General features: G+C 67.1%; 43 protein-coding genes and 1 pseudogene (2 of these 44 only partly in view). 29 read left to right on the forward strand and 15 right to left on the reverse strand.

Going from position 1 to position 57,671, the window contains the following annotated elements; genetic code table 11:
* The 7 genes from OTERR_RS08830 to OTERR_RS08860 form a co-directional block, all read left to right on the forward strand.
* On the forward strand, positions 1–1,266 hold the 3' portion of the coding sequence (locus OTERR_RS08830) for a TolC family protein (RefSeq protein ID WP_187775202.1). The gene continues 174 nt to the left of window position 1, outside the view; only the last 1,266 of its 1,440 coding nucleotides appear in the window; the start codon falls outside the window, past its left edge; the stop codon is at positions 1,264–1,266.
* Positions 1,263–1,913 (forward strand): hypothetical protein, encoded by a 651-nt coding sequence (locus OTERR_RS08835; RefSeq protein ID WP_149425516.1) that lies wholly within the window; start codon positions 1,263–1,265, stop codon positions 1,911–1,913. The genes OTERR_RS08830 and OTERR_RS08835 overlap by 4 nt, the downstream gene beginning before the upstream one ends.
* Positions 1,910–3,109 carry an efflux RND transporter periplasmic adaptor subunit gene (locus OTERR_RS08840; RefSeq protein WP_149425517.1) on the forward strand — a complete coding sequence of 400 codons (1,200 nt, stop codon included), beginning with the start codon at positions 1,910–1,912 and terminating at the stop codon, positions 3,107–3,109. Before OTERR_RS08835 ends, OTERR_RS08840 begins: the two co-directional genes overlap by 4 nt.
* A gap of 3 nt (positions 3,110–3,112) precedes the next feature.
* Entirely contained in the window at positions 3,113–6,244 is a 3,132-nt protein-coding gene (locus OTERR_RS08845) for an efflux RND transporter permease subunit (protein WP_149425518.1), read from the forward strand.
* A gap of 21 nt (positions 6,245–6,265) precedes the next feature.
* Positions 6,266–6,661 carry a hypothetical protein gene (locus tag OTERR_RS08850; protein WP_149425519.1) on the forward strand — a complete coding sequence of 132 codons (396 nt, stop codon included), beginning with the start codon at positions 6,266–6,268 and terminating at the stop codon, positions 6,659–6,661.
* A gap of 303 nt (positions 6,662–6,964) precedes the next feature.
* A complete protein-coding gene (locus OTERR_RS08855; RefSeq protein WP_187775203.1) occupies positions 6,965–9,232 on the forward strand; it encodes a TonB-dependent receptor plug domain-containing protein in 2,268 nt (755 codons plus the stop codon).
* 121 nt (positions 9,233–9,353) lie between these two features.
* A complete protein-coding gene (locus OTERR_RS08860) occupies positions 9,354–9,845 on the forward strand; it encodes a DUF411 domain-containing protein (protein WP_223115910.1) in 492 nt (163 codons plus the stop codon).
* A 69-nt stretch (positions 9,846–9,914) separates the two neighbouring features.
* Here OTERR_RS08860 and OTERR_RS08865 read toward each other — a convergent pair whose 3' ends face one another.
* Positions 9,915–13,133: a hybrid sensor histidine kinase/response regulator gene (locus OTERR_RS08865; RefSeq protein ID WP_149425522.1), complete on the reverse strand. Its 3,219-nt coding sequence runs from the start codon at positions 13,131–13,133 to the stop codon at positions 9,915–9,917.
* A 248-nt stretch (positions 13,134–13,381) separates the two neighbouring features.
* Here OTERR_RS08865 and OTERR_RS08870 point away from each other — a divergent pair.
* The 8 genes and pseudogenes from OTERR_RS08870 to OTERR_RS08905 all read left to right on the forward strand — a co-directional run.
* A pseudogene (locus tag OTERR_RS08870) lies at positions 13,382–13,906 on the forward strand (septation protein A); the annotation flags it as partial.
* Positions 13,907–13,983: 77 nt separating this feature from the next.
* Positions 13,984–14,286: a YciI family protein gene (locus OTERR_RS08875; RefSeq protein ID WP_149426491.1), complete on the forward strand. Its 303-nt coding sequence runs from the start codon at positions 13,984–13,986 to the stop codon at positions 14,284–14,286.
* A 13-nt stretch (positions 14,287–14,299) separates the two neighbouring features.
* Positions 14,300–14,584: a BolA family protein gene (locus OTERR_RS08880; RefSeq protein WP_149425523.1), complete on the forward strand. Its 285-nt coding sequence runs from the start codon at positions 14,300–14,302 to the stop codon at positions 14,582–14,584.
* Between the two features lie 101 nt (positions 14,585–14,685).
* Positions 14,686–15,465 (forward strand): peptidylprolyl isomerase, encoded by a 780-nt coding sequence (locus OTERR_RS08885; RefSeq protein WP_054620795.1) that lies wholly within the window; start codon positions 14,686–14,688, stop codon positions 15,463–15,465.
* 203 nt (positions 15,466–15,668) lie between these two features.
* Entirely contained in the window at positions 15,669–17,570 is a 1,902-nt protein-coding gene (locus tag OTERR_RS08890) for a GGDEF domain-containing protein (protein ID WP_149425524.1), read from the forward strand.
* Between the two features lie 81 nt (positions 17,571–17,651).
* Positions 17,652–20,135, forward strand: a complete 2,484-nt coding sequence (locus OTERR_RS08895) for a heavy metal translocating P-type ATPase (RefSeq protein ID WP_149425525.1) — start codon at positions 17,652–17,654, stop codon at positions 20,133–20,135.
* A gap of 15 nt (positions 20,136–20,150) precedes the next feature.
* A complete protein-coding gene (cueR, locus tag OTERR_RS08900) occupies positions 20,151–20,555 on the forward strand; it encodes a Cu(I)-responsive transcriptional regulator (protein WP_054620793.1) in 405 nt (134 codons plus the stop codon).
* Positions 20,555–20,695, forward strand: coding sequence for a hypothetical protein (locus OTERR_RS08905; RefSeq protein WP_223115911.1), 141 nt, complete (start codon positions 20,555–20,557; stop codon positions 20,693–20,695). Before cueR ends, OTERR_RS08905 begins: the two co-directional genes overlap by 1 nt.
* A gap of 111 nt (positions 20,696–20,806) precedes the next feature.
* On the opposite strand, the gene OTERR_RS08910 is transcribed toward OTERR_RS08905, so the two are convergent.
* Positions 20,807–21,187 (reverse strand): hypothetical protein, encoded by a 381-nt coding sequence (locus tag OTERR_RS08910; RefSeq protein WP_149425526.1) that lies wholly within the window; start codon positions 21,185–21,187, stop codon positions 20,807–20,809.
* 66 nt (positions 21,188–21,253) lie between these two features.
* Complete coding sequence (locus tag OTERR_RS08915; RefSeq protein WP_149425527.1) at positions 21,254–22,180, reverse strand: LysR family transcriptional regulator; 927 nt, start codon at positions 22,178–22,180, stop codon at positions 21,254–21,256.
* Between the two features lie 111 nt (positions 22,181–22,291).
* Here OTERR_RS08915 and OTERR_RS08920 point away from each other — a divergent pair, with 111 nt between their 5' ends.
* The 3 genes from OTERR_RS08920 to OTERR_RS08930 all read left to right on the forward strand — a co-directional run bounded on the left by OTERR_RS08920 (position 22,292) and on the right by OTERR_RS08930 (position 25,981).
* Positions 22,292–23,410 (forward strand): tartrate dehydrogenase, encoded by a 1,119-nt coding sequence (locus tag OTERR_RS08920; RefSeq protein ID WP_149425528.1) that lies wholly within the window; start codon positions 22,292–22,294, stop codon positions 23,408–23,410.
* 105 nt (positions 23,411–23,515) lie between these two features.
* A complete protein-coding gene (locus tag OTERR_RS08925; RefSeq protein ID WP_054620789.1) occupies positions 23,516–24,589 on the forward strand; it encodes an asparaginase in 1,074 nt (357 codons plus the stop codon).
* A gap of 198 nt (positions 24,590–24,787) precedes the next feature.
* The gene (locus tag OTERR_RS08930) at positions 24,788–25,981 is read left to right on the forward strand and encodes an HPP family protein (RefSeq protein ID WP_149425529.1); all 1,194 of its coding nucleotides are present in this window, start codon (positions 24,788–24,790) and stop codon (positions 25,979–25,981) included.
* Between the two features lie 17 nt (positions 25,982–25,998).
* Here OTERR_RS08930 and OTERR_RS08935 read toward each other — a convergent pair whose 3' ends face one another.
* The 3 genes from OTERR_RS08935 to lexA form a co-directional block, all read right to left on the reverse strand.
* The gene (locus OTERR_RS08935) at positions 25,999–27,348 is read right to left on the reverse strand and encodes an MATE family efflux transporter (protein WP_149425530.1); all 1,350 of its coding nucleotides are present in this window, start codon (positions 27,346–27,348) and stop codon (positions 25,999–26,001) included.
* Positions 27,349–27,839: 491 nt separating this feature from the next.
* Positions 27,840–29,162: a hemolysin family protein gene (locus OTERR_RS08940; RefSeq protein WP_149425531.1), complete on the reverse strand. Its 1,323-nt coding sequence runs from the start codon at positions 29,160–29,162 to the stop codon at positions 27,840–27,842.
* A 214-nt stretch (positions 29,163–29,376) separates the two neighbouring features.
* Positions 29,377–29,997 (reverse strand): transcriptional repressor LexA, encoded by a 621-nt coding sequence (lexA, locus tag OTERR_RS08945; RefSeq protein ID WP_149425532.1) that lies wholly within the window; start codon positions 29,995–29,997, stop codon positions 29,377–29,379.
* Between the two features lie 579 nt (positions 29,998–30,576).
* On the opposite strand from lexA, the gene OTERR_RS08950 reads away from it, so the two are divergent.
* The 5 genes from OTERR_RS08950 to OTERR_RS08970 all read left to right on the forward strand — a co-directional run bounded on the left by OTERR_RS08950 (position 30,577) and on the right by OTERR_RS08970 (position 38,368).
* Positions 30,577–31,851 (forward strand): Eco57I restriction-modification methylase domain-containing protein, encoded by a 1,275-nt coding sequence (locus tag OTERR_RS08950; RefSeq protein ID WP_425466012.1) that lies wholly within the window; start codon positions 30,577–30,579, stop codon positions 31,849–31,851.
* Positions 31,838–33,034 (forward strand): elongation factor P maturation arginine rhamnosyltransferase EarP, encoded by a 1,197-nt coding sequence (earP, locus tag OTERR_RS08955; protein ID WP_149425533.1) that lies wholly within the window; start codon positions 31,838–31,840, stop codon positions 33,032–33,034. The genes OTERR_RS08950 and earP overlap by 14 nt, the downstream gene beginning before the upstream one ends.
* Before the next feature lie 37 nt (positions 33,035–33,071).
* Positions 33,072–33,632 (forward strand): elongation factor P, encoded by a 561-nt coding sequence (gene efp, locus OTERR_RS08960; protein ID WP_054620779.1) that lies wholly within the window; start codon positions 33,072–33,074, stop codon positions 33,630–33,632.
* A 169-nt stretch (positions 33,633–33,801) separates the two neighbouring features.
* Positions 33,802–34,878, forward strand: a complete 1,077-nt coding sequence (moaA, locus tag OTERR_RS08965) for a GTP 3',8-cyclase MoaA (RefSeq protein WP_149425534.1) — start codon at positions 33,802–33,804, stop codon at positions 34,876–34,878.
* 223 nt (positions 34,879–35,101) lie between these two features.
* Positions 35,102–38,368, forward strand: a complete 3,267-nt coding sequence (locus tag OTERR_RS08970; RefSeq protein WP_246154090.1) for an EAL domain-containing protein — start codon at positions 35,102–35,104, stop codon at positions 38,366–38,368.
* Positions 38,369–38,490: 122 nt separating this feature from the next.
* On the opposite strand, the gene typA is transcribed toward OTERR_RS08970, so the two are convergent.
* The 7 genes from typA to alr form a co-directional block, all read right to left on the reverse strand.
* Positions 38,491–40,338, reverse strand: coding sequence for a translational GTPase TypA (gene typA, locus OTERR_RS08975; protein ID WP_149425536.1), 1,848 nt, complete (start codon positions 40,336–40,338; stop codon positions 38,491–38,493).
* Positions 40,339–40,358: 20 nt separating this feature from the next.
* The gene (locus tag OTERR_RS08980; RefSeq protein ID WP_187775204.1) at positions 40,359–41,255 is read right to left on the reverse strand and encodes a VirK/YbjX family protein; all 897 of its coding nucleotides are present in this window, start codon (positions 41,253–41,255) and stop codon (positions 40,359–40,361) included.
* 164 nt (positions 41,256–41,419) lie between these two features.
* Entirely contained in the window at positions 41,420–41,851 is a 432-nt protein-coding gene (locus tag OTERR_RS08985) for a group II truncated hemoglobin (RefSeq protein ID WP_149425538.1), read from the reverse strand.
* Between the two features lie 87 nt (positions 41,852–41,938).
* On the reverse strand, positions 41,939–44,098 hold the full coding sequence (locus tag OTERR_RS08990; protein WP_223116056.1) for a YgiQ family radical SAM protein: 2,160 nt from the start codon (positions 44,096–44,098) through the stop codon (positions 41,939–41,941).
* A gap of 437 nt (positions 44,099–44,535) precedes the next feature.
* On the reverse strand, positions 44,536–47,046 hold the full coding sequence (locus OTERR_RS08995) for an ABC transporter permease (protein ID WP_149425540.1): 2,511 nt from the start codon (positions 47,044–47,046) through the stop codon (positions 44,536–44,538).
* Positions 47,047–47,074: 28 nt separating this feature from the next.
* Positions 47,075–48,436, reverse strand: a complete 1,362-nt coding sequence (radA, locus tag OTERR_RS09000) for a DNA repair protein RadA (RefSeq protein ID WP_149425541.1) — start codon at positions 48,434–48,436, stop codon at positions 47,075–47,077.
* Positions 48,436–49,521: an alanine racemase gene (alr, locus tag OTERR_RS09005; protein ID WP_149425542.1), complete on the reverse strand. Its 1,086-nt coding sequence runs from the start codon at positions 49,519–49,521 to the stop codon at positions 48,436–48,438. Before alr ends, radA begins: the two co-directional genes overlap by 1 nt.
* Positions 49,522–49,721: 200 nt before the next feature.
* Between alr and lplT the strand changes: the two genes are divergently transcribed.
* From lplT to nfi, 4 genes are all read left to right on the forward strand, one after another.
* Positions 49,722–50,984 carry a lysophospholipid transporter LplT gene (lplT, locus tag OTERR_RS09010; protein ID WP_054620771.1) on the forward strand — a complete coding sequence of 421 codons (1,263 nt, stop codon included), beginning with the start codon at positions 49,722–49,724 and terminating at the stop codon, positions 50,982–50,984.
* Between the two features lie 43 nt (positions 50,985–51,027).
* Complete coding sequence (locus OTERR_RS09015) at positions 51,028–53,355, forward strand: diguanylate cyclase (RefSeq protein ID WP_149425543.1); 2,328 nt, start codon at positions 51,028–51,030, stop codon at positions 53,353–53,355.
* 75 nt (positions 53,356–53,430) lie between these two features.
* Positions 53,431–54,555, forward strand: a complete 1,125-nt coding sequence (locus OTERR_RS09020) for an alkaline phosphatase family protein (RefSeq protein WP_187775205.1) — start codon at positions 53,431–53,433, stop codon at positions 54,553–54,555.
* A 1-nt stretch (position 54,556) separates the two neighbouring features.
* Positions 54,557–55,225 carry a deoxyribonuclease V gene (nfi, locus tag OTERR_RS09025; RefSeq protein WP_149425545.1) on the forward strand — a complete coding sequence of 223 codons (669 nt, stop codon included), beginning with the start codon at positions 54,557–54,559 and terminating at the stop codon, positions 55,223–55,225.
* A 9-nt stretch (positions 55,226–55,234) separates the two neighbouring features.
* Here nfi and OTERR_RS09030 read toward each other — a convergent pair whose 3' ends face one another.
* Complete coding sequence (locus tag OTERR_RS09030; protein WP_149425546.1) at positions 55,235–55,453, reverse strand: RNA-binding S4 domain-containing protein; 219 nt, start codon at positions 55,451–55,453, stop codon at positions 55,235–55,237.
* Between the two features lie 160 nt (positions 55,454–55,613).
* Here OTERR_RS09030 and tal point away from each other — a divergent pair, with 160 nt between their 5' ends.
* Complete coding sequence (gene tal / locus OTERR_RS09035) at positions 55,614–56,672, forward strand: transaldolase (protein WP_149425547.1); 1,059 nt, start codon at positions 55,614–55,616, stop codon at positions 56,670–56,672.
* Here the strand turns inward: tal and OTERR_RS09040 are convergent.
* Positions 56,642–57,028, reverse strand: coding sequence for a YkgJ family cysteine cluster protein (locus tag OTERR_RS09040; protein WP_149426493.1), 387 nt, complete (start codon positions 57,026–57,028; stop codon positions 56,642–56,644). The two genes, tal and OTERR_RS09040, sit on opposite strands and share 31 nt — an antisense overlap.
* A gap of 559 nt (positions 57,029–57,587) precedes the next feature.
* Between OTERR_RS09040 and OTERR_RS09045 the strand changes: the two genes are divergently transcribed.
* Positions 57,588–57,671, forward strand: the beginning of a protein-coding gene (locus tag OTERR_RS09045) for a flagellinolysin (protein ID WP_223115912.1). Its footprint extends 1,662 nt past the window's final position; the window shows 84 of its 1,746 coding nt (coding positions 1–84); the start codon lies at positions 57,588–57,590; its stop codon lies off the right edge, out of view.

Below are 57,671 nucleotides of genomic sequence, written 5' to 3' on the forward strand. Positions count from 1 at the left end.
GCCCGGGCGCTCACCGCCCGGCTCGACGAGTTCGCCGCCCGCCGGGGCGCGGCCGGCAGCCTGCTGCCCGAGGCGCCCGCCCTGTCGGCGAGTAACCGCAACGACCGCCTCAACCGCAACACCGGGGTTTCCGAATGGGACGTGGCCGTGGCCCTGCCCCTGTGGCTGCCCGGCTACCAGTCCCGCACCCTGGCCCTGGTCGAATCGGAACAGGGCGCCTTCGAGGCCCTGGTCGGCCAGGCCCGCTGGCGGCTCGCCGGCGAGGTGCGCGAAGCCTACTGGCAGGCCCGCCTGGCCGAAAACGAGCGGATCGTCGCCAACCGCCGCGCCGACGATGCGGCCCGCCTCAGCGAGGACGTGCGCCGCCGCGTCGCCGCCGGTGAACTGGCGCGCATGGACCTCAACCAGGCCCAGGGCGCCGAGCAGGCCGCCCTGGCGGTCCAGGCCGAGAGCGAGGCCCGGGCCCATCGGGCGCGCCGCGCCTTCACCGCCCTGACCGGTCTGGCGACCCTGCCCGACGAGGCGGCGGCCCGGGAATCCCTGGCCGCCCTCCCGGCAATGGCGCCGGCCAGCCTCGCCAGTACCGGCCAATCCGTCAGCCCACCGGGCGCGCTGTCCACCCCGATCCGGCCCCTGGCGGCCGGTGCATCCGACGCATCCACTGCGCGCCCTCGCCCGGCGAGCATCCCGGTGGATGACGGCCCGGCCTTCGACACCCCGCTCAGCGCCGCTGAAACCGCCCACCCCCTGCTCGCTCCGCTGGCCCGAGCCATCGAGGCGGCCCGCGCGCGCCTGGCCGTGGCCCGGGGCAACGTGCGCGACTACCCGGAGCTGGCGGTGGGCATGCGCCGCGACCGCGGCAGCTTCGACGGGCCCTGGGAAAGCTCGGCCACCGTGGCAGTACGCATCCCCCTCGCCACCGACGCCCGCAACCGGCCGCGCATCGCCGCCGCCAGCGCCGAATTGACCGAGGCCGAAGCCACCCTGCCGGTGGAGCGGGCCCGGCTCGCCGCCGAGCAGGACGCCAGCGCCCGGGAGGTGGAGCAATCCGCCATCGCCCTGGCCCGGGCCGAGCAGCGCCTGGTCCTGGCCGCCGAAACCCAACGCGAATACGCCCGGGCCTTTCAGCTCGGCAACATCGACCTGCCGCAACGGCTGCGCATCGAATTCGACCGTTTCGACGCCGAGCTGGCCGCTGCTCGGGCCCGCATCGAGGCCGCCCGGGCCATCGCCCGGCGCAACCAATCCTTGGGACTCCTGCCATGAACACCGCAATCCCCCCCTCTGGAACACCGCGCCAGTCCTTGCTCTCCAGGCAGGCCGCCTGGAGAGCCGCGCCCCTCCTTGCGCTCAGCCTGGCCCTCGCGCCGATGCCCGCCCTGTCTGGCCCCGGGCACGATGCCCCGGCGGCGGCCAGCGCCTCGGCCGCCGCGCCGTCCTTCGAGGCCCACTCCGACCTGTTCGAAATCGTCGGCCGCCTGCAGCCCACGCCGGACGGCCACGGCGCCCCCCAGCTGACCCTGTGGCTCGACCGCTGGGCCAGCGGCGAACCGGTAGCCAACGCCAGCATCGAGGTTGAGGCCAGCGGCGAAGGCACCGCCCCCCTCAAGGCCCAGGCCGAAGCACGCTCCGACGGCAGCTACACCCTGCCCGCCGCCTTCGCCCAAAGCCTGGCCGCCCCCGGCAGCCGGGCCTTGACCCTGACGGTGAGCGCTGGCGACGAGGCCGACCTGCTCGCCGCCGACTTCACCGTGGCAACGGGCGCCCTGCCCGGCGCCGCCCCCGTATCCTGGCCCGCCCGCCTGGGCAGCGGGATTGCCATCGCCGCCGCCATCGCAGCCGCTGTTGCCGCCCTCATCCTCGCCGTGCGGCGCCTGCGCCGCCGCCCAGCCGCTTCCGGGAGAAGCTCATGACCCGATTCCTGCCCCACCGGCCGCACCTGTCCCGCCTGCCGGCCCCCTTGTCACGGCGGCGCCGCGCCAGGGGCGCGGCCGCGCCCCTGGCCGCCCTGCTGGCCCTCGCCCTGGCCGCCCTGCTGCCAGTGACCACCCAGGCCCATGAAGGCCATGACGACGCCCCGCCCCCGGCGGTGCGCGGCGACGCGCCCCAGCGCCTGCCCGACGGCAGCGTCTTTCTGCCCAAGCCGTCCCAGCGCCAACTCGGCCTGCGCACGGTGGTGGCCCAGCCCTCGGCCCAACCCCAGAGCGTGGAACTGCCCGGCCGGGTGGTGCTCGACCCCAGCACCGGCGGCCGGGTTCAGGCCATGATTGCCGGGCGCATCGAGCCTCCCGCCGGCGGCCTGCCCGCCTTGGGCGAGAAGGTGCGGCGCGGCCAGCTGCTGGCCGCCATCCACCCCTCGGCCTCGGCCCTGGAACTGGGCAACCAGGCCGCCCAGGCGGCGGACTTCCGTGCCCAACTGAAGGTGGCGGAAAAGCGCCTGGCCCGCCTCCAGTCCCTGGAAGCCACCGTGGCGCGCAAGGACATCGAGCAGGCCGAGGCCGAGGTGCAAAGTCTCAAGGACCGGCTCGCCACCCTGTCCGGCAGCCTGCGCTACCACGAGGAGTTGCGCGCCCCGGTGGCCGGGGTGGTGGCCACCGCCAACGCCATCGCCGGCCAGGTGGTGGACGCCCGGGAGACCCTGTTCGAGATCGTCGATCCGGCCGGGCTGCGCATCGAGGCCCTGACCTTCGACCCGCGCCTGGCGGCGCGCATCGCCACCGCCAGTGCCAGTCCGGCCCCGGGGGAATCCCTGGCGCTGCGCTTCGTCGGTGCCGGCCGCGCCCTGCGCGAGCAGGCAGTGCCCCTGCAATTTCGCGTCGACGCCGGCCCGGAAACGGGGACGGCCCCCGTCCTGGCCCTGGGCCAGACGGTGACCGTGCTGGCCCAGACCCGGGACACGGTGACCGGCGCCCCGGTGCCCGCCGCCGCCCTGGTCAAGAACCCGGCCAACCAGGACGTGGTGTGGGTGAAGACCGGCGCCGAGCGCTTCGTGCCCCGGCCGGTGCGCTTCGTCCCCCTGGACGGTGCCCGGGTGACCCTCACCGACGGCGTCGCGGCCGGCGAGCGGGTGGTGGTGCAGGGGGCGACCCTGCTCAACCAGGTGAGGTGACCCATGTTTGCCACCCTTGTACACAAGAGCCTGGCCAACCGCCTGCTGGTGCTGGCCACCGCCGGCGCCCTGATGCTCTACGGCGCCTTCGTCGCCAGCCGCACCCCGGTGGACGTCTTTCCCGACCTCAACAAGCCCACCGTCACCCTCATGACCGAGGCCGGCGGCATGGCCCCGGAGGAAGTGGAAACCCTCATCACCTTCCCCCTGGAAACCGCCATGAACGGCATGCCCGGGGTGAGCGCGGTGCGTTCCGTGTCCTCCGCCGGCCTGTCCTTCGTCTATGTCCAGTTCGACTGGGACATGGGTGGGGCGGGCGGCGGCGACATCTACCGGGCCCGGCAGATGGTCAACGAGCGCCTGTCCCTGGTGCAGGAGCAGTTGCCCGCCGGGGTGGTGTCGCGCATGGGGCCGGTGTCGTCGATCATGGGCGAGGTGATGCTGATCGCCCTGCCGGTGGATGAAGCCAAGATCAGCGCCATGGCGGTGCGCGAGTACGCCGACTGGGTGCTGCGCCCGCGGCTGCTGACCCTCCCCGGGGTGGCCCAGGTGATCCCCATCGGCGGCGAGGTGCGCCAGTTCCAGGTGCAACCGGATTCGGCGCGCATGGCCGCCCTGGGCATCACCCTGGACCAGGTGGAAACCGCCCTGCGCGGCTTTGCCGCCAATACCAGCGGCGGCTTCCTGGAGCTGAACGGGCGGGAATACCTGATCCGCCACCTGGGCCGTACCAAGCGCCTGGAGGACCTGAAGCGCCTGGCCCTGACCGCCCGCAACGGTCAGCCGATCCTGCTCGAACAGATCGCCAGCGTCGGCTTCGCCCCGGCCATCCGCCGCGGCGACGCGGGCTTCAACGGCCAGCCGGCGGTGATCCTGGCGGTGCAGAAGCAGCCCGCCGCCGACACCATCGCCCTCACCGGGCGGATCGAGGCGGCGCTGACGGAGTTGGGCAAGTCGCTGCCCCCGGGCATGGCCGCGCCCCAGGTAACCTTCCGCCAGGCCGACTTCATCGAGTCGTCCATCGGCAACCTCAAGACCAAACTGCTGGCGGCCGGGGTGTTCGTCGCCGCGATTCTCTTCCTGTTCCTCGGCAACTGGCGCACCACGGTCATTTCCCTGGCGGCCATCCCCCTGTCGCTGCTGGTCACCGCCCTGGTCTTCCAGGCCTTCGGGCTGTCGATCAACACCATGACCCTGGGGGGCCTGGCCATCGCCATCGGCGAACTGGTGGACGACGCGGTGGTGGGGGTCGAGAACGTGCTGCGCCGGCTCAAGCTCAACCGGGTCAGCGCCGCGCCCCAGGCGGTGGGCAAGGTGGTGCTCGACGCCACCCTGGAGGTGCGCTCGGCCATCCTCTACGCCACCTTCATCATCGTCCTGGTGTTCGTCCCCCTGTTCGCCCTGCCCGGGCTGGAAGGGCGGCTGTTCGTGCCCCTCGGCGCGGCCTACCTGACCTCGATCCTGGCCAGCCTGGCGGTGTCGATCACCGTCACCCCGGTGCTGTCGGCCTGGCTGCTGCCCAAGGTAGCCGAACAGAGTGCCGGCGCCGGCCACGACGACACCCGGCTGGTGGTCTGGTTGAAGCGCCACTACGCCCGCCTGCTCACCCGGGTGCTGGATGCGCCCAAGGCGGTGCTGGCCGGCACGGCAGCGGCGGTGCTGCTGGCGGCGGCCTCGGTGCCCTTCTTCCCCACCACCTTCCTGCCGCCCTTCAACGAGGGGTCGTTGCTGGTGGGGGTGCGCCTCAACCCGGGCACCACCCTGACCGAATCGGTTCGCATCGCCCGCCAGGCCGAGGACCTGGTGCGCGGCCTGCCCGGCATCGAGCACGTCGGACGCCGCTCCGGCCGGGCCGAGCTGGACGAGCACGCCGAGGGCGTCCACGTCTCGGAACTGGACGTGAAGCTGGCCCCGGACGCCGACACCCGCCAGGTATCGGCGGCGATCCGCGACAAGCTGGCGGTACTGCCGGCGGCGGTAAGCCTGGGCCAGCCCATCTCCCACCGCATCGACCACATGCTCTCCGGGGTGCGCGCCCAGATCGCCCTGCGCATCGTCGGCGACGACCTGGACGTGCTACGCGGCGAGGCGGCCCGGCTGCGCGACAAGCTGGCGGCCATCCCCGGCATTGCCGACCTGGAGATCGAGAAGCAGGTGCTGGCGCCCCAGATCAAGGTGCGCATCGACTACGACCGGGCCAGCCAGTACGGCGTCTCCCCGGCGGTACTGCTGGCCCAGCTGCAGACCCTCACCGACGGCGAGAAGATCAGCCAGGTGATCGAGGACAACCGCCGCTTCGCCCTGGTGCTGCGCCTGCCCGAGTCGGCGCGCAGCGTCGAGGGGCTGTCCAACCTGTTGATCGAGACCCCCGGGGGCCGGGTGCCCCTGGCCCGGCTGGCCAGCATCGAGGACGGCGACGGCCCCAACCAGATCAGCCGCGACAACGGCCGGCGGCGCATCGTGCTCTCCGCCAACGCCCAGGGCCGGGCCCTGTCCGCGGTGGTGGAGGACATCCGCCGGGTGCTCGACGCCACGCCCCTGCCCGAGGGCTACTTTTTCACCCTGGACGGCCAGTTCAAGGCCCAGGAGGAAGCCAGCCGCCTTATCGCCGGCCTATCCCTGGTGTCCCTGGCCCTGATCTTCGTGGTGCTCTACTCGCGCTACCGCTCCACGGCCCTGGCGTTACTCATCATCGCCAACGTGCCCCTGGCCCTGGTGGGCAGCGTGGCCGGCCTGTGGCTGTCGGGCCAACCCCTGTCGATCGCCACCCTGATCGGCTTCATCACCCTGGCCGGCATCGCCACCCGCAACGGCATCCTCAAGGTCAGCCACTACGTGAACCTGTGCCGCTTCGAGGGCGAGACCTTCGGCCCGGCCATGATCCTGCGCGGTTCCCTGGAGCGCCTCACCCCGGTGTTGATGACCGCCCTGGTGGCGGCCTTCGCCCTGGCGCCCCTGCTGTTCGAGGCCCACCAGCCGGGCACCGAGATCCTTCACCCGGTGGCGGTGGTGATCTTCGCCGGGTTGATCTCCTCGACCTTGCTCGACAGCTTCGTCACCCCCCTGCTCTTCGCCCGCTACGGCCGGGCGCCCCTCGAACGCCTGCTGGCCGACAGCAGCGACGAAACCTTTTGACCGTCCTTTCCGGAGAGACCCATGAAAACCCTCACCAACTTCCTGCGTGCTTCCACCCTCGCCCTGGGCCTGGCCCTGGGCGCAGGCCTCGCCACCCCGGCCCTGGCCCATGAGGCCCACGGCCAGCCCCAGTACGGCGGCGTGTTCGCCGAGGCCGGCATCTTCCAGGCCGAGCTGACCGTGGCCGAGGGCGGCGTCACCGTCTACCTGACCCAGCACGGCCAGCCCATTGCCGCCCAGGGCGCCACCGGCAAGCTCACCTGGCTGGCCGGCGGCAAGAAGAGCGAGGCCCTGCTGGCCCCGGCCGGTGACAACAAGCTCGCCGCCAAGGGCGACTTCAAGGCCCCGGCCACTGCCGTGGCGGTGGTAACCCTGCCCGGCCAGGCTCCGACCACGGTGCGCTTCGCCATCAAGTAAGGCCTGGCCCCGGGCGGTTGAGCCGCCCGGGGCAGCGCGAACGCCCCCGCCAGGATTTGAGCAATGCGTGCAGCCATGCCATCGGCTTCACAATGCGTCTTTCGCCCCTTGCCGGGCGCAAGGAGCGGATTCGCATCGAAAGTCGCCTTACAACCTGAAACAACCCTACCCATAGGCTGCCCGTATACTCGCGCCCGCCAGGCAGCCAGGCTCGCTCAAGCCCCTTCAGCCACCCAGCACGCAAAAGACCCAGATCCGGTCCGCATCCCGCGGACCCTTCCCCTTTTCTGCGAGAGTCCCGTCATGCTGGCGCTGTCACGTCCTCCCCTGCCCCTGCCTCGTCTGCTTTCCCTGGCCCTGTCCACCCTCTCCACTTTTCCCCTGGGCGCCGCTGCCGCCGAGGTGGCTGAAGCGGCCGATAACGTTCCGGCGGAAAAACGGGCGGCACCCGGCAAGGACAACCGCACCCTGAACGAGGTGGTGGTCTCGGCCAACCGCCTGGACGACACCGAGCAGCGCCGCTATTCCACCGCCGCCAAGATGGTGTTCGGCCGGGAGGAACTGGACCGCTACGGCGACACCTCCCTGGGCGACGTGCTCAAGCGCCTGCCCAGCGTCACCATTTCCGGCACGCCGGGCCGTGGCGGCGACATCCGCATGCGCGGCCTGGGCAACGGCTATACCCAGATCCTGCTCAACGGCGAGCCGGCCCCCCGGGGCTTTTCCCTGGACAGCATTCCGCCCGACCAGGTGGAGCGGATCGAGGTGATGCGGGCGCCGGTGGCCGAGCACAGCACCCGGGCCATCGCCGGCACCATCAACATCGTTCTGCGCGAGGATTTCGCCCGTAAGCAGAACGACTTCCGCCCCTCGGCCAGCCTGGAGAACGGCCGGCTGCAATCCTTCGTCTCATTGCAGCGCAGCGACAGCGACGGCAGCTTCGGCTACAACCTCAACGCCAACGTCATGCACCGCAACCAGGCCAGCCAGGTGGACACCACCACCAGCGCCCGGGACCTGGGCACCGGCCTGGCCACCCTGCAACGTGACGAACAGAGCCGCAGCAACACGGTCAGCGACGGTCTGCACCTGTCGTCGCGCCTCAACTGGAAGCTCGATGGCGGCGACAGCCTGACCCTCAACCCCTTCCTCGCCGTCAACCGGGGCGTCACCACCGGGGACAGCCAGCTCACCGAGACCGTCGGCGTCGCGCCCTACAGCACCGCCCAGTGGCGCACCGAGAACGAGAACACCCTGCTGCGGGTGATGGGCAACTGGAAGCACCGCCTGGAAGGCGGCTCGCGCCTCGACATCCGCTTCAGCGCCGGCCTGGCCAGCAGCGACAGCACCACCGACCGCCGCGAGTACGACGGCGGCGGCGCCCTGGCCCACACCAGCAGGAGCAACACCCGCATCCGCGACACCACCTTCAGTACCGCCGGCAAGCTGTCCAACCCGGTGGCCCGGGGCCACAGCCTGGCGATGGGCTGGGAGCTGGAGCGGGGCCAGCGCAAGGAGACCGCCACCACCCTCCAGGACGGCGCCCTGCAACTGGCCCAGTTCGGCAGCGACCTGGAGGCCAGTACCACCCGCCTGGCGGCCTTCGGCCAGGACGAGTGGGAAATCTCGCCCCTGTGGTCGGTTTATGGCGGTCTGCGCTGGGAGACGATCCGCACCCGCAGCGACTGGGCCTCCGGCTCGGCTAGCAACGACAGCAGCGTGGCCAGCCCCCTCTTCCACAGCGTCTGGCGCTTCACCGAGGAGAGCAAGGACCAGATTCGCCTGGGCCTGACCCGCAGCTACAAGTCCCCCACCCTCGGCCAGTTGGTGCCCCGCCCCACCCTGTCCAGCACCTATTCCACCAGCGTGTCGAACACGGTGGACAAGCCGGACAGCGCCGGCAACCCCAACCTCAAGCCGGAACTGGCCTGGGGCCTGGACCTGGCCTACGAGCACTATCTGGCGGAAGGGGGCATCCTCAGCGCCAGCCTGTTCCAGCGCAACATCGACAACCTGATCCGCAACGTCACCTCGTTGCAAAGCGTCAGCTGGTCGCCGAGCCAGCGCTGGGTGACCACGCCCCAGAACATCGGCAGCGCCGTCACCCGGGGCATCGAGCTGGACGCCAAGTTCCGCCTCGCCGAACTGATGGCCGGCGCCCCGCCCCTGGACATCCGGGCCAACGTCAGCCGCTTCTGGTCCAAGGTGGACGGCATCGACGGCCCCAACAACCGGCTCGACCAGCAGCCCGGCTACACCGCCAACCTGGGCGCCGACTACCCCCTGCGCAGCCTGCCCCTGACCGTGGGCGGCAACCTCAACTGGACCCCGGCCTTCACCGTGCAGCAGAGCAACACCCAGAGCTATACCCAGCAGCTGAAGCGGGTGTACGACGTGTACGCCCTGTGGCAGGTGGACCGGGATACCCGCGTCCGCTTTTCCGCCGCCAACCTGCTGCACGCCGACTACGCCACCGGTAGCGCCTACCTGACCGGCACCGGCGAACAGTCGGTGCAGAGCAGCGCCCGCACCTACCGGGTGTTCTCGGCCCGGCTGGAGATCAAGCTCTGACGAGGGATTCCGCCTGTTCCAGCGTTTCCGGACATTTTCGAACCCTCCGGCCGGCATCCCTGCCCGGGGCTGTCGGCCACCACCCAACCGGGGATTCCCGGTGCCTTTACGGGAGATGACCATGCACCATGCCACCCACGCCACTCAGTCCTCCGCCACACCGCGCCGCCTCCGGCGGGGGATCGCCGCGTTGCTCCTGGCGCTCAACGCCGCCGGGGCCCTGGCCCAAGCGGCCCTGCCGACCGTGGAGGTATTCAAGAGCCCCTACTGCGGCTGTTGCACCGACTGGGTGAAGCACATGCAGGCCGCCGGCTTCACGGTGAAGGTGCACAACGTGGACGATACCCAGGCCGCCCGGGCCGCCGCCGGCATGCCCGATTCCCTGGCCTCGTGCCACACCGCCAAGGTGGGCGGCTATGCCATCGAGGGCCACGTGCCGGCCCAGGACATCCGCCGCCTGCTGGCGGAAAAGCCCAAGGCCGTCGGCCTGGCCGTGCCCGGCATGCCCCAGGGCGCCCCAGGGATGGAAGTGCCCAAGCCCCAGCCCTACGACACCCTGCTGGTGAGTCGGGAAGGCGGCCGGGAAAAAGTCTCGGTATTCGCCCGGCACTGAGCTGGAATGGAACGCGGTGGAGCGCCGTGAGGCGGGCGTTGCCCCGCCCTCACGGCCGAAGCCGGTGCATCAGGCGGCGGCCAGCCAGGCCAGCAGCTCCGTCTCGACCTCATCCAGGGTGGCGAGCAACGTCACTGTTTGACCTTGCAAGGCCTCCAACTCCTTTCCGCCGATCTCCTGGTTTGCCGCGCCCTTGAGCGCCCGCCGTGCAGCCTGCTCCAGATCCAGGGCCTGGGCCGTGGCGCCGGGGGCGGAGAAGGTGGCAAACAGGCTCTTCAGCGTATGGGCCTCGTCGGCGATACGCTTGGCCCATTCGGCGGCGCTTTCCACTGTCGGCGGCGCCAGGCGCTGACGGTGATTGGGGAGTTCATCGCGGAACATCCCGGCCAGGGTCGCCAGCAGTTCCGTATCGCCCCCCATGCGCGCCAGGGTTTCGTCCCGGTCGAGCAGCGGCACATCCGGCACATTCGCTGACGAGGGTCCCGGCACAGCCGGACCGGCCGGGACGCTGCCCGGTGCGGACACCACCGCGTTGGGCAGGCAGCGGGCCAGCTCGGCAAACAGGTGTTCGGCCACCACCGGCTTGGCCACGTAGCCGTTCATGCCCGCCGCCAGGCAGGCTTCCCGGTCGCCTTCCAGCACGCTGGCGGTCATGGCGATGATGGGAATGGTCCGTCCGTCGCCCCGGGCCGCCTCGGCGGCACGGATTTCCCGGGTGGCGGTGAGGCCATCCATTTCCGGCATGTGCACGTCCATCAGCACCGCATCGAAGTCCTCTGGCGCCGCCACCCAGCGCTCCAGGGCCTGCCGGCCGTTTTCCGCCACCGTAACCCGGTGGCCGCGGCCATTGAGCAGGGCCAGGGCCAGCTTGCGGTTGACCGGATGGTCCTCGGCCAACAGCAGGGACAGGGGCTGGAGCAACGTGGCGCGGCCCTGGCCACCGGCCGGTTCGGCAGCCTCGGCAACAGGCGCTTCCTCTGGCAAGGCCAGGGTGCCGAGGCGGGCATCGAAGAAGAACGTGGCGCCGTGGCCGGGCCGGCTTTCCACGCCGATATGCCCGCCCATCATGGTGACCAGCCGGTTGCTGATGGCCAGGCCCAGGCCGGTGCCGCCGAAGCGCCGGGCAATACTGCTGTCGGCCTGGGAAAAGGCGTCGAAGATGACCTGCTGCTGCTCCGGGGCAATGCCCACCCCGGTATCGCTGACCGATACCCGCAGGTGGCCCGGCTCGTCGCCCCGGGCGAGAGTGACGGTGACGCCGCCCTGCTCGGTGAATTTGAGCGCATTGCCGATCAGGTTGATCAGCACCTGTTTGAGCCGCACCGGATCGCCGACCAGGCGCTCCGGCACATCCTCGGTGACCACCGACTCCAGGGTCAGGCCCTTTTGCCGGGCACGCAGGGCCAGGGGTTTGATCACGTCGCGGACCAGGGCCCGGGGAGCGAAGGGAATCGCTTCCAGGTCCATGCGCCCGGCCTCGATCTTGGAGAAGTCGAGGATGTCGTTGATGATCACCAGCAGGGATTCCGCCGAGGATTTGACCGTTTCCAGGTAGTCGCGCTGTACCGGGTCCAGGTTGGTTTCCAGGGTCAGGTCGGTCATCCCCAGGATGCCGTTCATCGGGGTGCGGATTTCATGGCTCATGCTGGCCAGGAAGACGCTCTTCGCCCGGTTCGCCGCCTCGGCCGCCTGGCGGGCCTGCTCCAGTTCATGCTCGGCCTGCTTCCGTTCGGTGATGTCGCGGAACAGCCACAGGTGGCCCCGGTAGCCGTCCGGGTCCGGAGCGTCGGGAAAAAGATAGATGGGCACGTAGTCCAGTTCCAGTACCCGACCATCCTTCAACAGCATTTCCTTGCCCTCGGCGTGCTGCCGCTCCACCACCCGGGCCTCGACCCAGGCCTGCATCTCCTCGCCGTTGCTCATGAGCGGCAGGTGGCTGGCCAGGACGGTGCGGCAGTCCTGGCCGATGTAGCTTTCCGCCAGGGTGGAGTCGAGTCCGAGCACGGCGGGCATGGTCTGGTTGACCAGCAGGACCTGGCGGTTCTCGTCCTCGACCAGGATGCCGGCCTGCAGGCTCTCGATCAGGGCGGTGAGCCGGGAGGTGGTGGCGAGCAGGTATTCCTCGTCACGCTTGCGTTCGGTGATGTCCTGAAAGGCAGCCACGGTACCGGTCAGGCGCTGGCCTTCGAGCAGGGGCACCTGAACCACCGACACCGGCAGCAGGCTGCCGTCCTTGCGGGTAAAGGCGTCATAGTCGGTGCGGAAAGCGTGGCGCAGCACCGCCGGGGCATGCATCGGGCACTCGTCCCGGGCCACCGGCTGGCCGCTCAGGGTGCACGGATGGACCCGATCGTGCAGGTATTGCCCCTCCAGTTCGGCCCGGCTGTAGCCGAGCAGCCGCTCGGCCTCGGCATTGACGAAGGTCACCCGCCCCAAGGCGTCGGTGGCCACCACCCCTTCGCCCAGAGCATCGGTAAGGCTTTTGAGAAAGCGGGTGTGCTCGGCGATGGTCGCCTCCTGAGCCGCCAGCTGCAGGGAGGCACGGTTAAGGGCGCTGACCACTTCACCGGTTTCCAGATCGGCCCGGTAGGCAGGCAGCACGTCGCCCCGGCGCACGTCCAGATCGGCGGCAAACCGGGCCGCCTGGCGCAATGCCCGCAGAGGCCGTGCCAGGAACAACAGCAGCAGCACGGTGCTGGCCAGTACCGACAGCACGGCGGTCAACACGCTGGTCCGCCAGGTTTCGCGCCAGGCCTGGTCCAGCGCATCGAGCCCCACGTCCATGCGCAGCCAGCCCTGTCGCTCACCGCTTTCGAGCGGATACCACAGGGTCAGCCGTGAGCCGGTGGCGTGGAGAAAATCTGGGGAATCCGACGGCCGCATCACATGCAGGGGCTGGCTACCCTCCGGCACCTTCATGAGCGGCAGGCCGTAGACGGCCTGGATCAGGCCATTGTCGTCGCGGCGGGACGCGGCCAGCACCTTGCCCGCCAGATCGACCACCATCAGGCCGCGCACTTCGGTGGCCTCATTGGCGCGCTGCAAGGTGTATTCCAGGCCGGCACCATCACCCAGCACGATCATGTCGCTTACGGAATCCGCCACGCCCCGGGCCAGGGTGCGAGACTGGCTGATCACCAAGTGTTCGGCCAGGTTCATCTCCGCCGACGCCGTCACCCAGGTGTACACGAACACCGTGCCGGCAAACAGCAGCGAAACCAGCAGGGCCAGCTGGGAGCCGAGGCGATGGGGCAGCCAGCGCAGGAACGGTCGGAACGAAAAGGTCATGGCGACGGATACCGAGGAAAAAAGCCGCGGGCGGCAACCGCGGCGGCAGCCCTGCCTCCAGGCAGGAGCGGCGAGTATAGCGCGGGCCGCGGGAAGCCCCGTCCCGGGCGGATTACACACTGTCACCGAAGATGCATGGAATCCATGGACAGCTCCCCTCGGGAAAGACCATAATCGCCGATCTTTTCCCGTCGTCGCCCCTGGCCGGCGCCGGCACCATCCTGCTGCCGCACCGCTTTCCCATACCGATGAAGTTTCTCTTCGACCTCCTGCCCGTCATCCTGTTTTTCGCCGCCTACAAGACGTCGGGCATCTTTGCCGCTACTGCGGTGGCCATTGCCGCCACGGCCGCCCAGATCGCCTGGGTCTGGTATCGCCACCGCAAGGTCGACACCATGCTCTGGGCCAGCCTGGCGATCGTCACGATCTTCGGCGGTGCCACCTTGCTGCTCCACGACGAAACCTTCATCAAGTGGAAGCCCACGGTGCTCTACTGGCTGTTCTCGACCCTGCTGCTCGGCTCGTCGATCTTCTTCCGCAAGAACCTGATCCGTACCATGCTGGGCAAGCAGATCACCCTGCCCGAGCCAATCTGGCACAAGCTCAACCTGGCCTGGTCGCTGTTCTTCGTGGTCATGGGGCTGGCCAACCTGTACGTGGCCTTCACCTATTCCCTCGATGCCTGGGTGAACTTCAAGCTGTTCGGCGCCACCGGCATGCTCCTGGCGTTCATGGTCGCCCAGGGGTTCATCCTGGCGCGCTACATGGACGATTCCGCCCAACAACCCGCCCCGCTCAACCCTGCCAACGCCGCCCCATCCGCCGATGCGGGCGTGGAGGAAAGACAATGATGTGGTACGCCATCGTCGGTGAAGACAACCCCGGTTCCCTGGAGCAGCGTCTGGCTGCCCGCCCCGCCCACCTGGAACGCCTCCAGGCCCTGCAGGCCGACGGCCGTCTCCTGCTGGCCGGCCCCTGCCCGGCCATCGACTCCCCGGACCCGGGCCCGGCCGGCTTCAGCGGCAGCCTGATCGTCGCCGAATTTGCCAGCCTGAGCGACGCCCAGGCCTGGGCCGACGCCGACCCCTACGTCGCTGCCGGGGTCTACGCCAAAGTCGTGGTCAAGCCGTTCAAAAAGGTTTTTCCCACCTGAATCGTCGGCCGCCATGCACTACACCTCCGAAGCCCTGGCCGCGACCCTGCACGAGCGACTCACTGCAGCCCTGGCGCCGGTCCGGCTGGAAATTACGGACGATAGTCACCACCATGCCGGCCATGCCGGCGCCCGGGGGGGCGGCCGCCACTACCGAGTGCTGGTCGTCTCGGCCGCCTTCGCCGGTAAACCCACCGTGTCCCGCCACCGGCTGGTCTATGCAGCCGCCGGTGAATTGATGCGCGGCCCGATCCATGCCCTGGCCTTGACCACCCATACCCCGGAGGAAGAGGCCTGAGCCGTTCGTCGCCGCGCGTTGCGCGAGCGGCCTCCTGCGCCCTCCCCGCCGTATAATTCTTTCGTCATCAACGCAACGCTTTCCCCCACAAGGACTCATACATGCATACGCTGTCCAAACTGGCCCTCTCGCTGGTTGCCGCTTCCGTCATCAGCGCCCCCGCCTTCGCCCAATCCGTCGCCAAGGTCAATGGTGTTTCCATCTCCAAGTCCCTGGCCGACGCCATCGTGAACGAGCAGAAGGCCAAGGGCGCTCCCGACAACGCCGAACTGCGCGCTGCCGTGAAGGAAGAGCTGGTGCGCCGCGAAGTGCTGGCCCAGGAAGCCAAGAAGAAGGGCCTGGACAAGAAGGCCGACGTGGCCGCCCAGATCGACCTGGCCCGCCAGTCCGTGCTGATCCGCGCCTTCCTCCAGGACTACATGAAGTCCAACCCGGTGACCGAGGCCCAGATCAAGCAGGAATACGACAGCATCAAGGCCCAGATGAGCGGTAACGAGTACCACGCCCGTCATATCCTGGTCGAGAAGGAAGACGACGCCAAGGCCATCATCGCCAAGCTGAAGAAGGGCGAGAAGTTTGCCGATCTGGCCAAGGACTCCAAGGACCCGGGGTCCAAGGACAACGGCGGCGACCTCGGCTGGGCCCCTCCCAATGCTTATGTGAAGCCTTTCGCCGACGCCCTGGTCAAGCTTGAAAAGGGCAAGTACACCGAAGCCCCGGTGAAGTCCGACTTCGGCTGGCACGTGATCCTGCTCGAGGAGTCCCGTCCCCTGACCGCGCCGCCCTACGAGCAGCTCAAGCCGCAACTGGCCCAGCGCGTCGAGCAGAAGCTGGTGGACAAGCTGATCATGGATCTGCGCGCCAAGGCCAAGGTGGAATAAGTCCCCCTGCCAGCTTTGCCGCCAACGGGGCGTCCGGGTAACCGGCGCCCCGTTTTTCATGGTGGTTTCCGGACGTGCGGCTGTACCAGCCTGCCCTGTGGCGCCAGGCTGTCATACAACCGTCACTCCCCGTCGGTACAGTGCGCGGCGTTCTGGGTCATTCTCGCCAGCAGGCCCGCTGCTCACTACGAAGAAAAACCGACATGTCCCACTCCCACCCGCCGCACCTCGCCCTGATTGCCTGCTCCGACGTCGATGTGGCAGAGCCCGCCACCTCCGCGTTGAACGAGGCGCTCACCGGCATCCTGAAACAGCAGCAGTTGCGCGCGGTGTTCCAGCCCATTCTCGACCTGCGCGGCCGGGCCTACCTGGGCTTCGAAGGCCTGATCCGCGGCCCCGAGGGGTCCCTGCTCGAGTCGCCAGCCCAACTGTTTGCCGCCGCCCAGGAAGCGGACCAGCTGCTCGAACTGGAGCGGGCCTGCCGGGAAACGATCTTCAAAGCGTTTGCTACCCTGCAATTGCCCGGGCGGCTGTTCGTCAATTCCAGCCCCACCGCCCTGCGCGACCCGAGCTTTCGCAACGGCGCCACCATGGACCTGCTGCGCGGTCTGGGTCTGACCCCGAGCCGCATCGTCATCGAGGTCACCGAGAACCAGCAGATCGACGATTTTCCTGCCCTGCGCGACGCCCTGCTGCACTACCGGGGCCTGGGCTACCGCATCGCCATCGACGACCTTGGCGAAGGCTTTTCCAACCTGCGCATGTGGTCCGAGTTGCGCCCCGAGTTCGTCAAGATCGACCGGCACTTCGTCCACGGCATCGCCGACGACCCCCTCAAATTCCAGCTGGTGCGCTCGATGCACGACATCGCCGAAACCAGCGGCGCCTTCATCATCGCCGAAGGCATCGAGCGGGAGGCCGACTTCACCACCATCCGCGACCTGGGTATCGCCTGCGGTCAGGGTTACTTCATCGCCCGCCCCGCCGCCACGCCCCCCACCCAGCCGGAGAAAGCGGCCCTGTCGGCCCTGTCCGCCGGGCAGATCATGGTTTTCCCCAACGCCAGCGCCGGCAGCGGCATGGCCACGGCGCGCAACCTACTCCAGTACATCGCCCCGATTTCGCCCCTGGCGCCCAACGACAAGGTCTACGAGCGCTTCGAGGCCGATCCTGAAATACAGGTGCTGCCGGTGGTGGACGACGGCGGTACACCGGTCGGGCTGATCAATCGCCACAACCTGATCGACCGCTTCGCCCGCCCCTTCCGCCGCGAGCTGTATGGCAAGAAACCCTGCACCATGTTCATGGACCCTGCGCCCCTGGTGGTGGACCACCAGCTGCCGGTGCAGGAGGTGAGCCGCATGGTCTCCCGGGCCTCCAGCCACTACCTGCAGGACGGCTTCGTCATCACCGAGAACGGCCGCTACGCCGGCGTTGGCAGCGGCCAGGCGCTGATGGCGCTGATTACCGAGCTGCAGATTTCTGCCGCCCGCTACGCCAATCCCCTCACCCAGCTGCCCGGCAATGTGCCCCTCAACGAGCATACGGACCGCCTGCTGGAAAGCCTGAGTGCCGGCGGCGCCAGCTTTGCCACCTGCTACTTCGACATCGACAACTTCAAGCCTTTCAACGACGCCTACGGCTACCGCCGCGGCGACGACGTGATCCAGCTGCTCGGCCGCCTGCTGGTCGGGGTAGCGGACAACCGGCGCGACTTCGTCGGCCACGTCGGCGGCGACGATTTCGTCATCCTCTTCCAGAGCGACGACTGGGAAGAACGTTGCGCCAAGGCGTTGCGCTACTTCGACGAGCAGATCCTCACCCTGGTCGAGCCGGAAGACCTGCAACGGGGTGGCTTTGCCGGGGAGGACCGCAAGGGCCGACCGGTGTTCAACCCCCTGCCCTCATTGTCCATCGGTGCGGTCCGGGTACTGCCTGGCCAGTTCCACACCCACCACGAAATCTCGGCGGTGTGCGCCAGCGCCAAGAAGCAGGCCAAGAAGCAGCCGGGCAGTAGCCTGTTCATCGAGCGCCGCCGCCCGATGCAGCAACCCTCGCCGCAAGAAGGGGTAAGCAGCGACGACGAAGTCCTGAGCGCTGTCTGAACGGTCCCGCTTAAAAAAAGTTGACCTTCCCATGATGGGAAGGTCCAAGCTACAGTCATTCCCTCTGCTAGGAATGATGCAATGCGTAGCGAACTCACCCTTCCCGTGGCCGGCATGACCTGCGCCACCTGCGCCGGCCGGGTCGAAAAAGCCCTGGCCGCCGTACCCGGAGTCACCAGCGCCCAGGTCAACCTGGCCAGCGAGACGGTACGCGTGGCCAGCGCTGCCGACCTGCCCGTCGCCCAACTGGCACAGGCCGTCGCCGACGCCGGTTACCGGGTATCGGCGCAAACCACCCGCCTCGTGATCACCGGCATGACCTGCGCCACCTGCGCCGGTCGGGTCGAGAAGGCCCTGGCCGCCGTACCCGGCGTGATCTCGGCCCAGGTCAACCTGGCCAATGAAACCGCAGAAGTGCATGGCGTCGGCCCCGGCGCCGATTTCGCCACTCTGGAAACCGCCATCGAGGCGGCCGGCTACGGCGTGGCTCCGCCCGCCGCAGCCGATGCCAGCGGTAATGTCGCCGATACGGCGGAGCTGGCCCGGGAGCGCCGTGAACGGCGCGAGGGGCTGACCGTGGCGGTCGGCGCCCTCCTCTCCCTTCCCCTGGTGCTGCCCATGCTGCTCCAACCCGTCGGCATCCACTGGATGCTGCCGGCCCTGGTCCAGTTCCTCCTCGCCACCCCGGTCCAGTTCGTCATTGGCGCCCGCTTCTACCGGGCCGGTTGGAGCGCGGTCAAGGCGGGCAGCGGCAACATGGATCTGCTCGTCAGTTTGGGTACCAGCGCTGCCTACGGCCTGTCCCTCTACCAGTGGCTGGTGCTCGGCGAGATGCACCTGTACTTCGAAGCCGCCGCCGTGGTGATCGTGCTGGTGCGCCTCGGCAAGTGGCTCGAATCCCGCGCCAAACGCCAGACCACCGAGGCCATCCGCGCCCTCCAGGCCCTGCGTCCGGACACTGCCCGGGTGATCCGCGGCGGGGTGGAGCAGGAGCTGCCCATTGCCCAGGTGCGGGTCGGCGATGTGACGGTGGTCCGCCCCGGTGAGCGCATTCCCCTGGACGGCAAGATCCGCACCGGCACTTCGAGCGTGGATGAATCCCTCATCACTGGCGAAAGCCTGCCGGTGGACAAGGCGCCGGGGGACCCGGTCACCGGCGGCGCCATCAACGGCAACGGCCTGCTGCGCATCGTGGTGGGTGCCGTCGGCAGCGAAACCGTGCTGGCCCGCATCATCCGCCTGGTGGAGGACGCCCAGGGGGCCAAGGCGCCGATCCAGAAGCTGGTGGACAAGGTGGCCGCGATCTTCGTCCCGGTGGTGCTGGCCATCGCCTTCGCCACCCTGCTCGCCTGGGGCCTGGGCAGCGGCCACTGGGAAACCGCCCTGATCAACGCCGTGACCGTGCTGGTGATCGCCTGCCCTTGCGCCCTGGGACTCGCCACCCCGGCGGCGATCATGGCCGGCACCGGGGTCGGCGCCCGCCACGGCATCCTGATCAAGGACGCCGAAGCCCTGGAACTGGCACAAAAGATCAGCCTGGTGGCCTTCGACAAGACCGGCACCCTGACCCGGGGCCAGCCCGGCCTGGTGTTCCAGCGCGCCGCACCGGGCGTTACGGCACCGGTGCTGGCCTGGGCCGCCGCCGTGCAGAGCGGCAGCGAGCACCCCCTGGCCAAGGCTACCGTGGCCGCCGCCAAGTCCGAAGGCGGAGCGGATAACGGCACATTGCCGGCCGCCCACAATATTGAAGCCTTGCCCGGCCGGGGCATGGCCGGCCAGGTCGAGGGCCACACCCTGCGCCTGGGCAGCACCCGCCTGATGGGCGAACTTGGCCTGGCAGCCGCTTTGGCCGACTTTGCCACCGACCAGCAACGCCTCACCGCCCAAGGCTGCAGTCTGGCCTGGCTGGCAGACGTGAGCGATAGCGCCGTACCACGCCTGCTCGGCCTGTTCGCCTACGGCGACCCGCTCAAGCCGGAATCGGCCGAAGCCATCGCCACCCTGCACCGCCAGGGCATCCGTACCGTGCTGGTGACCGGTGACAATCGGGGGGCCGCCCAGGCCGTAGCCAGCCAGTTGACGCTGGACCAGGTCGAAGCCGAGGTGCTGCCCGCCGACAAGGCCGCCACCATCGCCCGACTGAAAGCCGGTGGGTCAGTGGTGGCCATGGTCGGCGACGGTATCAACGACGCCCCGGCGCTGGCCTCGGCCGACGTGGGCATCGCCATGGGCAGCGGCACCGACGTGGCCATGCACGCCGCCGGCATCACCCTGATGCGCGGCGACCCGCGCCTGGTGGCTGCCGCCATCGCCCTGTCGCGCATGACCGTGCGCAAGATCCGCCAGAATCTCTTCTGGGCTTTCATCTACAACGTGGTGGGTATCCCCCTGGCCGCCCTCGGCCTGCTCAACCCGGTGTTTGCCGGGGCGGCCATGGCGCTCTCCAGCGTCTCGGTACTGACCAACGCCCTGCTACTCAAGCGCTGGCGCCCCACTGGCCTGCCCCATTCCCCGGCAAGCGCCCCGCTGCACCGAAAAGCGGCGGCGAGTACCACGACCGTCTGAGCGGAGACCCCGTCCATGAAAATCGGTGAAGCAGCCCAGCAAAGCGGCGTCAGCGCCAAGATGATCCGCCATTACGAGGCCATCGGCCTGCTGCCGACGGCGGCGCGGCGTGAATCCGGCTACCGGGAGTACCGGGAGCGGGACGTGGCCACCCTGCGCTTCATCCGTGCCGCCCGGGACCTGGGTTTTGGCCTGGATGCAATCGGCGACCTGCTCTCCCTGTGGAACAACCAGCAGCGCGCCAGCCGGGACGTGAAGGCCCTGGCCGAGCGGCACATCGCCACCCTGGAAGCCAAGGTGATCGAACTCAATGCCATGATCGGCGCCCTGCGCACCCTGTCGGCCTGCTGCCATGGCGACAACCGACCCGATTGCCCGATCCTGGAAGGCATCGGCCACCGAGCCGGGCCGCCGGGCTGATGACCTGGTTCGGCGTGGCCTACGAACTGCACCGGGACTGGCGCAACGACATTGAGGGCCTGGCCGCCCTGTTCTCCAACCACATCCCGGACTACCGCAACCGGATCACCAGCTACTCCACCCTGAAGGGTCGCAAGTAAGACTCACCGCCGCCGTAGCCCCCAATGCGGCGGATGCGGATGAAAAAAGGGCGCTTCCGGAGAAGCGCCCTTTTGTTTTGCCCCCGGGACACATCCCCGAAGAATGCCCGATCAGGCCGGCCGGCACTCGTTCACCAGCGGCGTGTTGGTCTTGCCGTCGAGCAGCAGGCTCTTCCACGGCAGGTCGATCCACACCAGACCGCTGGCACTGTCCTCGAAGCGCGGCAGGCCGGAATAGGATGGGTCGCGCACCAGCGTGTAGCTGTTGCCGTTCCAGTTGAGATTGATGCCGGAATTGACTTGGTTGCGGATTTCCCGCTCGACCCGCAAGCGCACCCGGTTCTCGCAGGCGTAAGTACCGCTGGCCAGCTTCAGTTCCAGCTGCTGGTTGCTCCGTACCGCAGGCGGCGTCTTGGATGCCGTGCCACAAGCGGCGAGGATCAGGGATAAGGCAGACAGGGCGCCGAGCGCCAGCAAGGAACGGTAGGTCATGGGGTAAGGCCCTTCGCAGCAGGAATCCCGGTCATTCTACGATACGGGTTCCAGTGTCCGCCCTCATCAGGCCAGGGGCGTATGGTCCGGATGCGTTCCCATCCGCTCCCGCAGAAACGCCACGAACAGCCGCACCTTGGGCGGTTGGGCCGGCCGGTAGGGCATCACCGCCCAGATATCGGCCTGCTGTCGGTAAGCCGGCAGCACCTGGATCAACTGGCCGCCGGCCAGTTCCGTATCCACGTCCCAGCGCGAGCGCAACATGATGCCGTGGCCGTCCAGGGCCCAGCGGTGCACGATCTCGCCGTTATTGGCAGACAGGGTGCCGCGCACCTTGACCGTTTCCTCTCCCCCCGGGCCGGCCAGGCGCCAGATGCCGAAGACGTGGTCCCGCTCGCGGATCACCAGGCAACGGTGGCGGGCCAGGTCGGCAAGGCGCTGGGGCATGCCGTGGGCCGCCAGGTAGGCCGGGGAGGCGCACAGCACCCGGTGGTTGTCGGCCACCTTCTGGGCCACCAGATGGGGCTCCAGGGGGCCGCCCAGGCGCACGTCCACGTCCACCTGTTCGATCACCGGGTCGATGGGTCGGTCCAGGATGTCCAGGCGCACTTCCACCTGGGAATGGCGGGCGGCGAACTCCGACACCACCGGCGCCACATGGCAACGGCCGAAGCCGAAGCTGGCGGTGATGCGCAGCAGGCCTTCCGGCTCGGCCCGGCTGGCCTTCACCTCCAGGGCCATTTCCTCGGCGTCGGCGAGCAGGCGCCGGGCCCAGCGCAGCACCGTCTCGCCGTCCTCGGTCACCGCCAGGCGCCGGGTGGTGCGGTGGAGCAGGCGTACCCCGAGTTGCTGCTCCAGGATGCCCAGGCGCTTGCTGACATAGGACGGCGAGGCCGACAGGGCGGCGGCCGCGGCAGCCAGGCTGCCGCCGCGCACCACCTCGCAAAAGAGGCGCAGGTCGTCGAGTTGGGGGTAGGTGGCAGGCACCAGCATGGGGCGTTAAAAGCCACGATTCGTGGTTAATCAATTCACAGAATCTGTATTTTTCCACAAAACAGCACGGGTAGAGTGAGGGCTCATCTTTCTCACCCTCCTGGAGCCACCATGCCGTCCCCCGCCGCCACATCTGCCCGTCCCGCCCACCGCATCGCCGTCATCGCCGGCGACGGCATCGGCCGCGAAGTCATGCCCGAGGGGCTGCGCGCGCTGGAGGCGGCCGCCGGCAAGTTCGGCATCGGCCTGGAGTTCGTCACGTTCGACTGGGCCCACTGCGACTACTACCTGGCCCACGGAAAGATGATGCCGGACGACTGGTTCGAGCAGCTTTCCACCTGCGAGGCCATCTACTTTGGCGCCGTGGGCTGGCCGGACAAGGTGCCGGACCACGTTTCCCTGTGGGGATCCCTGCTGCAATTCCGCCGCCGCTTCGACCAGTACGTGAACCAGCGCCCGGTGCGCCTGATGCGCGGCCTGCCCTGTCCCCTGGCCAACAAGGAGGCGGGCCAGATCGACTTCACCATCATCCGCGAGAACACCGAAGGTGAATATTCCTCCGTGGGCGGCAAGATGTTCGAAGGCACCGACCGGGAACTGGTGCTGCAGGAAGCCGTATTCACCCGCCACGGGGTGGACCGCATCCTGCGCTACGCCTTCGAGCTGGCCCAAAACACCCCCCGGGCCGACCGGCCCAAGCGCCACGTCACTTCCGCCACCAAGTCCAACGGCATCGCCATCAGCATGCCCTACTGGGACGAGCGCCTCGCCGCCGTCGCCGCCGCGTACCCGGAGATCGGCTGGGACAAGCAGCACATCGACATCCTGTGCGCCCGCTTCGTCCTCCAGCCCGAGCGCTTCGACGTGGTGGTGGCCTCCAACCTGTTCGGCGACATCCTCTCCGACCTGGGCCCGGCCTGCACCGGCACCATCGGCATCGCCCCCTCGGCCAACATCAACCCGGAACGCACCTTCCCCTCCCTGTTCGAGCCGGTGCACGGCTCGGCCCCGGATATTTACGGCCGCGGCATCGCCAACCCCATGGGCATGATCTGGTCCGGCGCCCTGATGCTGGACTTCCTCGGCCAGGGCGACGCCACCTACCGGGCCGCCCACGACGCCATCCTGGGGGCCGTCGAGCAGGTGCTGGAGCACGGCCCGCGCACCCCGGACCTGGGCGGCACGGCCAGCACTAGCGAACTGGGGCGGGCCATCGCCGCGGCGATCTAAACGCCCCATCCCTTACCGCCACGCTGCCGCGCCTCCCGGGCGGCGTGGCCCGAGCAGTGCCGGGAGGCACCCAACCCCGACAACCATAACGAAAGAGAGACAACCATGACCCAGCGCTTCAAGCGTTCCGCCCTCGGCCTCGCCCTGGCCGGCCTCGCCACCACGCTCCTGACCGCCGGTGCCGCCCAGGCCCAGTCGGCCAAGCCGGTATGCGAGCTGATCGCCACCGGCGGCACCATCGCCATGAAGATCGACCCGGTGAAGAAGGCCCCGGTACCGGCCATTTCCGGCGAAGACCTGCTCGCCACCGTGCCCGAGATCGCCGACTACGCCCGGGTCGAGGTGCTCAACCAGTCCAACGTGCCCTCCGACTACATGGATCCGCCCCGCTGGGTAGCCCTGCAGAAGGCCGTGGACAAGGCCCTGGCGCGCAAGGACGTGGCCGGGGTGATCGTCTCCCACGGCACCGACACCCTGGAAGAGACCGGTTACTTCCTCGACCTGACGGTCAAGAGCGACAAGCCGGTGATCCTCATCGGCGCCCAGCGCAACGCCTCCGAGAAGGACTTCGACGGTCCGCGCAACCTGCTCGGCGCCGCCCGGGTGTGCGTCACCCCCGAGGCCAAGGGCAAGGGTGCCATGCTGGTGCTCAACAACCAGATCAACGCCGCCCGGGAAGTGATCAAGTCCCACACCTCCGACGTGGAGACCTTCAAGTCCGGCGACTACGGCTTCCTCGGCAACGTGGACAACGACAAGGTGATCTTCTACCGCGCGCCCCTGCGCCGCCAGCACGTGCCGCTCATCAGCGACAACCTGGCCAAGGTCGAGATCATCCCCATGTTCGGCGGTGCCGACGGCAGCCTGATCAAGGCCGCCATCGCCGGCGGCGCCAAGGGCATCGTGATCCAGGGCCTAGGCTGGGGCAACGTCAACATCCCCATGTACGAGGCCATCAAGGACGCCATCGCCCAGGGCGTGCCGGTGGTGGTATCCACCCGGGTGCCCAACGGCCGGGTGTTGCCGGTGTACGGTTTCCAGGGTGGCGGCAAGACGCTGCAGGACCTGGGCGCCATCTCCGCCGACAACCTGCCGCCGCACAAGGCCCGCATCCTGCTGATGCTCGCCCTGCAGCACACCCAGAAGCGCGACGAACTGCAAAAGTACTTCGACCGCTGATCCACGCGGGGCAACACCATTTCTTCACCTCCTGTTCCGCGGCCCCTCCAGGTCCGCTTCCGGGCACCTTCGGGTGCCCGTTTTTTTTGGGCGCCGCAGCAGGAGGGATAAGGCGGCCGGGCCGTCACTTGTGACGATAGGCAGCTCCCGGCGCCACCGGGAAAATAGCGCCCCCCAACCGTTGTCCGTAGCGCCGAGATGAACCCTGCCGTTGCCCTGCGCGATTTCGCCCTGCGCCACCTGGTAGCCGATGCCGTGCCTCTTTCCGCCGCCGAACGTTGGCGTTCGGCCCTGGCGGCCCTGGTCGGTTTCCTGATCATGGAGGGCGTGCTGACGGTCTTGCCGGTTTCCGCCGAAACCCGCCATCTGCTGGTGCCGGTGGGGGCCACCACGGTCATTCTCTATACCCTGCCCCACAGCCCCCTGGGCCAGCCCTGGTCGGTGGCGGGGGGATTGTTCCTCTCGGCCGTGGCGGGTCTCGCCTGCGGGCAATGGATTCCCTGGCCGCCCCTGGCGGCGGCCACCGCCATTGCCGCCGCCATCTGGTTGATGGCCCGGCTGCGCTGCCTGCATCCCCCCGGCGGCTCCTTGGCCCTGGCGCTGGCCCTGACCCACCATCAGGGCTGGACCGATCTGGCGGTGGTCGGGGCCAACGTGCTCGGCACCCTGGTGGCGGTCATGGCGGTCAACAACCTGATCCCGGGCCGGCGCTACCCTCAGTGCATCACCAGCCACGCCCCGGCGGTGGCGGTGGAACCGCCTCTGGCCCGCCCGGGCATCGGCCACGCGGACCTGCAGTACGCCCTAGGGCGGCTCGATACCTTTCTCGACATCAGCGAGGACGATCTGGTGCAGGTCTACAACCTGGCCACGGAGAATGCCTTTCGCCGCCACGTCACCCTGCATTGCCGCGAGATCATGACCCCCGACCCGATCACGGCCGAGTTCGGCACGGAATTGAACGAGGCCTGGAAGCGCCTGCGCCAGCACCACATCAAGGCGTTGCCGGTGATCGACCGGGCGCGCCGGGTAATCGGCCTGGTAGGGGTCGAGGACTATCTCGCCCACGTCGCGCCGGATACGCGCCAGCCCGTGGGCGACAACATCCGCCGCCTGCTGCGCCCCACTCCCGGTGTGTATTCGGACAAGCCGGAGGTGGTCGGCCAGATCATGCAGGAACAGGTGTTCACCGTGCGCGAGTCGGACGACCTGGGGGCCGTGGCCGCCGCCCTGGCGGTGCAGGGCCATCCCCGGGCGATTCCGGTGGTAGACGACGAGGGACGCCTGACCGGCATCCTCAGCCAGACCGACCTGGTGGCCGCCCTCTTCCACCAGCTGGCCCTGGAGCGGGCCACCGGCCCGGACGCCTCCCCGGCCTCCCCGGCCGCCTAATGCCGCCTAATGCCGCCTCAGGCGCTGCGCCGGCGGCTGCGGATCACCATCACCAGCAGGCCGCCCAGGAGCACGCTGGCGGCCACGGTGGCGGCCACCGCCGCCTGCCAGAAACCCGCCACCCCTTGCGGCACCGGGGCTTGAAAGGCCAGCCAGTAACCGCCTCCCAGGCCGATCCCCCAGAAGCAGGTGATGTGCATCAAGAGCGGCACGAAGGTGACCTTGTAGCCGCGCAGGGCAAAGGCGGCGATGGTCTGGGCGGCGTCGCAGAACTGGTAGACGGCGATGTAGATCACCAGCGCGACGGCCACGGCGCGCACCTGGGGGTCGCTGCTCACCGGCGCCACCACCGCCTCCCGGGCCAGCCACAGGGCGCCGCCCATCAGCACAGACAGGCCGCAGGCCAGCCATAGCCCGGCCATGGCGGTGCGCCGGGCCCGGATTTCGTCCTGGGCGCCGACCGCCTGGCCGACCAGGGCCGAGGTGGCGATGGCCAGGGACAGGGGCAGCATGTAGGTGAGCGCCGACAGGTTGGCGACGATGCGGTGGCCGGCCACCGTCTCGGCCCCCAGCCGGGCGACGAACACCGCCATCAGGGTGAAGGCGGAAATCTCCACCAGGTAGGAAAAGCCCATGGGCACGCCCAGGCGCAGCAGTTCGCCCTGGCGTCCCCAGTGGATGCCCTCCAGGCGGCGAAAGATGTTGTAGGGCCGATAGACCTCGCCCTTGAGCATGACCAGCAGCGATGCCCCCAGGGCGACCCAGACGCAGAACGTCTGGGAAATGGCCGCCCCCACGGCCCCCAGGGGCGTGCCGGTCAGGTGGCCGCCCACCAGCAACCAGGCGAGCAATGCGTGGCTGACGGTTTCCACCAGGGCGATGACCATCAGGGGCTTGGGCCGACCCACGGCGTTGGCCACCGCGGCGAAGGCCCGGTAGCCCAGGCCCGCCGGCAGGGCCAGGATCAACACATTCATGTAGGCCCGGGCCTTGGCCTCGATGGCCGGCGCCAGCTCGGCCCAACCGAGCAGCGGCCCGGGAAAGTGCAGCACCAGGGCGCCGACCACCGCCAGCAGCAGCACCAGCCAGACGCCTTGGCGCACCATGGGGCCGATCTCGCTCACCTTCTGCGCCCCCACCAGGTGGGCCACCACCGGCGCCAGGGCCTGGACCACCCCGGCCAGGGCCAGGGCCACCGAGACGTAAATGCCCGAGCCCACCGCAACGGCGGCCAGGTCCTCGGTGCCGGCGCGGCCGACGATGACGGTGTCGGCCACCATCATGCCGATGGAAGCGAGTTGGGCGATCAGGACGGGCCAGGCCAGTTGGGCGATCTGCCAGGCCAGGGGCCGGGTGGTGCGAAGCATGGGGAAACGGGGCGGGGCAAAAAACGGAAGGGGCGAATGGTACAAAATTAGCGGAGCCTTGGCCCGGGGAATCGGCACGGCGCGCCGCCCGACCTGTGGCTCCGGAAAATCATGCGCCCCGTGGAAACCAAAGCGGGGCAGGGACTTTCGAGCATCGCCCCTGAAACCCCGCGCCCAGACTGGCTTTTCTGGCACACCCTGTGAAGAATGAGGACTGGCGCGGGGTTTGGCGGGGTGCCGGGTGCCCGGGACGACAGGGAGCCCAACGACAAGATCGACAGTGGATGACGGGCGGCGGTAGCGGCAACCACGCCACCGCCCATCCAAACCCCAAGCGGGGCGGGCATCTCCAGATACCCCCTTCGGATCGCCGCGCCAGTGCTTGATCTCCAGAGGCACCCCTTGGAGATCGTTTATCGGCGCGGGGTTTACGGGGGTAGATCTGGGATGCAGACGGCGGCAGACACGAACGTCCGCCCCGGCGTAGCGCCTTACAGCTCGTCGTCGTCCTCGCCCGGCTCGTTGGGATAGACCCGCACCAGCACGATGCGCGGGCCGACCATGCGCTTGACCACCACGTCGAAGGCGCCGAAGCCGATACGCTGGCCTTCGTGGGGCAGGTCGCCGAGCTTTTGCAGGATCAGGCCACCCACCGAATCGACCCCTTCTTCCTCGATGTCGATGCCCAGGGCCCGCTCCAGGGTGAAGATGGGCAGGCTGCCCTTGCCCATCAGGGAACCGTCGTCGAGGCGGATCCATTCGTTCTGGGACTGGCGAAACTCGTCGCGGATCTCGCCCACCAGGGCGCCGAGCAGGTTGTCCAGGGTAATGAAACCCAAGGGCCGCTTGTCCTGGTAGGCCACCACGGCGAAGTGCGGCGCCCCCTCGCGGAAGCGGCGGAACAAGGCCATGGCCGACTCGTTGGGCGAGACGATCTGCACCGGTCGCACCAGGTCGTCCAGGCTGGTCAGCTCCTCGCGACGTTGCAGGGCGATGAAGATGTCCTTGAGATGCAGCACGCCGATCACCAGCCCGTCCTCGTCCAGGTAGGGGTAACGGCTGTAGCGCTGCTGCACGATGCGCTCCAGGCTTTCGGCCACCGGTTCGTCGCGGCGCAGGGCGGCCACCTCGCTGAACGGGCGCATCAGGTCGGCCACATCCAGGTCGCCGAAATCCAGGGCCTGGGCCAGCACCCGCCATTCGGCCTTGGTGTAGTGGCCCTCGGAGCCGGAGGAACGCAGGATCAGCTTCAGCTCGTCGGCCGAGTACTGGCTGTCCTGGCCTTTGGCGTTGCCGCCCAGGCCAAGCACCCGCAGCACCCAGGCGGCGCTGTGGTTGAGCACCCAGATGGCCGGATACATGCCCCAGTAGAAGGCGTAGAGCGGCGGCGCGGTCCATACCGCAATGGTTTCGGCACGGCGGATGGCCAGGGACTTGGGCGCCAGTTCCCCCACCACGATGTGCAGGTAGGAGATGGTGAAAAAGGCGAAGAAGAAGGAGATGCCGTGGATCAGCTGTTCGTTGTCCAGCCCCAGGGCGGCGAGCAGCGGCTCGACCACCTTGGCGAAGGCCGGTTCGCCGATCCAGCCCAGGCCCAGGGAGGCCAGGGTGATGCCGAGCTGGCAGGCCGACAGGTAGGCATCGAGGTCGCTGTGGACCGCGGTGAGCACACGGCTGCGCCAGCCGCCGGCCTTGGCAATGGCGCGCACCCGGGTGCCGCGCAGCTTGACCAGGCCGAACTCGGCGGCCACGAAAAAGCCATTGAGCAGCACCAGCAGGAGGGCTGCGACGATCAACAACAGGTTACTACCCATGATCGGGACTGCACCGCCGTAACATCCGCGGGCCGCCCCTTGCCTTTCTCGGAACAAAGAGGCCCGTATTCTGCCGGAATTTGCCGCCCCCGTCCGGGCACCGGGGTTGGGAGGGTGACCGATGCCACGGTGGCGGCAAGGGTCTCGAGCGGCGCCAAGCCCCGTCGGCGCCCGCCCGCTGCGTGCGCCACGGCGGGATCGGCGGATCAGCGCATCACGTCAGCCCGCCGGTCTGGCTGCCGTTGCGGATCAGCCCCACGGCGATGCCTTCGATGGTCAGGGGCTCCCGGCGGGTATCGACCACGATCGGCTCGAAATCCGGGTTCTCCGGCAGCAGGTGCACCACCCCGGATGGCAGGCCACGGCGCTTGAGGCGCTTGACGGTGACCTCGTCGCCGACCCGGGCCACCACGATCTGGCCGTCCCGGGCCTCGCCGGTGCGATGCACGGCGAGCAGATCCCCTTCCATGATGCCCACGTCGCGCATCGACAGGCCGCGCACCTTGAGCAGGAAGTCGGCCTTCGGGGCGAACAGGTTGGGGTCGAGCTGGTAGCGCCCCTGGACATGCTCCTCGGCCAAAATCGGGCTGCCGGCGGCGACGCTGCCAATCAGCGGCAGGCCCAGCTGCTGGACCAGGCGGATGCCCCGGGCCGCCCCCGGTTCGAGCACCAGCACGCCCTTCTTGGCCAGGGCCTTGAGGTGGTCCTCGGCGGCATTGGGCGAGGCAAAGCCGAAGGCGCTGGCAATTTCCGCCCGGGTTGGGGGCGCGCCGAGGATTTCCAGGGTGTTGCGGATGAAATCGAGGATTTCCTGCTGCCGCGGGGTGAGCTTCATCAAAGGCTCCAGGCGGAAAGTTGCGAAGGGAAAGGGGCGTTTTGGGGCCATTCCGGGGCGGTCTGGCATTGTCCCGGCCCCCCGTAGCCACAACCTGTATTTTTATACAGCTACCCATAAATAACAACCCAAAACGCCCTGCCCAAGAGGAAAAACCGCTGATCGGCGGTAGTCGCAGCCCTGAGGCGCTTCAGGACGAATGCGTATAATCGCCGCCCCATGCCCCCACTTGTCCGCGCCCTGTTCGTCCTGTTTCTGTGCCTGTTGAGCCCGAGTGCCCTCCAGGCGGCGGCGCCCGTGGTCTAGAAGATGGCAAGCAAGGTGCAACGTGGCCACCTGGTGATCTACGGTCGCCCCAAGACCTTGCTGGGAGACTTTCTGCACACCGCTCTGGCCGTACTGATCCGGGAATCGGGCTGGTAACGGCGCCGCCCCCAAGCGGGGTCGAGCCAGAGGAATGGCCGCTGCCATCGGCGTCGCCGTGGGAGTGGGCCGACAGGCCGCCAACAGTGCGATAATCCGCGCCGTCCGCGCCGATCACGGCCCCACCCTTCCGCATTTTTTCGCCGCGCCCTTCTTGTGCCTGCACCCCGTCCGACATCTCCTGCCGCCGCCACTCGCAACGTAGCCGGGCTCGGCCAGGTCTTCACCCCGCCAGAAGTGGTGAAGGTCATGCTGGCCCTGCGCCGCAACCGGGGCCGCACCCTGGAGCCCTCGGCCGGCGATGGCGCATTCAGCCGGGCCATTGCCAGCGAAGGTGGCGAATGCGTGGCCATCGAGATCGATCCCAAGGTGGCGCCGCCCGGAGCGTTGATCGGCGACTTTTTCGCTTATCCGGAGCGGGAGCGTTTCGCCACCATCATCGGCAACCCGCCCTACGTGCGCTACCAGGACATCCGGCCGGCCACCCGCAAACGCCTGCCGAACGACTTGTTCGATGCCCGCTCCAACCTCTTCTTGTTCTTCATTGAAAAGGCGGTTCGCCACCTGGCTCCGGGAGGGGAACTGATCTTCATCGTGCCTCGGGACTTCATCAAGCTCACCGCAGCGCGGCGTCTCAACACCTGGCTGTTCGCCCAGGGCACCATCACCGACTTTCTCGAAACCGGCGATGCCCGCATCTTCGAAGGGGCCGTGCCCAACTGTGCCATTTTCCGCTTCGAGAAGGGCCGCTTTGATCGCCGCCTGCACGACGGACGCACCTTCGCCCTGGTGGATGGCCAACTGCTTTTCCTGGCCAGCGGCGACCAGGAGCAGCGACTGCCCTTCTCGGCCCTGTTCGACGTCAAGGTGGGGGCCGTCTCTGGGGCCGACGACCTGTTTACCCACCCTGACGGCAACCGGGAATTCGTCTGCTCGAAAACCGCCGAAACCGGCGAAACCCGGCGCATGCTGTTTGATGTGCGCCACCCGCATCTGGAGCCCCATAAGGCCCGCCTGATCACCCGGCGCATCAAGCGTTTCGACGAATCCAACTGGTGGCAGTGGGGCCGCGGCCTGCCGACCCTGACCGGGCCGCGCATCTACGTCAACGGCAAGACCCGGCGCAAGAATCCTTTCTTCTTGCATGAGTGCCCCAACTTCGACGGCTCCCTGCTCGCCCTGTTCCCGCGCCACCCGGGCATGGATCTGGTGCGCGCTACCGAACTGCTCAACACCGCGGTGGACTGGGCCGAGGTGGGCTTCATCTGCGACGGACGCTATATCTTCGGCCAGCGCAGCTTGCAGAATTGCCTGCTGCCGCCGGTATTCCGCAGCCTGCTGCCCGGCACCGCATCCGAAGCGCCCGGCGGCAACGGCTCACAAGCCAAATCCGACGAATCCGTCAAATCCGGCGACGATGGCCACGCCTGACCTTATCCGCCCCATTCCCAGCCATCGCTGGGAGGTGTTTTGCACCGTGGTGGACAACTACGGCGACATCGGTGTGTGCTGGCGCCTCGCCCGCCAACTGGTCCAGGATTACGGTCAGCAAGTACGCCTCTGGGTCGATGACCTGGCTGCCTTTGCCCGCCTGGAACCGACCCTCGATCCCAGCCTGCCCGAGCAATCCCTGGCCGGGGTAAGAATCTGCCACTGGCCGCGGGGGGATGCACCCTTTCCCCTGCCGGCCGAACTGGGCGATATCGTCATCGAGGCGTTCGCCTGCCCCCTGCCGGAAGCTGTCGAAGGGGCCATGGCCCGCCAGAGCCCGCCACCGGTGTGGCTCAACCTGGAATACCTGTCCGCCGAGGCCTGGGTCGAAGACTGTCACCTGATGGTGTCCCGCCATCCCCGCTGGAATCTGGACAAGCACTTCTTCTTTCCCGGATTCACGCTGCGGACCGGCGGCCTATTGCGCGAACAGGGGCTCTTAACAGCCCGGAAACGCTTCCAGGCCCCCCAGGCCGGCGAACGGGACGCCTTTCTCGCCGACCTGGGCATCACCCTGGCCCCCGGCGAACGCCTGGTCAGCCTGTTCGCCTACGCCACGCCCGTCCTGGGCGAACTGTTCCAGGTGCTGGCCGTGGATTCGGCCCAACCGACCCGCCTGCTCCTGCTCGACCGCCCGGCCCAGGAAACCGCCCGGGCCTGGTCGGGCCAGCCCCTGCCATTGGGCGTCCCCTACCGCCAGGGCGCCTTGACAGTGCAGCCCTTGCCTTTTCTGCGCCAGGCCGACTTCGATCGCCTGCTGTGGAGTTGCGACCTGAACCTGGTCCGGGGGGAAGATTCCTTCGTCCGAGCCCAGTGGGCAGGGCGTCCGTTCGTCTGGCTGATCTATCCCCAAGACGAGCAGGCCCACCTGACCAAGCTGAAAGCCTTCCTGCAGCGCTATAGCGAAGGCCTCCCGGCCGACGCCGCAGTGGCGCTGAACGATTTCTGGCTGCACTGGAATGGCGCCCTGGGCCAAGGCGCAGATCTAGCCCGGGATTGGGCGGCGCTGCAGGCCCAACTGCCAACCCTGCGCCACCATGCCGAAGCCTGGTGCGCCACCCTGGCTGAACAGGAAAATCTGGCGGGGGCGCTGGTACGTTTTTGCGCTAACAGGTTAAAATAGTGGGTTTTTATTCCCTCGATTTACCCAGGACGCAACGATGAAGACCGCACAGGAACTCCGCGCCGGCAACGTGATCATGGTGGGCAGCGACCCGCTGGTGGTGCAAAAGGCCGAATACAACAAGTCCGGCCGCAACGCCGCCGTGGTGAAGATGAAGCTGAAGAACCTGCTCACCGGTTCCGCCAGCGAATCCGTCTATAAGGCCGACGAAAAGTTCGAGCAGGTCATGCTCGATCGCAAGGAAGTGACCTACTCCTACTTTGCCGACCCCATGTACGTGTTCATGGACGCCGAGTACAACCAGTTCGAGGTGGAAGCCGAGAACATGGAAGACGCGCTGAAGTACCTGGAAGACGGTCTGCAGTGCGAAGTCGTGTTCTACAACGGCAAGGCCATCTCCGTGGAACTGCCCACCTCCGTGGTGCGTGAAGTCGAGTACACCGAGCCTGCCGTCAAGGGCGACACCTCCGGCAAGGTCATGAAGCCCGCCCGCATCAAGCCCAGCGGTTTCGAGCTGCCGGTGCCGGCCTTCGTGGAAATCGGCGACAAGATCGAAATCGACACCCGTACCAACGAGTACCGCAACCGGGTCAAATAACCCGATGTCGCCTCGGCCAAAAAAGGCAGCCTCGGCTGCCTTTTTTCTTGATCTGACGCCATAATCGCGGGAATTCACGCGACAGCCCGCTGTCACTGTTTTTGACCTTGGTCATTGGCCCTCGACCTCCGAACAGGCGATCCTGCCGCCAACGATAGCGGACTTCCCCATGCATAACGAAACGCTTCACTCCGACGATACGGGATCGGTGCAATCCCTTTTCACCCCTCCCCGTGTGGATACGTCCCGCCACGCTGCGGGCACCTTGCTGGACAAGTACGGGCGCAAGATTACCTACATCCGCCTGTCGATCACCGACCGCTGCGATTTCCGCTGTTTCTACTGCATGTCCGAGGACATGACCTTCCTGCCGCGCAGCGAGGTCCTGTCTCTGGAAGAGTGCCTGCAGATCGTCCGCATCTTCGCCGACCTAGGGGTCTACAAAGTGCGCATCACCGGCGGAGAGCCGCTGGTGCGCAAGGACGCCACCTGGCTGCTGCGCCAGATCAACCAGGTCCCCGGTATTCGCGAACTGGTGCTGACTACCAACGGTTCACAGCTGGAGCGCTTTGCGCCCGAACTCCAGGATGCCGGCGTGAAGCGCATCAACGTCAGCCTGGACACCCTGGATCCACTGCGTTTCCATGAAATAACGCGGACCGGCGACATCGCCAAGGTGCTACGCGGCATCGACGCCGCCCTGGCCGCCGGCATTTCCCGGGTCAAGCTCAACACCGTGATGATGCGCGGGGTCAACGACCACGAGTTTCCCAACCTGGTGCGCTACGCCATGGAGCGAGGCATCGACATTTCCTTCATTGAAGAAATGCCCCTGGGAGACATTGGCCACGGGCGTAGCGGCACCTATTTTTCCACTGACGAAGCCCTGGCGCTGCTGGGGCAGCATTTCGCCCTGGAAGCCAGCACAGAAAGCTCCGGCGGGCCGGCACGCTATTGGCGCATCCCAGGCTCGGATACCCGGGTTGGCTTCATCTCGCCCCACAGTCACAACTTCTGCGACACCTGTAACCGGGTACGCATTACCGCCAAGGGGGAGCTGTACCCCTGCCTTGGCCATAACGATGCCGTGCAACTCTTGCCGCTGCTACGCGCCAACCCGGACACACAACAGCCCATCACCGACGCGATCATGAGCGCCATGGGCATCAAGCCCAAGGCCCACGACTTCACGGCGCAGATGGAGGCCCCCCAGGTTGTGCGCTTCATGTCCATGACCGGCGGCTGAGATCCTTCCGGCGGCGCAGACGCCCACTCCCCTCGCCGCTCGGTCGCAACCTTTCATCAGCTAGCGTGTAAAAAACACTACTGCCTGCGTTGCGGCAGGGATACCATCTGACCGCGTGATGTCCTATTCGGCATCAGGTAATTTCCGGAACCCGTTTTTCCGCCTATTCCTTATGCCCCCTCTTGCCGCCGGCCGCTTTTCGCCACTCCTATTTGCAGGAGTGGTGTTCGTTTATGCCCTGGCGGGATGGCTCGGCGCCCAGCTGGCAGTTCCACCCAGTATCGTCTCCCCCCTCTTCCCCGCGGCGGGAATCGGCCTGGCCGCAGTGCTGCTCTACGGCAACCGGATGGGCCTGGCCGTGTGGCTGGGCTCCACCCTGTTCACGCTGATCCTGGGCGGGGACGGCAACTTTTCCGGCAGACAATGGCTGACGCCTTTCGGCATCGGCGCAGGGGCTGGACTGCAAGCCTGGTTTGGCGCTTTCCTGGTTCGCCGCTACGTGGGCTTTCCCTCCGCCCTGGAACAGCCCGGGACGATTCTGCGCTTTCTCCTGATTTGCGGCCCGGTCAGTTGCCTCGTCAACGCCACCTGGTCAACGCCGTGGCTCGTCGCCTTGGGCAGCATCCCGATGGCAGAAGCACCTTTCACCTGGTGGACGTGGTGGATCGGCGATGCCATGGGCTCGATCATCGCCACCCCGATCCTGATCGCCCTGCTGAGCCCCCGTCCGACCGACTGGGATCAGCGCCGCGCCGGCATCATCATCCCCTACCTCCTGGCCGGCCTGTTCATGGTACTGGCCCTGCAACAGGCCAGCACCCGGGAAACGGCCACCCTGCGCACCCAGTTCGATCGCGACACCAGTATCCAGGCCCAATTGCTGCGCAGCCGCTTCGATGAACAGCTCACCATCCTGCAATCGGTCGAGCGTCACCTGACCGCCAGTCCCCAGGTTTCCCGCGAATCATTCCGCCTATTCACCGCCCCCTGGTTCGAGCGCTACCCGGGCATGGCCGTGGTCGGCTGGGCCGAATGGTCCCCCCGGGAGAATCTGCCCGACCTCGCCGCCCGCATGCGCCGGGGAGACCAGCCCGAGTTTCGCGTATTCGACCACGAGGCAGGCGCACCACCACGCACTTCGGGAAAAACCGACGAGTATCTCGTCGTTCTGTATGCGGAGCCTGCCTCCTTCAACGCCCGGGCGATCGGCCTCAATCTTTTCTCCATCACCCCATCCACTCACGCCATTGCCCATACCCGGCAAACCGGCCAACCTGAAGCCTCGGCAGCCTTGCAACTCGTTCAGGACCCGGAGAAAAAGCTCAGCATCGTTGTTTATCAAGGCGTGTTCCAGCGCGACGCCTCCACCCCGCCCCAGTTTCGCGGTGTGGTGTACACCGCCTTCCGTCTCGACGACACGCTGGCCGCCCCCCTCTTCTCGCTCCCGCCCGGAGTCGAGTTATGCCTGACCGATCGGACAATCGCCACGGCACCGCAGCGCCTGGCCGGAAGTCCTGGCTGTGAATCGGCCAAAACCCGCAGCGTCTTTCAATACGACAGCCCCTTCCCCTTTGCCGGTCGCCAATGGGAAATCCGCTTCACCACCGGGCCTGGCTACCTGGCCGGGCACCGCAGCTGGGAATCCTGGTCGCTGCTCCTGGCAGCCCTGTTGCTGCTTGGCCTGCTCGGTGCCTTTCTGCTCATCACCACCGCTCACACCCACCGCATCGGCATGCTGGTGGACCAACGCACCAGCGAGCTGAGGCGAGCCACTGCGCGACTGGAGGCAAACCAGGCATCCTTGGCCCACGCCCAGCACATTGCCCGGCTTGGGAGCTGGGTATGGGAAGCCGACGCCACCCCGGGCATGACCTGGTCGGACGAACTTTATCGATTGCTGGGCCTGGACCCGCACCAGATTGAACCTAGCCTGGAACTCCTCGCATCCCGCCTCGTTCCCGAAGAACGGCCGGGGTGGGAATCGACCCTGGCCGAACTACGTGCCGGCCGCTCCTCGGCCACTCTGGATACCCGCCTGCTCGATGCGAGCGGCACACCGCTACTCGTCCATATCGAACTGGAAGCGAGCCACCAGGACGATGTGCTGACCCGCCTGGTCGGCACCCTACAGGACGTCACCAGCACACGGGAGGCCGAAGCCCACATCCACTACCTGGCCCACTACGACACCCTGACCGGGCTGCCCAACCGATCGTTGTTGCGAGACCGGGTCAACCAAGCCCTGGCCGCAGCCCAGCGCCAGGAGCACCCCCTGGCCTTACTGTTCATCGACCTTGACCGCTTCAAGAAGGTCAACGACACCCTCGGCCACCCCATCGGTGATCGCCTGCTTACCGTTGCTGCCGAGCGGTTACGCAGCTGCATCCGCGACGAGGACACCATGGCGCGGATCGGCGGCGATGAATTCATGCTGCTCATCCCCCACATCGACTTTCCCGCCCGGGCGGCTGTCGTGGCCCGCAAGATCGTCGACCAGTTCGCCCAGCCCTTCACTATCGATGAACATGAACTGACGGTAACCGTCAGCATCGGTATCGCCGTCTTCCCCGAGGACGGCACCGACTTCGACACCTTGGTCAAACATGCCGATACAGCCATGTTCAGCGCCAAGGAAGGGGGTCGCAACACCTTCCAGTTTTTCACCGCGGAAATGGACGTCCGCGCCTATGAGCGCCTGCTGCTGGAAAATCAGCTGCGCCGGGCAGTAGAGCGCAACGAACTGGCCCTGTATTACCAACCGCAGATCGCCGCCGGTAGCGGCCGGATCATTGGCGCCGAAGCGCTGGTACGCTGGCGCCATCCGGAAAAGGGTCTGGTGCCACCAATCCAGTTCATTCCCCTGGCGGAGGAATCGGGACTGATCGTCGACATCGGTAATTGGGTGTTGAGGGAAGCCTGTCGCCAGCAGGTCGCCTGGCGCAAGGCCGGGCTGATCATCCCCCGCATCGCGGTCAACATCTCGGCGTTGCAGTTCCGTCGCAGCGGCTTCGTGGCCTTGGTCAGGCGTGCCTTGGCGGAAACCGGCGCCGACCCGAACGGCCTGGAGCTGGAGCTGACGGAGAGCGCGCTGATGGAACCGACCGACGATACGGAACGCCAGCTTGCCAACCTCAAGGACCTGGGGCTGAGTCTCTCCCTGGACGACTTCGGTACCGGCTACTCCAACCTCGCCTACCTGAAACGCTATCCACTCGACCAGTTGAAGATCGACCGCTCCTTCATCCGCGATCTGCCCGCCGATGCCGAAGATGTGGCCATCACCTCCGCCACCCTGTCCCTGGGACGCAGCCTGGGCCTCACCGTGGTTGCCGAAGGGGTCGAAACCCCCGCGCAACGGGATTTCGTTACCAACATCGGTTGTCACGCCATGCAAGGCTTCCTGTTCAGCCCGCCCCTGCCGGTCGCCGAGTTTGAAGCCTTTGTGGCCGAGCACCGCGCCGCCGCGATCCCCGCTGGCAAGACCGCCTGAGCATCAGGCGCTACTGCGGTCACGATTTCCGCATATCCTGGCCATCACACTGCCAGCACAACAAAGCAAAACGGGCGAGTCCATGACTCGCCCGTTTTGCTTGATGCGGAATTACCCAGCGATCAGTTTCCTTCGCGGAAGGCACGCTTGCGGTCGTGCTCCTTGAGGTGACGCTTACGGATACGCAGGGACTTGGGCGTGATTTCCACCAGCTCGTCGTCGGCGATGAATTCGATGGCGGACTCCAGGGTCAGCTGGATCGGCGGCACCAGGCGCACCGCTTCGTCGGTGCCGGAAGCACGCACGTTGGTCAGCTGCTTGCCCTTGATCGGGTTCACCACCAGGTCGTTGTCGCGGCTGTGAATGCCGATGATCATGCCTTCATACAGCTTATCGCCCGGATTGACGAACATGCGGCCGCGATCCTGCAGCTTCCACAGAGCGTAGGCCACGGCCTCGCCGTCGTCCTGGGAGATCAGCACGCCGTTGCGGCGCTCGGCCACCTGGCCTTCCTTGGTGGGCGCGTACTCGTCGAACACGTGGCTCATCAGACCGGTGCCGCGAGTCAGGTTCATGAACTCACCCTGGAAGCCGATCAGGCCCCGGGCGGGGATGCGGTATTCGATGCGCACCCGGCCGCGACCGTCCGGCACCATGTCCTGCATGTCGCCGCGGCGCAGGCCGAGGGATTCCATGACGCCGCCCTGGTGCTGCTCTTCCACGTCCACCGAGAGCATCTCGTACGGCTCGTACACCACGCCGTCGATGGTCTTGGTCACCACGCGGGGACGGCCCACGGCCATTTCGAAGCCTTCGCGGCGCATGTTCTCGAGCAGGATCGACAGATGCAATTCGCCCCGGCCGCACACGTCGAAGACGTCGGCGTTGGCGGTGTCATCCACGCGCAGCGCCATGTCGGTGAGCAGTTCCTTATGCAGGCGGTCGCGGATCTGACGGCTGGTGACGAACTTGCCTTCGGTGCCAGCCAGGGGCGAGGTGTTGACCATGAACTGCATGGACAGGGTCGGCTCGTCGATCTTGAGCAGGGGCAGGGTTTCCGGATGATCCGGGTCGGTGATGGTGCAACCCAGCACCAGATCCTCGATACCGGTCACCTGGACGATGTCGCCAGCGTGGCCTTCGTCCAGCTCCACCTTGTTCAGGCCCTTGTAGCCGAACACCTGGTTGATCTTGGCCTTGATGGTGCTGCGCTCGTGGGCAGCCGCCTCTTCCTCGGTGCCGAACATCACCAGCACCTGCTGGCCCGGCTTGACCCGGCCGCGCTTGATGCGGCCGATACCGATACGGCCCACGTAACTGGAGTAGTCGAGGGCGGAAATCTGGAATTGCAGGGGGCCGTCGAGGTCGGCATCGGGAGCCGGCACATGGCTCAGGATGGTCTCGAACAGGGGGCGCATGTCTTCGCGCGGCGCGTCCAGGGACAGGGCGGCCCAGCCGTTCAGGCCGGACGCGTAAACAATCGGGAAGTCCAGCTGCTCGTCGGTGGCGCCCAGCTTGTCGAACAGGTCGAAGGTCAGGTCAACCGCGTTGTCGGGGGTGGCACCGTCCCGGTCCACCTTGTTCACCACGACGATGGGCTTGAGGCCCAGGGCCAGCGCTTTCTTGGTGACGAAGCGGGTTTGCGGCATGGGGCCTTCAACCGCATCCACCAGCAGCACCACGCCGTCCACCATGCCCAGCACCCGTTCCACTTCACCACCGAAGTCGGCGTGCCCCGGGGTATCCACGATGTTGATGTGCACACCTTCGTAATCCACCGAGGTGTTCTTGGCGAGGATGGTGATGCCCCGTTCCTTCTCCAGATCGTTGGAGTCCATGACCCGCTCTTCCACCTGCTGGTTGGCGCGGAAGGTACCGGCCTGCTGGAGGAGCTTGTCGACGAGGGTGGTTTTGCCATGGTCGACGTGAGCGATGATGGCGACGTTGCGGATGGGACGGACGGAGGACATGGAGAGGGTTTCAGCCGAAATCAAAAGGGCGCGATTATAGCAGAAACCGGCGCTACAGGCTTGATCGGAAAGGAATGCGCAGTCGCGCAAGGAGCCTCGATCACCACCTCACCCGGCTGCCCCCGATGCAGTTTGGCCAGGAAATCGTGGCGCATTGCCTCAAGCATCTCGTAGCGGCGGCGATACATCGCCCGCTTCGACGACTTGACCTCGGACAAGCAGCGCTCCTGCACTTTCACCGGCAGATGGAAGAAACCAGTGGGCAGCAGCAAACCGCCGGCCTCGGTCCATGCCGTGTCGTAATCGGCCTGGATTTTCTTTCCGCCGCCAAAGATGTAATGGGCGCTCGAATACTGCTGAAAGCGGTGGGAAACGGCGTAAATATCCTGGGCGTGAATCGCCTCACCCAGCAGGCGCAATGCCCACAGCAACAAGTCGCGGGGGCGCAGGCCGTGCATGGCGCGAGTGCATTCGGCCAGGGTTTCCCGGCATCCATCGCCTCGCGAACCCTGTAGGCAGCCCACATAGAGGGCCCGGCGTCCCTCCTGCTCGGCCAGGATGAATGCAAGGGAAAGGCGCCGCTGCCCGTCGACGAACAGGCTCATGGCCAATTCCCCCTCGCGGCAGAAACGTTGGTCCTTGTGCAGCGCCAATTCGAGGCGCCGCCCTCCAAACTCGCCAGAAAACAGGCTCACCGGGTGGCGATGCGCATCATAGAGACGCAACTCACTCAGACTGCCTAAGAGGCAGTAGTGACCAAGCAGGGCGCGGTAGCGCTGCTTGCCTGACCAGTTGCGGTGCAGGTAGGGGCGATGAATGGCTTCGAAGAGCGTGCCATGCTGCTGGGCAATTAGCTGCAGGGCGGGCTGATCGAGAAAGCGCCACCACGCCAAAGTACGCGAGTAGCCAAGCAACAAGCGGGTACCCAGCTTGATTCGATTACGCCAAGGGCGCCAACCGAACCCAGGGTACAACCCATTTATTTTTCTAATTGATGTCAATTAATTCTGGATGCAAAAGCTATTGTATCCAGATTGTAAAAATTGTAACTGACATGACACTGACCTAATTCTGCCGACAGTCAACCTTCCCGATTGCGCATGAAATCGGCGGTCTGGAAGAAGGACACCGCCAGGCGGGTGCGCAGGGCATCGTCGACGCCCTCCTCCTCCATGGCCTGGACCATGCACTGGACCCACTGGTCCCGCTCCTTCTCACCGATGGAAAACGGCATGTGGCGGCGGCGCAGCATGGGGTGGCCCTTGCGTTCGACGAACAACTGGGGGCCGCCCAGCCAGCCGGACAGAAACCAGAACAGGTTGTCCCGGGCGCCGGCCATATCCTCCGGATGCATGGCGCGCAGTTCGGCGAAGCGCGGCTCCAGGTCCATCAGGTCGTAGAAGCGGTCGGTCAGGGCACGGACGGCGGCCTCGCCGCCGATCAGGTCGTAGGGCGTGACCTCGGCGCTGTCGTCGCGTTGCGGGGTCTGGGTGGCTGCGCTGGTGTCGCTCATCGGATCAACGGATTCGGTTAGTCAAAAAAATGGATGGCTGGAAACCCAATAGGGACGGGCACTTTCACAAGGCGTGCCCGCAGCGCCTTATTTGGCGCGGTTCTTCACAGGCCCCTTGCCGAAAGCCACGCCAGGCTTGGCGTTGCGGGGAGCGGTCGGTGAACCGCCCCGGGGCGCGGGGCGGGACTGGCCCGGCTTGGCCGGCCCCCGGCCAGCGCCGCCACGGCTGCAGCCACCCCTGCCCAGGCCAGTGCCGGCGGGCTGAAAGAGCGGAATCAGGTGCTTCTTGCCGTTGCCGATCAGGTCAGCCCGGCCCATGTCCTTGAGGGCTTCCCGCAGCATCGGCCAGTTCTCAGGATCGTGGTAGCGCAAAAAGGCCTTGTGCAGGCGGCGTTGGCGACCGGTACGCACGATGGGCACCGTCTCGCTGTCCTGGCCAACCTTGCGCAGCGGGTTCTTTTCCGTGTGCCACATAGCGGTGGCAATCGCCAGGGGAGTAGGCAGGAAGGTCTGGACCTGGTCGAGGCGGAAGTTGTTGCGCTTGAGCCATAGGGCCAGGTTGAGCATGTCCTCGTCCCGGGTGCCCGGGTGGGCGGCGATGAAGTACGGGATCAGGTACTGCTCCTTGCCCGCCTCCTTGGAGAACTTCTCGAACATCTGCTTGAAGCGCTCGTAGGTGCCGATGCCCGGCTTCATCATTTTGTTGAGCGGGCCTTCCTCGGTGTGCTCCGGGGCGATCTTCAGGTAGCCGCCGACGTGGTGGGTGACCAGTTCCTTCACGTATTCCGGCGAGCGCACCGCCAGGTCGTAGCGCAGGCCCGAACCGATCAGGATGCGCTTCACCCCGGGAATGGCCCGGGCCTTGCGGTAGAGCTGGATCAGGTGACTGTGGTCGGTGTTGAGGTTCTCGCACACGTCGGGGAAGACGCAGGAAAGCCGCCGGCACGACGTCTCGATCTTCTTGTCCTTGCAGGCCAGCCGGTACATGTTGGCGGTAGGGCCGCCCAGGTCGGAAATGGTGCCGGTGAAGCCCTCGGTCTTGTCGCGGATTTCCTCGATCTCATGGAGGATCGACTCCTCTGAGCGGCTCTGGATGATGCGTCCCTCGTGCTCGGTGATCGAGCAGAAGGTACAGCCACCGAAGCAGCCGCGCATGATGTTGATCGAGAAGCGGATCATCTCCCAGGCCGGAATCTTGGCCCTGCCGTAGCTGGGGTGGGGATTGCGCGCATAGGGTAGACCGTACACCCCATCCATTTCCGGCGTGGTGAGGGGGATCGGCGGCGGGTTGAGCCATACGTCCCGCTCGCCATGGGCCTGGACCAGGCAGCGGGCGTTGCCGGGGTTGGCTTCCAGGTGAAAGGTGCGGGACGCATGAGCGTAGAGCACCGGGTCGTCCACCACCTGCTCGTAGGAGGGTAGCCGCAGCACAGTCTTGGCCCGCTCGGCACGGCGGGCGGCGAGGCGCTCCTCCTTGCTGACGATGCGGACCGTCTGTGCCTGGGGCGCGCTACTGCCCTCACCCGTCGCACAGGAGCCGCCACTAGCCGGCGTCTCCTCCATGGCATAGGGGTCCTTGTGGGCCTCCACCTTGCCCGGGGTGTCCACGGTGCGGGAATCCAGCTCGCTCCAGTCTGCGCCGGGCTTCCAGCCCCGGGGCACCATGAAGGCGGTGCCGCGCACGTCGCGGATCGACTCCACCGGCTCGCCCTTGGCCAGGCGGTGGGTCACCTCCACCAGGGCCCGCTCGGCGTTGCCGAACAGCAGCAGGTCGGCCTTGGAGTCGGGCAGCACCGAACGGCGCACCTTGTCGCTCCAGTAGTCGTAGTGGGCGATGCGGCGCAGCGAGGCCTCGATCGAGCCGATGATGATCGGCGTGCCGGGATAGGCCTCCCGGGCGCGCTGGGCGTAGACCGTGACCGCCCGGTCGGGGCGCTTGTTGGGCTCGGCGTTGGCGGTGTAGGCATCGTCGGAGCGGATCTTCCGGTCCGAGGTGTAGCGGTTCACCATGGAATCCATGTTGCCCGCGGTGATGCCGAAGTACAGGTTGGGCTTGCCCAGACGCTTGAAGTCCTCGGCCGAATGCCAGTTGGGCTGGCTGATGATGCCGACGCGGAAGCCCTGGGCCTCGAGCAGCCGGCCGATCAGGGCCATGCCGAAGCTGGGATGGTCAATGTAGGCGTCGCCGGTGACCAGGATGATGTCGCAGGAATCCCAGCCCAGCTTGTCCATCTCCTCCCGGCTCATGGGCAGGAAAGGCGCGGTACCAAAGCGGCTGGCCCAGTATTTTCGGTAGGAAAAAAGCGGCTTGGGCGGCGCGGTCAGGCCGGACGGCACGGCAGGGGAAGCGGAGGCAACGGGAGAGGCGGCCGGGACGGCCTTGACTGACGGCATAGAAAACTCGGGAAAGAACCTGGCAGGCAGGCTGGGACCGGGCCGGTCGAAAAAAGTGCCCGGTGGCGCCCAGGCGCGCCCGGAAAAACACAACGCCCCGGCCGGGGCGTTCGTGCCACACTTCCCATCGGCATGGAACCGGCGGAATCAGCAAGACCGGCGGCCGACCATGGGCAAGAAAGCGAGGCGAATCAATGGCCTCCATTCTACCCGAAGTCGCCGACCACCGGACGATGGGGACGGCAGCGATGTGCGCACCGCCCGCTTCCCTCCCCGGCAAAAGCGCTCCCCTACTCGCTACGCAGGGCCTCCACGGCGGGCGTCTGGAGCAGGCGGCGGATGCCCAGGGAGGCGGCAGCGCTCACCAGCACCGCCAGGGCCAGGGCGGCGGCGACCGGCAGCCAGGGCTTCACCGCCAGATCCAGGTCGAACACCTGGCGCGCCACCACCCAGCCGATGGTCTGGGCCGCCACCGCCGAGAGCAGACCCGACAGGGCGCCCACGGCGGCGAATTCAGCCATCAGGCTGCGCCGCAGTTGCGCGCTGCGGGCGCCCAGGGCGCGCATTACCGCCAGCTCCCGGCGGCGCTCGTCGAAGGCCGACACCAGGGCGCCGTAGAGCACCACCAGCCCGGCCGCCACGGTGAACAGGAAGACGAACTGCACCGCCTGAACCACCTGGTCGAGCACGGACTGGATCTGGCGCAGGATGGCGCCCACATCGATCACCGTCAGGTTGGGGAAGGCCCGCACCAGGGCTGCGGTGGCGTTGGCGCGCTCGTCCGGCAGGTGGAAGCTGGTGATCCAGCTGGCCGGAAACGGTTCCAGCACGCCGGGCGGGGTAAGGACGAAGAAATTGACCCGCATCGAATCCCAGTTGAGGCGGCGCAGGCCGATGATCTTCAGCGTCACCGGCTCCCCGGCAATGGAGAAGGTCAGGTCGTCCCCCACCTTCAGCCCCAGGGTCTTGGCCAACCCCTCCTCCACCGACGCCACCTTCGTCTCCCCCGGGGCGAACCAGCGCCCGGCGGTGACGGTGTTGCCGGCCGGCAGGTCGGCCGCGTAGGACAGGTTGAACTCCCGCTCCACCAGCCGCTGGGCCCGTTCCTCGGCATAGTCCGCCGCCGACACCGGCCGGCCGGAAACGTCGGTGAGCCGGCCGCGCACCATGGGCGCCAGGTCCACCGCCAGGCCGGCCCGGTCCATGTAGCGGGCCACCGCCTGGCGTTGTTCGGGCTGGATGTTCACCACGAAGCGGTTGGGCGCATCCGCCGGTGCCGCCTGGCGCCAGGCGGCCACCAGGTCGGCCCGGGTCACCGAGAGCAGCAGCAGGGCTGTCACCCCGAGGGACAGAGCGACGATCTGCACCACCACCGCGCCCCGGTGGCGAGACAGGGACACCAGGCCCTGGCGCCAGCCCCAACCGGCAGCGGGCACGGCCCGGGCGAGGCGGCCGGTGAAGGCCACCAGCCCCCGGGCGGCCAGGGCGAAGAGCAACACCGCGCCGAGCAGGCCGCCGGCGACGAAGGCCGCTAGCTTGAGTTCGCCGGCCACCCACACCATCAGGGCAAAGAGGGCCGCCAGCCCGGCCAAGGCGATACCCAGGGCGCCACCTTCCGGGGCACCCAGCTCACGGCGGATCACACGCAGGGTGGAGACCCGGCGCAGTTGCAACAGCGGCGGGCCGGCAAAACCGAACAGCAGAACGAAGCCACAGGCCAGGCCGGCGGCGGCGGGCCGCCAGGACGGCGCCGGCAGCGCCGCCGGGACCAGCCCGGCCAGGCCCCGGTACAGCCCATAGTGGGCGACGAAGCCCAGGGCCACGCCAGCCAGGGAGGCCAGGGCCGCCAGGGCGAGCAACTGGCCAGCGTAGAGGGCGAGCAGGCGCCCCTGGGTCACCCCCAGGCAGCGCAGGATGGCGCAGGGGTCCAGGTGGCGCTGCACATAGCGGCGCGCCGCCAGGCCGACCCCGGCGGCGGCCAGGGCCACCGACAGCAAGGCCGCCAAGCCGAGGAATTTCTGCGCCCGGTCCAGGGCCGAGCGTATTTCCGGCCGGGCCGAACGGGCGTCCTCCAGGCGCTCGCCCCGGCCCAGGTGCTTTTCCATGGCGTCGCGATAGGCGGCGATCCGTGCCGCCGGCCCCGCCGCCATCAGCCGGTAGGAGGCCCGGCTGCCTTCCTGGAGCAGGCCGGTGGCGGCCAGGTCGGCCTGGTTCATGAGCAGGCGCGGCGCCAGGGCGAAGAAATTGACGCCCTTGTCCGGTTCCAGGGTGAGCAGGGCCACCACGCGCAGGCGGGTACCGCCCACGCTCACCGTGTCGCCGACCGCCACCCCCAGGCCGGTGGCCAGGCGTTCCTCGAGCCAGGCGCTGCCCGGAGCCGGGGCATCTTGGGCCTCACGGTCGGGCAGGCCGGGGCCGTCGGCGATACGCAGGCGGCCGCGTAGCGGATAGTTGGCGGTGGCAGCCTTGATGTCGGCCAGTTCGGTCACCGCCCCCGCCCCTTCCCCGGCACTCACCATGCTGGGGAAGGTCACCGTCTCGGCCAGGGTCAGCCCCTGGCGGCGAGCGGCGGCCCGAGCCGCGTCGGGCCAGGGATGGTCGGCCACCAGCAGCAGGTCGGCACCGAGCAGCTGGTGGGCTTCGGTCTCCAGGGCCTCGCGCACCCGGTCGGTGAAGAAGCCGACGGCCGAGAAGGCCGCCACGGCGATCACCAGGGCGGCGGCCAGCAGGCGCAGTTCGCCGGCGCGGGCGTCGCGCCAGAGCAGGCGCAGGGTCAGGGGAAACGTCAGGGACAAGCGCATGGGCTCAACGTGGCGTAAGCAGCCAGGCTCAATCCAGAGATTGCAGCCGTTCCACCGCCTCCCCCACCAGCTTCACCGGCAGCACGGTGAGGCCCTCGATGGGCTGGCGCGGCAGGTTGGCATGGGGAACGATGGCGTGGGTGAAACCCAGCTTGGCCGCTTCCTTGAGGCGCTCCTGGCCCCGGGGGGCGGGGCGGATCTCGCCGGTCAGGCCGACCTCACCGAACACCACCAGTTTCTGTGGCAAGGGCCGGTTGCGCAGGGACGAGACAATGGCCAGGCACACCGCCAGGTCCGCCGCCGGCTCGCCGATCTTGACCCCGCCCACGGCGTTCACGAACACGTCCTGGTCAAAGCAGACGATGCCGGCGTGGCGGTGCAGCACCGCCAGCAGCATGGCCAGCCGTTGCGGGTCCAGGCCCACGGTGAGGCGGCGCGGGCTGGGGGAGACGGCAGTGTCCACCAGGGCCTGGATTTCCACCAACAGGGGGCGGGTGCCCTCCTGGGTGACCAGCACGCAGGAACCAGCCACCTGGCCGTGTTGGGAGAGAAACAGGGCCGAGGGGTTGGAAACGCCCTTCAGCCCCCGGTCGGTCATGGCGAACACCCCCAGCTCGTTCACCGCGCCGAAGCGGTTCTTGAAGGCCCGCACCAAGCGGTGGGCCGAGTGGGTGTCGCCCTCGAAGTAGAGCACCGTGTCGACGATGTGCTCCAGTACCCGGGGGCCGGCCAGGGCGCCTTCCTTGGTGACATGGCCGACCAGGATCACCGTGGTGCCGGTCTCCTTGGCCAGCCGAGTGAGCTTGGCGGCGCACTCGCGCACCTGGGCCACGGAGCCGGGGGCCGAGGACAATTCGTCGGACCACAGAGTCTGGATCGAATCCACCACCGCCACCCGGGGCGCTTCCTGGGCCAGGGCGGCGACGATCTTCTCCAGGTTGATCTCGGCTAAGAGCTTGAGGTTGTCGGTTTCCAGGGACAGGCGCTTGGCACGCAGGGCTACCTGCTCGCCGGATTCCTCGCCGGAGACGTAGAGCACCGGGTGGTCGTTGGAGAGCAGCGCCAGGGCCTGCAACAGCAGGGTGCTCTTGCCGATGCCCGGATCGCCGCCGATCAGCACCACCCCGCCGGCCACCAAGCCGCCGCCCAGGGTGCGGTCGAATTCGCCGATACCGGTGGGCAGGCGCGCCGCCTCCCGGGTCTCGATGTCGCCCAGCTTCTGCACCCGGGCCGTGGTCGGCGCCAGGGACTCGAAGCGGCCGGCGCCGGGTTTTTCCACCAGACTCTCGACCAGGGTGTTCCAGCCGTTGCAACCCGGGCATTGGCCCTGCCACTTGGGCGAGACGGTACCGCACTCGGTGCAGACATATTGGGTCTTGGCCTTGGCCATCAGTTGCCCTCACCGTCGATGAAATCCACCGGCACCCGCCGCGCCAGGGCGCAGAAGAGCTCGTAGCTGATGGTGCCGGCCGCGCTGGCCACCTCGTCGGCGGACAGTCCCTCGCCCCAGAGGGTGACCGGGCTACCCACCCCGGCATTCGGCAGATCGGTCAGATCGCAGGCCAGCATGTCCATGGACACCCGGCCGAGCAGCCGGGTGCACCGGCCGCCCACCAGGATCGGCGTGCCGGTGCCGGCGTGGCGCGGATAGCCGTCGGCGTAGCCGCAGGCAACAATACCCACCCGGGTGCGTCGTTCGGCCGTGAAGGTGCCGCCGTAGCCAACCCGCTCGCCAGCAGCGATCTCCTGGACACCGATGATTTCCGACGCCAGGGTCATCACCGGTTTCAGCCCCAGCTGCTCCGCCGGAATGTCCGCGAAAGGGCTGGAACCATAGAGCAGGATGCCCGGCCGCACCCAGTCGCCCCGGGCCTCCGGGTAGCGCAGCAGGGCCGCCGAGTTGGCCAGGGACACCGGGCCGGCCCAGCAGGGCAACATGGAGCGAAAACGGTCGAGCTGCCAGGCCACGCCCCGGGGACCGTCAGCGTCAGCGAAATGGGTCATCAGGGTCACGTCGGCAAAGGCCGGCGAGGCGGTGGCACGGCGCACCGCGGCGATCAACGCCTCGCCAGTGAAACCCAGCCGATTCATGCCGGAATTGACCTTGATGAAGGCATCGAGCTTGCGTGGCAGACCGGCCAACTCGATCTCTTCAAGTTGCTCGGGACGATGCACGGCGGTGGTGATGCCGTATTCGGCCAGGGTGGGCAGTTCGGCAGCGTCGAAATAGCCTTCGAGCAGCAGAATCGGCTGGCGAAGGCCCGCTTCGCGCAAGGCCACCGCATCGGCCAGGTCGAGCAGGGCAAAACCGTCAGCCAGCCCGGCCAAGGCTTGGGCACAAGGCAGCAGGCCATGGCCGTAGGCGTTGGCCTTGACCACGGCAAAAATGCGCGCGGTACCGGCATAGCGGCGGGCAATGGCAAAGTTATGACGCAGCGCCGCCAGATCGATGCGGGCGCGAATGGGGCGAGACATAGGACATCCTTGAGCGGTGATCCGGTTTTTCGGCCCGGACCAAAACGAGATTGTGGCAGGCCCGACGGCATCGGGCGAGTGGCAATTGCACTGGCTCCCACCTTGGGCCACCTCCTGGCCCCTTGATGTACTGCAACAACAAAGCGCGACGGTTCATGGTATAAACCCGGCACACTAAAAACCGCCCTCGGGCTCGTTCGATGCAGCTCGGCTTCTACATCATCATGGCGGCGCAATTTTTTTCTGCGCTCGCCGATAACGCTCTCCTGATTGCCGCCATCTATACCCTGCGGGATATGTCCGCCCCGCGGGAGTACGAGCCATTGCTCAAGCTGTTCTTCACCGTCTCCTACGTGGCCCTGGCCGCCTTTGTCGGCGCCTTTGCCGACTCGATGCCCAAGTGGCGGGTGATGTTCATCAGCAACGGCATCAAGATCCTGGGTTGCGGCCTGATGTTCATGCATGTGCACCCGCTGGTCGCCTATGCGGTGGTCGGCCTGGGTGCTGCGGCATATTCCCCCGCCAAATACGGCATCCTCACCGAATACCTGCCCCACCGCCTGCTGGTGGTCGCCAATGGCTGGATCGAGGGCCTCACCGTCGGCGCAATCATTCTCGGTACGGTTCTCGGCGGGCTCCTGATCAAGCCGGAAATCGCCCAGAGCCTGCTGTCCTTCGACATGCCCGTGATCGACACCCCGGTGGACACGGTCACCGAAATGGCCCTCGTGGTGGTGGGCCTGCTCTACCTGGTCGCCGCCATCTTCAATCTGTACGTTCCCGACACCGGGGTTGATCACAAGCCCCTGAAGAAAAACCCGATCTACCTGCTGCATGAATTCGGGCACTGTCTGGCGCTACTGTGGCGCGACCGTCTCGGCCAGATTTCCCTAGCGGTCACCACCCTTTTCTGGGGGGCAGGCGCTACGCTCCAGTTCATCGTCATCAAGTGGGCCGACGCGGCATTGCACCTGGACCTCTCCAAGTCGTCCATGCTCCAGGGCGTGGTCGCCGTCGGCGTGGCGCTAGGCGCCACCCTGGCGGCCAAGTGGATTACCCTGCGCAAATCGGTGCGGGTCATTCCCCTGGGCATCGTCATGGGTCTGGTCGTCATCATCATGAACTATGTGACGACGGTCGAAGTCGCCGTGCCATTACTGGTTGTGATCGGCGCCCTCTCCGGTTTCTTCGTTGTCCCCATGAATGCCCTGCTCCAGCACCGGGGGCATATCCTGATGGGCGCCGGCCACTCCATCGCCGTACAGAACTTCAACGAGAACCTGTCGATCTTGGTCATGACCGGGCTGTATGCCCTGATGATCCGCGCCGATCTTTCGGTCTTCACCGTCATCACCCTGTTTGGCCTGTTCGTCGCTGCAGCCATGACCCTGGTGCGCTACCGGCACCTGCTCAACCAGCGCAAACACGACGACGTAGCCCATCTGGACGACTCCCCCCATTAGGACGGACAATTAGGACAAATAAAAGTCCACACGGAGTCCGTATTTGTCCGAACCGCTCCTCTGGCCCCGCCGCCTGAGGGATAGCATCGTCATCGCCGGAGCCTATTTCGGCCTCGGCCTGGTCACGCTGCGCTTCTTCGCCGAACACGGCCTATTCCCCGCCCCGCTCTGGTTGCCTGCCGCCGTGGCCTTCGTCGCAGTGGTCCTGCGCGGCGTAACCGCCCTGCCCGGCATCGCACTGGGCGCCTTCCTGATCAACCGCTACGCCATTGATGCCAGCACCGTTACGTCGCTGGTCCTGGCCGCCGGTAACAGTCTTGGCCCTTACCTGGGCTGGCGCGCCATGCGCCGCCTCGATCCATCGTCCTTCCCCTTTGCCCGGCGCCGTGCCGTCGCAGCCTTCGTCATCGGCGGCGTGATACTGCATGCGCTCGTTACCAGCCTGATCGGGGCCACCGTCGTCACTTCCGCCGCCGGTCTCGGCATGGCCGAATGGCTGCGCCGGATGTTTGCCTGGTGGCTGTGCGACACCGCCGGCGCCCTGCTCGCCGCCCCCGCCTTCCTCGCCCTGCTCCACCCCGCCTCGCCGGACCACCAGACGCCCGAGATCCTCCGCCAGGAACGCTTCCTGATCGGCGCCTTCCTCCTGGCGCTGGCCCTGCTCTTCTTTCTCGTCCTGCCGGGCCGGGGGGGAATCCTCGCCGGGCTCCCGTTCCTTCTCAGCTTTCCCGCACTCTGGCTGGCCTGGCGTCACCCTCCCCAAGTTGCCCAGCCACTCCTGGCCCTGAGTTGCACCATCGCCCTGATAGGGGCCGTCCTGCATCGGGGCGTGTTCTATTTCGGGGCCGACAGCCGCCCCCTGGAAACGACCGGACTGATGGCCATTTCCTTGATTTTCACCAGTCTGGTGGTCGGTGCCATGGCTGCCGAACGACGCCATGCTGCCCGAGCCCTGCGTGAAGCCAACCGCAGCCTGACGGCCCGGGTCGAGCAACAGTCGCGCAAGCTGCAAACCTCGGAGCAGGTTTTCGAAACCGTGGTGCAGACCAGCCCCGACGCCATCCTGATGACCAACCTGGAAGGAACCATCACCTTCGCCTCCCCCCAGACGAACCTGCTCTTCGGCCTTTCCCCGGACGTACTGCTCGAAGGCATGACCTTTTGCCAGTTCCTGACCCTGGACACCCGCGCCCTGTGGGCCAATCAGCTGTCCGAACTGATCGCCGGCAACCACCCGCCACCCTTGGAGTTGACGGCCATTGCACCGCAGCGTCCGAACTTCACCATCGAATCCAACGGACGCCTGCTGCGCGACGGCCAAGGCAATCCCCGGGGCGCCGTGGTGGTGGTACGCGACGTCGAGGAACGGCGCCGGCTGCAGCTTGAACTACAGAACAATGAGCGGCGCTTCCGCATGCTGGCCGAAACGGCGCCTTTTGCCCTGGTGTTTGCCCGGGCGGAAAACGGCGAAATCCTCTTTGCCAACCGGGAAGCCCAGCGCCTCCTCGGGGTAGACGCCGCCGCCGCCCACGCCCCCTTCGCTCCGGATTTTTACGCCGATCCAGACGAATGGAACGAGATTATTGGCCTGCTGATGAGGCAGGGCACGCTGGAAAATCGGGAAATCCGTCTGCGCGACCGCCAGGGACGGATCTTCTGGGCGATTTTTTCCGCCGTCCTGTCCACCTACAGCGATGGCCCGGCTATCCTCATCAGTGTGAACGACATCACGGCGCGCAAAGCGTTGGAACTCACCTTGCGCCGCCAACTCGAAGAAATCCGGGCCCTACAGGCCACCCTCCAGGAGCAGGCGGTACGGGATGGACTGACCGGCCTGTTCAACCGTCGCTACCTGGATGAAACCCTGGAACGGGAAATCGTTCGCGCCAACCGGGATGCATCGCCGGTCAGCGTGATCATGCTCGACATGGACCATTTCAAGAACCTCAACGACCGGTTCGGCCACAAAGCCGGCGACGCGGTCCTGCAGAAGCTTGGCGAAATCCTGCGCGATGTCTGCCGTGCCAGCGATGTGGCCTGCCGCTACGGCGGCGAGGAATTTGCTCTGATCCTGCCCGGCGCCACCCTGCCCACCGCGCTGGAACGGGCCGAATCGATCCGCCGCGCCGTGGAAGCCCTGACCCTTTCCCCCGGCGGCAATCTGCCCGCCGGCGCAGAACAGTTGCGCTGTACCGTCTCCTTGGGCGTCGCGTCTTTTCCCGAGCACGGCACCGACGGGGAGTCCCTGATTCAGCAGGCCGACCGGGCACTCTACGCGGCCAAGGGCTCCGGGCGGAATCGCGCAGTCGGGGCGCCGCCCCTCAGCCTGGGGGGCCCAAAATCTCAAACGGCGCTACCGCAACTCGTCTAGGGTCGCCGCCGCTCCGTCATGCCTTCCCAACAGCTACCCCGTCCTCCGGCATTCCGGTCCGGTCTAGCCAACCTCATGGCCACCGTGGCGACCGCCCGGGGCTTTACCGGTCTTCCCTGCCCCCCCCTGGACTGCTTGCCGGCACAAGCCCTGGCACCGGTACGCCATATCGTGCTGTTGGTGGCCGATGGCGTCGGCGAAGCCCAGGTGCGCCGCCATCTGACGGGCGGATTGCTCGATTCGCACCGCATCGCCACCCTTGAATCGGTTTTTCCCAGCACCACCGCCAGCGCCGTTGGCACTTTCCTCACCGGCCTTCCACCAGGGCAGCACGGGCTTACCGGCTGGCATGTCTGGTTTTCCGCCATCGCCACGCAACTGGCCGTCCTGCCCCTGAGCCGCCGCGGCGTGCGCGGCCCGGCTCCCGAGGCCGAACAGTGGGCGCAACAGCTGCTCGATGCCCCGCCCCTGGCCGACCGGCTGCCCTGCCCGGTCGAAATCATTTCCCCCGCCTGGATCGTCGACTCGCCCTTCAACCGACGGCTGTCCGGACAAGCCAAGCGCACGGGCTACCGCGCCCTGCCTGAGATGTTCGCGGCCATCGAAAGCGCCCTGACGGCCCCGGAACCCAGCTACATCTACGCCTACTGGCCCGATTTCGATAGCAAGGCCCACGAGGTCGGCCCCGACGGGGAGGCTGCAGTAGCCACCCTGCGGTCCTTGGAGACAGCCCTGGCCGGCTTTCTGGGCCGCGTCCAGGGGGCCAATGCCACCTTGCTGGTGACCGCCGACCACGGGTTCATCGCCGCACCGGCCGACCGGCTGATCGACTTGGATGACAGCCCCGATCTGGCGGCTATGTTGGCCCGTCCATTGTCGGGAGAGCGTCGGGTCAGCTACGTACACCTCAAGCCCGGCTGCCGCGAAACATTCTGCGCCGGCATGCAGGAGCGCTATGGCCATGCCCTGTGGTGCGTGCCCAGTGTCGATCTGATCCGGGATGGCTGGTTCGGCCCCCCCCCGCATCATCCCGACCTGGCCGAGCGGCTGGGCGATCTTGCCCTGATCCTGGCCGACGACTGGACCCTGCGTGATCGGCTAGCCGGCGAGGACGACTACCGCCTGCCCGGCATGCACGGCGGGGTCAGCGACGCAGAACGGATGGTGCCGCTCTGCCGCTTCGATCTATGGCAGCAATGAGATGCACGCCTCCGCTCCCCACCCGGAAGGCCTGACCCCAAGCGAGGCCATTGCCTGGCAGCGTCGGCAGGCACCACGGGTGGAAACCACCGACCGACTCCCTGCCTTGGCGGAACTGACCCGGGTCGCGGGAGTTGATGTGGGCTTCGAAGACCTGGGGCGAATCACCCGGGCGGCGGTGGCCGTACTCTCCTATCCCGACCTGCAGCCAGTCGAGCAGGCAATAGCGCGATTACCCACCACCTTTCCCTACATCCCCGGATTGCTGTCGTTCCGCGAGGCACCGGCCGTTCTGGCGGCACTCGCCCAACTGTCCGCACTCCCCGAAGTGCTCCTGGTCGATGGCCAAGGCTTGGCCCATCCGCGCCGCTTCGGTCTGGCCTGTCATCTTGGCGTACTGACCGATCTTCCTGCCATAGGGGTGGGCAAGACCCGTCTAACCGGCACCTATGTGGAGCCCGGCCAGGAGCGCGGTGCCTGGAGTCCCCTGGAGCACAAGGGCGAGACCATCGGCGCGGTGCTACGCAGCCGCTCGGGCGTCGCCCCCTTGTTCATTTCCATCGGCCACCGTATCAGCCTGCCTACGGCCCTGGCGCTGACCATGGCCTGTACCCGCCGTTACCGTCTGCCCGAGACGACCCGGGCAGCGCACCGGCTCGCTTCCGGCTAACGCACCGGCTCAATCCGTTTCGGCCACCAGCAGGATTTCTTCGGCGCCAAAACGAACCCGCTGCCCCGGGCGCAACTTGGCGCGCTTGCGGCTTTCCACCTGGCCATCAACCTTCACCAGCCCCTCTTCCACCGCGCTATGGGCCTCCCCACCGGATTCGACCAGGCTGGCGGCTTTGAGAAGTTGATCGAGCTGGATGTAATCGCCGCGGACGGGAAAGGTAATCATGGGAATTTCCTAGGAAATACGTTGAATGGGCGGATTGTCGCAGATTTGCCCCCCCCGTCCCGACCTTGATGTAAACCAAATGACAGGAAAAAATCCCCGCTACACTGCCGGGCTTCATCAAGCGTTATTGCGCCCTGTCAGAACGACCTTCACTGCCATCATGTCCTCCCGACTCCTCTCCGTGGCCGATCTCGGCCAACAGCTCTGGCTCGACAACCTCACTCGTCACCTCCTGGATTCCGGCGAACTGGCCCGGCTTGCGGACGAGGACGGCATTGCCGGCGTGACCTCCAACCCGGCCATCTTCTACAACGCGCTCAAGAACGACCCAACCTACCAGCAGGCCCTGACCGAACTTCGGCCGCGCATCACGGATGCAGAAGCCCGTTTCGAAGCGCTAGCCCTGCCGGATATCCGCCAGGCCTGCGACTTGTTCCAAGGCGTCTACATGGCATCGGGGGGGACCCAGGGATTCGTCAGTTTCGAAGTCTCGCCATTGCTGGCCCATGATGCCGCGGGCACAGCCGCCGCCGCCCGCCGGCTCTGGCAGGCGATCGACCGGCCCAACGCCATGATCAAGATCCCGGCCACTCCGGCCGGTCTCCAGGCCATCGAAGACACCATCTACGCCGGCATCAACGTAAACGTCACCCTGATCTTTTCCAACCGCCAATTGCAGGGCGTACAGGCGGCCCACCGGCGCGGCCTGGAACGGCGCCGGGCCGAAGGACTGGCGCTTACAGGCATCGCCTCGGTCGCCAGCGTGTTCATCAGCCGCATCGACGCCGCCATCGACACCCGTTTGCCGGCCGACCTACAAGGCAAAACGGCCATTTCCAGCGCCAAGATGGCCTATGCGCAATGGATCGACGAGATCCGTTCCAGCTTCACCCCCCTGGCGGAACTCGGGGCTCAGCCCCAGTGGCTGTTGTGGGCCTCGACCTCGGCCAAGAACCCGGCCTACCGGGACGTTCTCTACGTCGAAGAACTGATCGGCCCCCACACCATCAACACCGTACCCGACACCACCTTGGCCGCGTTCCGCGACCATGGCGAAGCCGAAGCGCGCCTCACCGATCACTGGGTTGAAGCCCGCCAGGTACTGGCCCGGGTAGCAGCCGCCGGCATCGACCTGGATCAGCTCGGCGACGAGTTGCAACAGGCCGGCTTGGCCCAGTTCGACGAGGCCTACGCCAAACTGCTGGCGCTGGTAGCCTGATTTTCTTCAAGCGGCGGCAAGCCATGCCGCCGCCGTGCCCGGGTGCAAGCCTCGTCACCAATCCCCAGAGCCGCATAGGGATTGAACTCACGGCATGGGCTGGGGCGCTGGGCATAAATGGTGCACCTCGTTTCCTTGCCCACTTCGCCAGACAGGGCCACGCAGCGGGACTCATTCTCGTCGGTGCCCTTCATGCGCAGCAGCGTACCGATCACCGGAACAACCATTTCCCGTGGCACTCCGCCGGCATAGCCCAACCCTCCCCCTTCACCCTCGGCCTGATGAAAATCCACGCGAAAGGCAGCGCAGCAAGCGCCGCATTGCTGGCATGGACTGAGGGCAGTGGTTGGGGGCATGGCTGAAACGGTCACAACGGGGCCTGTAGCGCAAAAAAACGGCTGGAATTGTAGCCCAGCCGCACCCGCCGTTTTGCCCGGATTCACGCCTTGTTGCCTGACCGATGCAGAGCAGTTTCGCCAACTTCCATGGTGGAAACCGCACTGCTCGATCACACTGCAGAGGCCACATCGCGGGCTTTCCCGCCCCTGCCACCGCAACGGTGGGATGCACGGGATGCTTGTCTCGAGTCAAGTCGGGCGCATCGCGCTTAATCGGCAGCGTATTGAAGTGAACCGCCCGCGCAGGCTTACAGCCAGACACTCCGGGCCCACATACCCAACATCAAGTGCTGAACCTCCTGCACTACCGTCACGGTCTTCATAGCGATCTCCCAGCCTTCTATCGGCAGAAATGGTCGACCAACGATAGCTATTGATTATCAAGAAATGAAATTCAATTCTTGAATTTCATTCATAGCGTCCAGCTATCAAAAATCTATTACCAACCGCTGGCCATCAAAACTAAACCATTCGCCCCCCGTAGTTAAAGTTTGTTTACATCCGGCCGTTATGCAGGTTGGATGCCGCCCTGCGCGACAGGCTTGTCTGTGCCGGTCATCCAGCCACGATAACCATGCAAATAAACACCAACCTAGACGCC

The organism is Oryzomicrobium terrae, from assembly GCF_008274805.1.
Taxonomy (GTDB): Bacteria; Pseudomonadota; Gammaproteobacteria; order Burkholderiales; family Rhodocyclaceae; genus Oryzomicrobium; species Oryzomicrobium terrae.

Excerpts from the sequence above, each read along its gene's own strand:
- OTERR_RS08835 (WP_149425516.1), top strand. The coding sequence starts at position 1,263 with ATGAACACCGCAATCCCCCCCTCTGGAACACCGCGCCAGTCCTTGCTC.
- OTERR_RS08840 (WP_149425517.1), top strand. The coding sequence starts at position 1,910 with ATGACCCGATTCCTGCCCCACCGGCCGCACCTGTCCCGCCTGCCGGCC.
- OTERR_RS08845 (WP_149425518.1), top strand. The coding sequence starts at position 3,113 with ATGTTTGCCACCCTTGTACACAAGAGCCTGGCCAACCGCCTGCTGGTG.
- OTERR_RS08850 (WP_149425519.1), top strand. The coding sequence starts at position 6,266 with ATGAAAACCCTCACCAACTTCCTGCGTGCTTCCACCCTCGCCCTGGGC.
- OTERR_RS08855 (WP_187775203.1), top strand. The coding sequence starts at position 6,965 with ATGCTGGCGCTGTCACGTCCTCCCCTGCCCCTGCCTCGTCTGCTTTCC.
- OTERR_RS08860 (WP_223115910.1), top strand. The coding sequence starts at position 9,354 with ATGCACCATGCCACCCACGCCACTCAGTCCTCCGCCACACCGCGCCGC.
- OTERR_RS08865 (WP_149425522.1), bottom strand. The coding sequence starts at position 13,133 with ATGACCTTTTCGTTCCGACCGTTCCTGCGCTGGCTGCCCCATCGCCTC.
- OTERR_RS08875 (WP_149426491.1), top strand. The coding sequence starts at position 13,984 with ATGTGGTACGCCATCGTCGGTGAAGACAACCCCGGTTCCCTGGAGCAG.
- OTERR_RS08880 (WP_149425523.1), top strand. The coding sequence starts at position 14,300 with ATGCACTACACCTCCGAAGCCCTGGCCGCGACCCTGCACGAGCGACTC.
- OTERR_RS08885 (WP_054620795.1), top strand. The coding sequence starts at position 14,686 with ATGCATACGCTGTCCAAACTGGCCCTCTCGCTGGTTGCCGCTTCCGTC.
- OTERR_RS08890 (WP_149425524.1), top strand. The coding sequence starts at position 15,669 with ATGTCCCACTCCCACCCGCCGCACCTCGCCCTGATTGCCTGCTCCGAC.
- OTERR_RS08895 (WP_149425525.1), top strand. The coding sequence starts at position 17,652 with ATGCGTAGCGAACTCACCCTTCCCGTGGCCGGCATGACCTGCGCCACC.
- cueR (WP_054620793.1), top strand. The coding sequence starts at position 20,151 with ATGAAAATCGGTGAAGCAGCCCAGCAAAGCGGCGTCAGCGCCAAGATG.
- OTERR_RS08905 (WP_223115911.1), top strand. The coding sequence starts at position 20,555 with ATGACCTGGTTCGGCGTGGCCTACGAACTGCACCGGGACTGGCGCAAC.
- OTERR_RS08910 (WP_149425526.1), bottom strand. The coding sequence starts at position 21,187 with ATGACCTACCGTTCCTTGCTGGCGCTCGGCGCCCTGTCTGCCTTATCC.
- OTERR_RS08915 (WP_149425527.1), bottom strand. The coding sequence starts at position 22,180 with ATGCTGGTGCCTGCCACCTACCCCCAACTCGACGACCTGCGCCTCTTT.
- OTERR_RS08920 (WP_149425528.1), top strand. The coding sequence starts at position 22,292 with ATGCCGTCCCCCGCCGCCACATCTGCCCGTCCCGCCCACCGCATCGCC.
- OTERR_RS08925 (WP_054620789.1), top strand. The coding sequence starts at position 23,516 with ATGACCCAGCGCTTCAAGCGTTCCGCCCTCGGCCTCGCCCTGGCCGGC.
- OTERR_RS08930 (WP_149425529.1), top strand. The coding sequence starts at position 24,788 with ATGAACCCTGCCGTTGCCCTGCGCGATTTCGCCCTGCGCCACCTGGTA.
- OTERR_RS08935 (WP_149425530.1), bottom strand. The coding sequence starts at position 27,348 with ATGCTTCGCACCACCCGGCCCCTGGCCTGGCAGATCGCCCAACTGGCC.
- OTERR_RS08940 (WP_149425531.1), bottom strand. The coding sequence starts at position 29,162 with ATGGGTAGTAACCTGTTGTTGATCGTCGCAGCCCTCCTGCTGGTGCTG.
- lexA (WP_149425532.1), bottom strand. The coding sequence starts at position 29,997 with ATGAAGCTCACCCCGCGGCAGCAGGAAATCCTCGATTTCATCCGCAAC.
- earP (WP_149425533.1), top strand. The coding sequence starts at position 31,838 with ATGGCCACGCCTGACCTTATCCGCCCCATTCCCAGCCATCGCTGGGAG.
- efp (WP_054620779.1), top strand. The coding sequence starts at position 33,072 with ATGAAGACCGCACAGGAACTCCGCGCCGGCAACGTGATCATGGTGGGC.
- moaA (WP_149425534.1), top strand. The coding sequence starts at position 33,802 with ATGCATAACGAAACGCTTCACTCCGACGATACGGGATCGGTGCAATCC.
- typA (WP_149425536.1), bottom strand. The coding sequence starts at position 40,338 with ATGTCCTCCGTCCGTCCCATCCGCAACGTCGCCATCATCGCTCACGTC.
- OTERR_RS08985 (WP_149425538.1), bottom strand. The coding sequence starts at position 41,851 with ATGAGCGACACCAGCGCAGCCACCCAGACCCCGCAACGCGACGACAGC.
- OTERR_RS08990 (WP_223116056.1), bottom strand. The coding sequence starts at position 44,098 with ATGAGCCGGGAGGAGATGGACAAGCTGGGCTGGGATTCCTGCGACATC.
- OTERR_RS08995 (WP_149425540.1), bottom strand. The coding sequence starts at position 47,046 with ATGCGCTTGTCCCTGACGTTTCCCCTGACCCTGCGCCTGCTCTGGCGC.
- radA (WP_149425541.1), bottom strand. The coding sequence starts at position 48,436 with ATGGCCAAGGCCAAGACCCAATATGTCTGCACCGAGTGCGGTACCGTC.
- alr (WP_149425542.1), bottom strand. The coding sequence starts at position 49,521 with ATGTCTCGCCCCATTCGCGCCCGCATCGATCTGGCGGCGCTGCGTCAT.
- lplT (WP_054620771.1), top strand. The coding sequence starts at position 49,722 with ATGCAGCTCGGCTTCTACATCATCATGGCGGCGCAATTTTTTTCTGCG.
- OTERR_RS09020 (WP_187775205.1), top strand. The coding sequence starts at position 53,431 with ATGGCCACCGTGGCGACCGCCCGGGGCTTTACCGGTCTTCCCTGCCCC.
- nfi (WP_149425545.1), top strand. The coding sequence starts at position 54,557 with ATGCACGCCTCCGCTCCCCACCCGGAAGGCCTGACCCCAAGCGAGGCC.
- OTERR_RS09030 (WP_149425546.1), bottom strand. The coding sequence starts at position 55,453 with ATGATTACCTTTCCCGTCCGCGGCGATTACATCCAGCTCGATCAACTT.
- tal (WP_149425547.1), top strand. The coding sequence starts at position 55,614 with ATGTCCTCCCGACTCCTCTCCGTGGCCGATCTCGGCCAACAGCTCTGG.
- OTERR_RS09040 (WP_149426493.1), bottom strand. The coding sequence starts at position 57,028 with ATGCCCCCAACCACTGCCCTCAGTCCATGCCAGCAATGCGGCGCTTGC.